General features: G+C 58.4%; 51 protein-coding genes and 5 pseudogenes (2 of these 56 only partly in view). 31 read left to right on the plus strand and 25 right to left on the minus strand.

Features of this window, described 5'->3' with window-relative positions; genetic code table 11:
* A protein-coding gene (locus QA644_RS14855; protein ID WP_283069254.1) for an IS110 family transposase crosses the window boundary here: on the minus strand, window positions 1-890 show its 5' portion. The gene continues 148 nt to the left of window position 1, outside the view; 890 of the gene's 1,038 nt are visible here — the first part of the coding sequence; the start codon lies at window positions 888-890; its stop codon lies off the left edge, out of view.
* Between the two features lie 110 nt (window positions 891-1,000).
* Here QA644_RS14855 and QA644_RS14860 point away from each other — a divergent pair, with 110 nt between their 5' ends.
* The 4 genes from QA644_RS14860 (at window position 1,001) to QA644_RS14875 (ending at window position 3,502) form a co-directional block, all read left to right on the plus strand.
* The gene (locus tag QA644_RS14860) at window positions 1,001-1,405 is read left to right on the plus strand and encodes a VOC family protein (protein ID WP_283069255.1); all 405 of its coding nucleotides are present in this window, start codon (window positions 1,001-1,003) and stop codon (window positions 1,403-1,405) included.
* A gap of 179 nt (window positions 1,406-1,584) precedes the next feature.
* On the plus strand, window positions 1,585-2,214 hold the full coding sequence (locus QA644_RS14865) for a glutathione S-transferase family protein (protein WP_283072394.1): 630 nt from the start codon (window positions 1,585-1,587) through the stop codon (window positions 2,212-2,214).
* Between the two features lie 571 nt (window positions 2,215-2,785).
* Entirely contained in the window at window positions 2,786-2,965 is a 180-nt protein-coding gene (locus tag QA644_RS14870) for a hypothetical protein (protein WP_132595277.1), read from the plus strand.
* A 36-nt stretch (window positions 2,966-3,001) separates the two neighbouring features.
* Window positions 3,002-3,502 (plus strand): hypothetical protein, encoded by a 501-nt coding sequence (locus QA644_RS14875; protein WP_283069257.1) that lies wholly within the window; start codon window positions 3,002-3,004, stop codon window positions 3,500-3,502.
* Window positions 3,503-3,619: 117 nt separating this feature from the next.
* Here QA644_RS14875 and QA644_RS14880 read toward each other — a convergent pair whose 3' ends face one another.
* The 3 genes from QA644_RS14880 to QA644_RS14890 form a co-directional block, all read right to left on the minus strand.
* Entirely contained in the window at window positions 3,620-4,624 is a 1,005-nt protein-coding gene (locus tag QA644_RS14880; protein ID WP_283069258.1) for a methyltransferase, read from the minus strand.
* 38 nt (window positions 4,625-4,662) lie between these two features.
* Entirely contained in the window at window positions 4,663-4,935 is a 273-nt protein-coding gene (locus QA644_RS14885; protein ID WP_283069260.1) for a DMT family transporter, read from the minus strand.
* A gap of 321 nt (window positions 4,936-5,256) precedes the next feature.
* On the minus strand, window positions 5,257-5,601 hold the full coding sequence (locus tag QA644_RS14890) for a helix-turn-helix domain-containing protein (protein WP_283072395.1): 345 nt from the start codon (window positions 5,599-5,601) through the stop codon (window positions 5,257-5,259).
* A gap of 107 nt (window positions 5,602-5,708) precedes the next feature.
* Between QA644_RS14890 and QA644_RS14895 the strand changes: the two genes are divergently transcribed.
* Window positions 5,709-6,455, plus strand: coding sequence for a glucose 1-dehydrogenase (locus QA644_RS14895; RefSeq protein ID WP_283069262.1), 747 nt, complete (start codon window positions 5,709-5,711; stop codon window positions 6,453-6,455).
* A 313-nt stretch (window positions 6,456-6,768) separates the two neighbouring features.
* On the opposite strand, the gene QA644_RS14900 is transcribed toward QA644_RS14895, so the two are convergent.
* Entirely contained in the window at window positions 6,769-8,013 is a 1,245-nt protein-coding gene (locus tag QA644_RS14900; RefSeq protein WP_283069264.1) for an NAD(P)/FAD-dependent oxidoreductase, read from the minus strand.
* A gap of 483 nt (window positions 8,014-8,496) precedes the next feature.
* Between QA644_RS14900 and QA644_RS14905 the strand changes: the two genes are divergently transcribed.
* Window positions 8,497-9,150, plus strand: a complete 654-nt coding sequence (locus QA644_RS14905) for a Type 1 glutamine amidotransferase-like domain-containing protein (protein ID WP_283069266.1) — start codon at window positions 8,497-8,499, stop codon at window positions 9,148-9,150.
* 116 nt (window positions 9,151-9,266) lie between these two features.
* Here QA644_RS14905 and QA644_RS14910 read toward each other — a convergent pair whose 3' ends face one another.
* Both QA644_RS14910 and ubiA read right to left on the minus strand, forming a co-directional pair.
* Window positions 9,267-9,686, minus strand: a complete 420-nt coding sequence (locus tag QA644_RS14910) for a GNAT family N-acetyltransferase (protein ID WP_283069267.1) — start codon at window positions 9,684-9,686, stop codon at window positions 9,267-9,269.
* A 254-nt stretch (window positions 9,687-9,940) separates the two neighbouring features.
* Entirely contained in the window at window positions 9,941-10,855 is a 915-nt protein-coding gene (ubiA, locus tag QA644_RS14915) for a 4-hydroxybenzoate octaprenyltransferase (protein ID WP_283069268.1), read from the minus strand.
* A gap of 232 nt (window positions 10,856-11,087) precedes the next feature.
* Between ubiA and QA644_RS14920 the strand changes: the two genes are divergently transcribed.
* The 4 genes from QA644_RS14920 (at window position 11,088) to QA644_RS14935 (ending at window position 14,272) form a co-directional block, all read left to right on the plus strand.
* Window positions 11,088-11,786 (plus strand): GntR family transcriptional regulator, encoded by a 699-nt coding sequence (locus tag QA644_RS14920; protein WP_194729491.1) that lies wholly within the window; start codon window positions 11,088-11,090, stop codon window positions 11,784-11,786.
* 86 nt (window positions 11,787-11,872) lie between these two features.
* On the plus strand, window positions 11,873-12,397 hold the full coding sequence (locus QA644_RS14925) for a flavin reductase family protein (RefSeq protein ID WP_092583669.1): 525 nt from the start codon (window positions 11,873-11,875) through the stop codon (window positions 12,395-12,397).
* Window positions 12,398-12,407: 10 nt separating this feature from the next.
* Entirely contained in the window at window positions 12,408-13,889 is a 1,482-nt protein-coding gene (locus tag QA644_RS14930; protein ID WP_283069272.1) for a 4-hydroxyphenylacetate 3-hydroxylase N-terminal domain-containing protein, read from the plus strand.
* Entirely contained in the window at window positions 13,886-14,272 is a 387-nt protein-coding gene (locus QA644_RS14935; protein WP_283069274.1) for a cupin domain-containing protein, read from the plus strand. The genes QA644_RS14930 and QA644_RS14935 overlap by 4 nt, the downstream gene beginning before the upstream one ends.
* Window positions 14,273-14,348: 76 nt before the next feature.
* On the opposite strand, the gene QA644_RS14940 is transcribed toward QA644_RS14935, so the two are convergent.
* On the minus strand, window positions 14,349-15,242 hold the full coding sequence (locus QA644_RS14940) for a LysR family transcriptional regulator (RefSeq protein ID WP_194729483.1): 894 nt from the start codon (window positions 15,240-15,242) through the stop codon (window positions 14,349-14,351).
* A 99-nt stretch (window positions 15,243-15,341) separates the two neighbouring features.
* On the opposite strand from QA644_RS14940, the gene QA644_RS14945 reads away from it, so the two are divergent.
* From QA644_RS14945 to QA644_RS14955, 3 genes are all read left to right on the plus strand, one after another.
* A complete protein-coding gene (locus QA644_RS14945) occupies window positions 15,342-15,746 on the plus strand; it encodes a cupin domain-containing protein (RefSeq protein ID WP_194729484.1) in 405 nt (134 codons plus the stop codon).
* A 413-nt stretch (window positions 15,747-16,159) separates the two neighbouring features.
* On the plus strand, window positions 16,160-16,465 hold the full coding sequence (locus QA644_RS14950; RefSeq protein WP_283069276.1) for a DinB family protein: 306 nt from the start codon (window positions 16,160-16,162) through the stop codon (window positions 16,463-16,465).
* Window positions 16,438-16,629: a DinB family protein gene (locus QA644_RS14955; protein ID WP_283069278.1), complete on the plus strand. Its 192-nt coding sequence runs from the start codon at window positions 16,438-16,440 to the stop codon at window positions 16,627-16,629. Before QA644_RS14950 ends, QA644_RS14955 begins: the two co-directional genes overlap by 28 nt.
* 289 nt (window positions 16,630-16,918) lie before the next feature.
* Here the strand turns inward: QA644_RS14955 and QA644_RS14960 are convergent, their stop codons facing one another.
* The 3 genes from QA644_RS14960 to QA644_RS14970 form a co-directional block, all read right to left on the minus strand.
* Window positions 16,919-17,464 carry a DUF1269 domain-containing protein gene (locus QA644_RS14960; RefSeq protein ID WP_283069280.1) on the minus strand — a complete coding sequence of 182 codons (546 nt, stop codon included), beginning with the start codon at window positions 17,462-17,464 and terminating at the stop codon, window positions 16,919-16,921.
* Window positions 17,465-17,995: 531 nt separating this feature from the next.
* A complete protein-coding gene (locus tag QA644_RS14965) occupies window positions 17,996-18,493 on the minus strand; it encodes an AAA family ATPase (protein ID WP_283069281.1) in 498 nt (165 codons plus the stop codon).
* Window positions 18,494-18,992: 499 nt separating this feature from the next.
* Window positions 18,993-19,424: a helix-turn-helix domain-containing protein gene (locus QA644_RS14970; RefSeq protein ID WP_283069283.1), complete on the minus strand. Its 432-nt coding sequence runs from the start codon at window positions 19,422-19,424 to the stop codon at window positions 18,993-18,995.
* 89 nt (window positions 19,425-19,513) lie between these two features.
* Here QA644_RS14970 and QA644_RS14975 point away from each other — a divergent pair, with 89 nt between their 5' ends.
* Entirely contained in the window at window positions 19,514-19,984 is a 471-nt protein-coding gene (locus tag QA644_RS14975) for a hypothetical protein (protein ID WP_283069285.1), read from the plus strand.
* Between the two features lie 122 nt (window positions 19,985-20,106).
* Here QA644_RS14975 and QA644_RS14980 read toward each other — a convergent pair whose 3' ends face one another.
* The 7 genes from QA644_RS14980 to QA644_RS15010 form a co-directional block, all read right to left on the minus strand.
* Entirely contained in the window at window positions 20,107-20,577 is a 471-nt protein-coding gene (locus tag QA644_RS14980) for a DUF4189 domain-containing protein (protein ID WP_283069286.1), read from the minus strand.
* 52 nt (window positions 20,578-20,629) lie between these two features.
* Window positions 20,630-21,370 (minus strand): hypothetical protein, encoded by a 741-nt coding sequence (locus tag QA644_RS14985; protein WP_283069288.1) that lies wholly within the window; start codon window positions 21,368-21,370, stop codon window positions 20,630-20,632.
* A gap of 10 nt (window positions 21,371-21,380) precedes the next feature.
* Window positions 21,381-21,917, minus strand: coding sequence for an invasion associated locus B family protein (locus tag QA644_RS14990; RefSeq protein ID WP_349254118.1), 537 nt, complete (start codon window positions 21,915-21,917; stop codon window positions 21,381-21,383).
* Window positions 21,918-22,130: 213 nt separating this feature from the next.
* Window positions 22,131-26,150, minus strand: a complete 4,020-nt coding sequence (locus QA644_RS14995; protein ID WP_283069292.1) for a YadA-like family protein — start codon at window positions 26,148-26,150, stop codon at window positions 22,131-22,133.
* On the minus strand, window positions 26,147-26,590 hold the full coding sequence (locus QA644_RS15000; RefSeq protein ID WP_283069294.1) for a hypothetical protein: 444 nt from the start codon (window positions 26,588-26,590) through the stop codon (window positions 26,147-26,149). The genes QA644_RS14995 and QA644_RS15000 overlap by 4 nt, the downstream gene beginning before the upstream one ends.
* 480 nt (window positions 26,591-27,070) lie before the next feature.
* Complete coding sequence (locus QA644_RS15005) at window positions 27,071-27,988, minus strand: AraC family transcriptional regulator (protein WP_283069296.1); 918 nt, start codon at window positions 27,986-27,988, stop codon at window positions 27,071-27,073.
* A 1,995-nt stretch (window positions 27,989-29,983) separates the two neighbouring features.
* The gene (locus QA644_RS15010) at window positions 29,984-30,748 is read right to left on the minus strand and encodes a GntR family transcriptional regulator (protein ID WP_283072396.1); all 765 of its coding nucleotides are present in this window, start codon (window positions 30,746-30,748) and stop codon (window positions 29,984-29,986) included.
* A 193-nt stretch (window positions 30,749-30,941) separates the two neighbouring features.
* Between QA644_RS15010 and QA644_RS15015 the strand changes: the two genes are divergently transcribed.
* The 10 genes from QA644_RS15015 to ugpC all read left to right on the plus strand — a co-directional run bounded on the left by QA644_RS15015 (window position 30,942) and on the right by ugpC (window position 41,288).
* A complete protein-coding gene (locus tag QA644_RS15015) occupies window positions 30,942-32,198 on the plus strand; it encodes an ABC transporter substrate-binding protein (protein WP_283069297.1) in 1,257 nt (418 codons plus the stop codon).
* A gap of 122 nt (window positions 32,199-32,320) precedes the next feature.
* Window positions 32,321-33,436, plus strand: a complete 1,116-nt coding sequence (locus QA644_RS15020; protein WP_283069299.1) for an ABC transporter ATP-binding protein — start codon at window positions 32,321-32,323, stop codon at window positions 33,434-33,436.
* Complete coding sequence (locus QA644_RS15025) at window positions 33,433-34,332, plus strand: sugar ABC transporter permease (protein WP_194727994.1); 900 nt, start codon at window positions 33,433-33,435, stop codon at window positions 34,330-34,332. The genes QA644_RS15020 and QA644_RS15025 overlap by 4 nt, the downstream gene beginning before the upstream one ends.
* Window positions 34,329-35,207 (plus strand): carbohydrate ABC transporter permease, encoded by an 879-nt coding sequence (locus tag QA644_RS15030; protein ID WP_022718735.1) that lies wholly within the window; start codon window positions 34,329-34,331, stop codon window positions 35,205-35,207. Before QA644_RS15025 ends, QA644_RS15030 begins: the two co-directional genes overlap by 4 nt.
* An 18-nt stretch (window positions 35,208-35,225) precedes the next feature.
* Entirely contained in the window at window positions 35,226-35,750 is a 525-nt protein-coding gene (locus QA644_RS15035) for a GNAT family N-acetyltransferase (RefSeq protein WP_283069302.1), read from the plus strand.
* Between the two features lie 130 nt (window positions 35,751-35,880).
* Window positions 35,881-37,038: a Gfo/Idh/MocA family oxidoreductase gene (locus tag QA644_RS15040; protein WP_092586211.1), complete on the plus strand. Its 1,158-nt coding sequence runs from the start codon at window positions 35,881-35,883 to the stop codon at window positions 37,036-37,038.
* 13 nt (window positions 37,039-37,051) lie between these two features.
* Window positions 37,052-37,936, plus strand: a complete 885-nt coding sequence (locus QA644_RS15045) for a sugar ABC transporter permease (protein ID WP_022718732.1) — start codon at window positions 37,052-37,054, stop codon at window positions 37,934-37,936.
* The gene (locus QA644_RS15050; RefSeq protein ID WP_283069306.1) at window positions 37,933-38,790 is read left to right on the plus strand and encodes a carbohydrate ABC transporter permease; all 858 of its coding nucleotides are present in this window, start codon (window positions 37,933-37,935) and stop codon (window positions 38,788-38,790) included. Before QA644_RS15045 ends, QA644_RS15050 begins: the two co-directional genes overlap by 4 nt.
* 74 nt (window positions 38,791-38,864) lie before the next feature.
* The gene (locus QA644_RS15055) at window positions 38,865-40,070 is read left to right on the plus strand and encodes an extracellular solute-binding protein (protein WP_022718730.1); all 1,206 of its coding nucleotides are present in this window, start codon (window positions 38,865-38,867) and stop codon (window positions 40,068-40,070) included.
* Between the two features lie 84 nt (window positions 40,071-40,154).
* Window positions 40,155-41,288, plus strand: a complete 1,134-nt coding sequence (gene ugpC, locus QA644_RS15060) for a sn-glycerol-3-phosphate ABC transporter ATP-binding protein UgpC (protein WP_283069308.1) — start codon at window positions 40,155-40,157, stop codon at window positions 41,286-41,288.
* Between the two features lie 876 nt (window positions 41,289-42,164).
* On the opposite strand, the gene QA644_RS15065 is transcribed toward ugpC, so the two are convergent.
* From QA644_RS15065 to QA644_RS15085, 5 genes and pseudogenes are all read right to left on the minus strand, one after another.
* Window positions 42,165-43,100, minus strand: coding sequence for a DUF2950 family protein (locus tag QA644_RS15065; protein ID WP_194727998.1), 936 nt, complete (start codon window positions 43,098-43,100; stop codon window positions 42,165-42,167).
* A gap of 33 nt (window positions 43,101-43,133) precedes the next feature.
* A complete protein-coding gene (locus QA644_RS15070) occupies window positions 43,134-44,555 on the minus strand; it encodes a DUF3300 domain-containing protein (RefSeq protein ID WP_283069310.1) in 1,422 nt (473 codons plus the stop codon).
* A gap of 32 nt (window positions 44,556-44,587) precedes the next feature.
* Window positions 44,588-44,887: pseudogene (locus QA644_RS15075) on the minus strand (hypothetical protein); the annotation flags it as partial.
* Window positions 44,888-45,128: 241 nt separating this feature from the next.
* Window positions 45,129-45,486: pseudogene (locus tag QA644_RS15080) on the minus strand (AI-2E family transporter); the annotation flags it as partial.
* 39 nt (window positions 45,487-45,525) lie between these two features.
* A pseudogene (locus tag QA644_RS15085) lies at window positions 45,526-45,837 on the minus strand (polyphosphate kinase 2); the annotation flags it as partial.
* A 39-nt stretch (window positions 45,838-45,876) separates the two neighbouring features.
* On the opposite strand from QA644_RS15085, the gene QA644_RS15090 reads away from it, so the two are divergent.
* The 3 genes from QA644_RS15090 to QA644_RS15100 all read left to right on the plus strand — a co-directional run bounded on the left by QA644_RS15090 (window position 45,877) and on the right by QA644_RS15100 (window position 48,156).
* On the plus strand, window positions 45,877-47,307 hold the full coding sequence (locus QA644_RS15090; protein ID WP_283069312.1) for a hypothetical protein: 1,431 nt from the start codon (window positions 45,877-45,879) through the stop codon (window positions 47,305-47,307).
* A gap of 220 nt (window positions 47,308-47,527) precedes the next feature.
* A complete protein-coding gene (locus QA644_RS15095; RefSeq protein WP_246763342.1) occupies window positions 47,528-47,641 on the plus strand; it encodes a helix-turn-helix domain-containing protein in 114 nt (37 codons plus the stop codon).
* Window positions 47,642-47,796: 155 nt separating this feature from the next.
* Entirely contained in the window at window positions 47,797-48,156 is a 360-nt protein-coding gene (locus QA644_RS15100) for a hypothetical protein (RefSeq protein WP_283072397.1), read from the plus strand.
* Between the two features lie 231 nt (window positions 48,157-48,387).
* Here the strand turns inward: QA644_RS15100 and QA644_RS15105 are convergent, their stop codons facing one another.
* Together QA644_RS15105 and QA644_RS15110 are read right to left on the minus strand one after the other, a co-directional pair.
* A complete protein-coding gene (locus QA644_RS15105; RefSeq protein WP_283069315.1) occupies window positions 48,388-49,812 on the minus strand; it encodes an adenylate/guanylate cyclase domain-containing protein in 1,425 nt (474 codons plus the stop codon).
* Between the two features lie 18 nt (window positions 49,813-49,830).
* Window positions 49,831-50,328 (minus strand): hypothetical protein, encoded by a 498-nt coding sequence (locus tag QA644_RS15110; RefSeq protein WP_283069317.1) that lies wholly within the window; start codon window positions 50,326-50,328, stop codon window positions 49,831-49,833.
* A gap of 62 nt (window positions 50,329-50,390) precedes the next feature.
* On the opposite strand from QA644_RS15110, the pseudogene QA644_RS15115 reads away from it, so the two are divergent.
* From QA644_RS15115 to QA644_RS15130, 4 genes and pseudogenes are all read left to right on the plus strand, one after another.
* A pseudogene (locus QA644_RS15115) lies at window positions 50,391-50,786 on the plus strand (IS3 family transposase); the annotation flags it as partial.
* 194 nt (window positions 50,787-50,980) lie between these two features.
* Entirely contained in the window at window positions 50,981-51,649 is a 669-nt protein-coding gene (locus tag QA644_RS15120) for a CBS domain-containing protein (RefSeq protein ID WP_194730218.1), read from the plus strand.
* Between the two features lie 415 nt (window positions 51,650-52,064).
* Window positions 52,065-54,530: a phosphoketolase family protein gene (locus QA644_RS15125; RefSeq protein ID WP_283069319.1), complete on the plus strand. Its 2,466-nt coding sequence runs from the start codon at window positions 52,065-52,067 to the stop codon at window positions 54,528-54,530.
* A 30-nt stretch (window positions 54,531-54,560) separates the two neighbouring features.
* A pseudogene (locus QA644_RS15130) lies at window positions 54,561-57,671 on the plus strand (glycosyl transferase) (it continues 769 nt past the right edge of the window).

The raw sequence follows: 57,671 nt of genomic DNA on the forward strand, positions 1-57,671 counted from the left end.
CACGAAGAGGCCTTACCGTGTCGTCGAGCATGTTGAATGACAGCCGTTGCCCCGGCCACCAGCACCGCTCGCAATGTCTCATCGCCTGCCCGCGTGATGCATCCGAGTCGCAGCTTTCCGCCGGTCGAGTGATCCTTTGGCGTCAGCCCAATCCACGCCGCGAATTGGCGACCGGATCGGAATAGCTCTGGCGCCGGTGTCTTCATGATCAGAAGCGCCGCGCCGATCGGGCCGATGCCGGGAATAGTATTGAGACATTTGCAGCGTTCGTCGGCTCGCTGCCATGCCATGAGCCTGGCATCCACGTCCGTAATCTTTTCTTCCAGCTGGGCGTATTCCTCCGCCTGACTCGCGAACAATTCCCGTGCCAGCTCCGGCACGGTCTCGTCGGACTGTATCCGTTCAAGCAGCAAGGGAATATGCGCCAGCCCCTTGGCGACGGAAATGCCAAATTCAGTGGCGTAACCTCGCATTGCATTGGCGAGTTGGGTGCGGTTGCGGATCAAGCGATCCCGGACGCCGACCAACATGGTGGCGGCTTGCTCATCGGCTGCCTTGACCGGCACGAACCGCATCGTTGGGCGGCTCATCGCCTCGCATAATGCCTCAGCGTCGGCAGCGTCATTCTTGCTCCGCTTTACATAAGGCTTCACGAGCTGCGGCGCGATCAACTTCACCTCATGCCCGAGCGAGGTCAGCAGCCGAGCCCAGTGATGGGAGCCGCCACAGGCTTCGATGGCGATCACGGTTGGCGGACAAATCCTGAAGAAGTCGATCATTTCCTTGCGGCGCATCTTCTTGCGCAAGACCGGTTTCTCAGCGGCGTCCACGCCGTGGAGCTGAAAAACATGCTTTGACGTGTCCATGCCGATGCGAATAACCTTGTCCATGGGCGGCTCCCTTTGTTTGAGATCTTAACGACTCACTCTGGCACGTTTCGATGCCGTTCGGGGGCCGTCCACACCAACATCTCTGGTTCAAATCCCAGGCCGAGGAGGCCATGGAATTCTATACCTCCGTGTTCAAGGATTCGAAGGTCCTCGGGCGCACGGACCTCCCCGATCCCGAGCTGTCCGTCGTTCGCTTCGAGCTGGCCGGCCTGCCGATAGCCGCCCTGAATGCTCACTCGCACGCACCGTACAACGAGGCGTTCTCCTTCCTTGTGGAGACCGAGGACCAGGCGGAGACCGATTACTACTGGAATGCACTGACGGCCGGAGGCGGTAAGGAGCAGCCATGTGGATGGCTGACGGACAAGTTCGGGGTCTACTGGCAGGTCATGCCCAGCATCCTGCTGCAGATGGAGGGAGACCCCGACAAGGAGAAGGCCGGGCGGGTTCTTCAGGCCATGTACAAGATGAAGAAGATCATCATAGCAGACCTTGAGCGCGCTTACCGGGGCTAACGAGCTCGCAACCGGCCAAAGCACAGGAGGAAACCCGATGACAGCCAAGTTCTATGGCGGCATCGATATCGCAATGAAGGTGCCGCCGCATCCGCATCAGGCGATGATCGCCTTTTATCGCGACATCGTTGGCCTCAAGCCAATGCGAACTTGACCCGATTGCAGCGAAAGGACCCACCATGTTCACACTTCATGATTATTTGCCGTCGCAAAATGGCTGGAAAGTCAGGGTTTTGCTTGGCTTGCTCAAAATGCCCTACAGCCACCGCATTGTGTCAATCTTCGAGGGCGAGAGTCGCACCGAGGCTTTCCTGAAACTCAATCCGGTTGGTGCCATCCCCGTTCTCGAACTCGAGGATGGGCGCCCGATCGCCGAGTCGAATGCAATCCTCACTTACCTCGCTGAGGGTACGCGCTTTCTGCCGTCAGACAGTTATCAGCGCGCTAAGGTCATGCAGTGGCTGTTCTTTGAACAATATCATATCGAGCCGGTCATCGGCTCGCTGCGCTTTTGGACGTTGACAGGACGGCTGGAGCCTAACCAGAGCATGATTGCGGGGAAGCGCGAAGCCGGAGCCCGCACTCTTGCCGCAATCGATCACGGCCTCACCGATACTCCGTTTCTTGTGGGCCAATCCCTTACAATTGCAGATATTGCGGTTTACGCCTATAGCCACCGGGCTCAGGACTGTGGCTTCTCTCTTGCAGCTTATCCTGCGTTCGTCGCCTGGTCTGGCCGCGTTCGGGATGCCATCGGCCCCGACTATCCGGTATATCCATATAGCGTTGATCCACGTTCCGGTGCCTAGGAGAATATCTCACTCAATTCCAGCACGATGAACGCGCGGCGGGCCCAAAAATGCTTCCTTTCCAAATATACCGGCTTGGTCAGCAATTTCTGTACGTGGTTCCTTTTTGGCGGCGTGCTTTCACTACACTTTGAAGGTCAGGATGCATCCCTGTCAGCCGCACGCACCACGTATGTCGTCTGCGCCACATAGCGCTGAAGAATTAGCGTCAATTACCGCTGAAAGTCACATTGCAATGAGGATGCGATCTCTCGACAGGTCGGCCGGAATGCGGCCCTTTGCAGACATCGAAATTTGTAGTGATTTGCCTTACCGTTTGGAAATTGCGCCGTGATAGGCATTGCAACCGAAGAGCGATCATAAACAGGATTGATAGCCAAAGGGAACGGTCTTGAGGGCGATTACACTTCTGGTATCAACAGCGGGAATTTACTTGATTTCGCTTTCCGCTACGGCGGAGCCGAAGCGGCAATCGGCCTATGATGATAGGCCGATGGCATGCGCAGTGTTTTACAGAGCCTTGGCAAGGGCTAGTAAGGACGCTGGGGACAAAGCAAATTCCGATCGATACATGGCCAAGTTCAAGGTCTTATATGAACAGGGCGTTGCGAATGTTCTCGCTGTAGGCGGCACAAGGGAGCAAGCCCACAAGGCCACCCAAAACTTTGCCGATATCATTGAGGAAATGGCCATTTCAAAGCCCGAGGCGGTGCCTTCGTTAGTAGCGATGTGCAAGCGCGAGTATCCTTGACCGCGCTTCAGTATGGAAAGAAGGACTTTGCAAGGGATGCTGCATGTGATCTTGTTCAGACGTATTCTTCTTTTAGCAGCCCTCTTCGCGGCACCGCCCGTGTGCCTAGCAAGTCAGTTGTACACGACCTCTTTGCATGAGTCGCTGCTAGGTACTCCCATGGGCAGCATCCGAAAAATGGGCACTTTGACGGCACCAGATTTCGAGGCGGTATGTATTCTCCACCCATATCAGGATCGACTGGACATAAGCGGCGAGCTCGCCGCAAGGGTAAATGTTCATCTCGCGAAGGTCGAGTATTCCTCCGATGAGGGACACTTCGCCTTTGTTTTCGTCAGAAAGCAAGGCATCGAAACAGAACGGATCAAGCGATCACAAAAACTGGATTTCTTTGGCAATCGAAAGCTGCCGGCGGCAATTTCTGATGCCGTGCCTCACAATTTTTCCCAAGAAGATTGTGTTAGTGGGCCTTCCGCTGCCATCATCAAGATAAGGTTCGACGACCGGACCTACGTCCTCTTTGGTCAGGCACCGTAACTACAGCATTGTGAACGATGACCGCTCGTGGCGCTTTCCGGAAGCGGCCGATCTTCTGCTGTCGGCCACTGAACTGACTCCGATTATTGCGCCGTGCAAGCCACTGAAAACGGACATTCACGGCTTCCTTGCGGAGATCAGCTGGCTGCCAGACGGCATAGTGCCGAACGTGATTTCGCCAAAGCCTGCCTCGGACAGCCAGCGAGAATATTCGCTCCGGGTATAGGATGCGCCGTCGGAATAGAGGTTCATAAAGGTCAAATTATAAAAGACGGCCTCCAGGGGAGATACTCGGTCATCGTTGAGAATGCCGACTCCACTGATGAACAGCCTGCCGCCCGAATTCAAGCTGGCATGCGCATTACGGATAGCCGCCGCCGCATCTTGGGGCGACAGAACCTGAATGACCGCCTTGAGAATGGCGAGGTCATGCGTCGTTGCCGAGGGTGCCTGGACGATGTCACCGATTTCGAATTCCATCCCATCGGCCAGCGACTCATCTGCGAGAAGCTCTTTCGCAAGGGCGACGCTCGGTGCCAATTCCAGCAGCGTCGACCGCAGGCCCGGTTTTGTTTCGCGCAGGCCTATCAGCGAATGGCCTGGTCCGCCGCCGATATCGATGGCGGAATTTACCTCGCGAAGGTCGATCATTTCCGCAAGTCGACGGCCAAAAATCAGCGCAATTGGCGCAAGACCGCGGAAGAATGCCAGCGACGACCCGGGATCGGCAGAGGCGAAGTCGTGCTTTGCCGCCGGTTGACGCTGCCTGATCGACGTCGCCGTCAATAGATCGGCATGCCAGAGTTGGTCGAGAAGTTGGTGCTCGTCGCCGATATAGCCCGGTTTTCCACGCACGAGGTAGACTGCTGCCTCCAGGCTGTTGCGGAAGCCATCGTCGCGGATTTCCAGAATCCCCGTCGCGACCAATGCATAGAGCAGGCGCTCGAGACGCCGTGGATCGACGTCGAGTAGTTTGGCGACTTCGTCTGCAGAAAGCGTGGCGTCACCAAGAATGGTGAACACCCCCAGCATAACGCCAGCATGAAGCGCGAATGCCGGCGCGACAGAAGCCTGAAGCGACGGGATGAGAGTTGGTTGCGGACGCGCGTTCTCGAATGGCATCGTAATGTCCGTGGGTAGGAAATGAAGATCGGCAAACTCTATCGGTAGACATCGACCTTGTCTCGCGTTTCCTCGGTCGACAAGGAGACTAGAGCAATCGCAGAAAAAATCACAGCCGCGCCGACCATAACGAATAGCGGCGGCCTTTCGTTGAGCGCAGTAAATGCGCCAATCGCGCCGAATATGCTTTCGGCGGAGACGATCACCGCGGCTTTCGATGCGGTCGTGTATTTCTGGGCGTATGTCTGAAGTCCGAAGCCGGCAGCCGTGGCGAACAGCCCGAGCACAAGCAGATTGGGTCGGGCCGCCATCCACTCCATCGGTTGCATTCGATGGATCAAGAGTCGCCTGTTCGGAGCAAATAGTCCCAACCGTGATCTGATATTCCTGATATTATGGTGACGGGCTACCTATCCACTCACCGACGTGAGCACCGTGGCTACGGGGACAACTTAGAATCTGATGTTTGGAAGACCAGGAACTCGATCGTGAAATCGTACCAATGGCCGCTATTGGCGCGCTTTCCAGAAATGACCACTCGACCGCTCTCGGCCACATAAGCGGTCGCTATGACGCTCGAAAGATATCGCCAAACTCAGGAGAGACAGCTCGCCCAACCCGTCATATAGCTGTCAATCCACCTTCGCCTCTCCGGGAAGCCATCCGTAAGCACTCAGAATGGCCATAGCGAGACCTGGAAAGCGTTCATCCAATTCCGAGCAGCGCGAATGGTTATGCATTTCCACGCCCTGACGCTCGCAGCGGATAAGGCCGGCCTCGCGCAGCACTTTGATGTGGTTCGATAGTGATGACTTGGGGATTACGCGCTCGCGCATGTTGGCAAACGCAGCGCAAGTCCCGCCGGAGCCGCCGCCCGCAATTTGCGCGAATATCGCCGCGCGCTCCGGATCGGAGAGGGCATGCAGGATCGCTTCAGGCCGTACGTCCTCTATTGCTGGATGAAAGAGCGGTCTCATGATTTTTTGTATATGGGGGCTTGAAACCAAGATCAACAGTTCCGAAATTCCGAACTACGGAACAAACCGCCAATTCCGACGGCACTCCGAGTTGAAAGGAATGCGCCATGGGTAAGCTCGCTGGAAAAGTCGCCGTCGTGACGGGGGGCTCCAAAGGGATCGGTGCCGCGATTGCCAAGGCGCTCGCAGCGGAAGGTGCACAGGTGGTGGTGAACTACGCTTCGAGCAAGGCGGGAGCGGACGCGGTGGTCCAGACGATCACGGCGGCCGGTGGCAAAGCCATCGCGGTCCAGGGTGACGTTTCGAAGGCCGAACAGGCCCAGGGACTGGTGGACGCTGCAGTCAAGGAATTCGGCCAGCTCGACGTGCTGGTCAACAACTCCGGGGTCTACGAATTCGCGCCGATCGAGCAGGTGACCGAGGAACAGTACCGTCGCATGTTCGACGTGAACGTTCTGGGCGTTCTGCTGAGCACCCAAGCAGCGCTCAAGCATCTCGGTGAGGGCGGCAGCGTCATCAACATCTCGTCGGCGGCGACCAGTCTGGCTCCGCCAGCCTCCAGCGTCTACACCGGGACCAAGGGCGCATTGGACAGCATCACCAGTGTGCTTGCCAATGAGCTGGGCCCGCGCAAAATCCGGGTCAACGCGATCCTCCCGGGCATCGTCGAGACCGAGGGTACGCACACCGCGGGGTTCATTGGCTCGGATTTCGAGCACAGCGCAGTGACCCAGACTCCGCTCGGCCGCATCGGCCAGCCGGACGACATCGCTGGGGTCGCTGTCTTCCTCGCTTCCGACGATGCTCGCTGGCTGACCGGCGAGCGATTGGTCGCCAGCGGCGGTTTTCGCTAATGAGCAGTCGATGTTGTGCGTGCTCCTTTACGGGGCACGCACACCACCTCGCAGCTGTAGCGCGATGGCTTCGACGCGGGTCGCTGCTCTCTCTGCATCTAATGGTTTCCGAGCCCCTCCCTTTGAAGATAGATGGCAACGGTCTTTGGCAAATGGGAATGGCTCCATGTCGGCCTTTGGCGCTTTCCTGAAGAGCGGTTGGTCGCCTGTCGGCCCTCAGCGGCCATTCACCTTAATGGCTTGAATCTCGCGAGAAGAGGAAGCCGCCTACCGGATGATATTCGCTTAGAGTCGGCATCACTCAATCGGGACGTCAGAGACAGGTGTCTAAACGACGCTTGATATCTTCGACCAACAGGGCTGCTTCCTCCGCAATTGCCAATATCGTGCCCGACCGTCGCGAGATCGCGAAAGGCAGGCCAGCAAAATACACGCCGGGGACGCCCGCGAACCCGTTCTCGTGCAATGGTTGGCCTTGTGCATCGAGCACATTGGGAACGCGCACCCACCCGAAATCCCCTCTGAACCCGGTGCACCAGATCACCGTTGTGATCCCCCGCGCGGCGAGATCAATTGATCGGATTGGTGGATTCGGCAGAAGCGCACCAATCACCTCCGCCGGGTCCGGCTCAGCCCTCGGGGCATTAATCCCGTTGCGGGCGATGTACTCATCGATCAGGCCGCGAACCATAGCGGAGCCCTCGTCTGCATGGCGAACATGCTCTTCTGCATCGTCGCTGAACGAGAGCCGGCCGTCGTCGACGCCCGTGAGCCGGCCCAGCAGGACAACGCCTTGCGCACTGAGGGACTGCAGGCTGATCGTATGGAGCGCTCCTTGCAGCGGTCTTCCAGGGATGGGCCCCTGTTCAAGAATTTCCCGGCGCGTTATATCCATCCGTCCGCTAAGAACCAGCCAGACACTGATGTGACGACCTCGGTACATTCGGGGCAGCCGGCCGACTCGGCCCGTTGCAAGAAACACAGTTCGCCCCGCCTGGACCAGGTCCTCGGCGATTTGGCCGCCCGACTGGGCGCTGCCGACTACCAACACGGCTCCACTGTCGAGACCGGATGCATTGCGGTAGGCTGATGCATCAATCTGTTGGACTTCGGGTGGCAACAAAGCATAGAAAGGCGGGCGCACCGGGCAATTCTGGTTGCTGCTCGCAATCACGACATTCCTCGCCCATAGGGGGCCGCTCGGAATGTTCAACCGGTACAGGCCATCGCTCGCAACAAGGTCAGTCACCGGCGTACCGGTTTCCACCGGGAGGCCATACCGGCCGGCATAGTCCTCCAACAGCGCGACAAACTCACCGCTTGTCATTGCACCGTCGGGATCGGGGCCGACATAGGTATCCCCGGGCATGATGGTTTGGATGTTGGGTGTGTTTATCCGAAAGGAGTCCCAGCGCTGGGTTCGCCAAGTCTCACCAATGCGACCTCGCTCCAACACTCTATGACGCAAGCCGCGCTGCGTCAGTGCATGACTGACGCCTAGCCCCGCCCAACCGGCACCGATAACGACGGCGTCAAGAATATCCGTTCCGCTCGTCATTACGTCCCCCTCTGAATGTCAGCCTATTGTACTTTGTGAAATCAGTAAACGGTCCGATTTCTACTACGGCGTTGCTCTCACGCATGACAAAATCGAAGACGACAGCACTTGGCGAGGGCGATGACCAAGATGTCGCGTCTCGTATAGGCTGCGCCTCTGTGGACGTCCGTCACCTCACAACGGCTGCTATTGGCGCAACACGGCCGAAATGGCTGGTCCGCCCTCGGCCCCGAAGCGGTCGTGACGTGGCTCCTCTGGCGGCCAGCTATACCCCCGTTGCGAGCCACGTTTTTGAACATTGACTCCTGCTCATCCTTCATGCAGCTTTACAACATGGCAACTTTCGAAGCGCTCATCACCACGACCGTCTTGCGGCGGGTGGTATTGTTGTGAACCTATAGAGCTACACTTCATCCAACCCCGCCAATCGGAGCGGGGTTCTGCTGCCTTCCTCGCCCGAATTTGCAGTCGAGGAACCAGAACATGAGATTATATTTATCCTCCTATCGGATAGGCGATTATCCAGAACGGCTCGTCGACCTTTGTGGCAATAGACGCGTCGCAGTCGTCGGCAATGCCCTAGACTTCATTCCAGTCGATGCCCGCCGGAAATATGAAGCCGAGGTCTATAGCCCTCACGACGCATTTTCTGCGTTGGGACTGGAATCCTCGGATTTTGATCTCCGACGCTATTTTGGAAACCCGACGCACTTGCGGGCTGACCTGAATAATTTGGTCTGGGTTTTGGGCGGCAACGCTTTTCTATTGATGCGGGCGCTTCGTCAGGCCGGATTTCCCGATGTCGTTAGAGACATGCTCGAACAGGATGAAATCACCTATGGGGGATTCAGTGCTGGGACCGTCGTTGCGACACCGACTTTGCGAGGGATCGAGGTGATGGATGACCCCTCGCAACTCGCAGAAGGATATGAGCCCGAGGTCCCGTGGGTGGGCATGGGGCTCGTCGGCTTCTCAATTGTTCCCCACTACAAGTCGGACCATCCCGAAGCGGCATCCGCTGACGTCGCCGTCTCGTTCATGAAGGAGAACACTATGCCCTATAAAGCCTTAGCCGACGGAGAAGTGTTCATAACTCAGAACGGGGTCGGCGAGCTATTACTAAGGAAATCCCCCTAAGCCTGATGCCGTCCATATCACACGCTGTGTCAGGGCCGTCAGCAATGACGGCTTCTGGCGCGTTCGAGACCTGCTCGCGGGCACCTTTCGGCCCAAAGCGGACTTTGCATAGAAGGCTAAAGCAATTTTCGCAAAAATATTCTCTGGTGTGTATCGGGGGGATATCGTTCCAGCGTGCCGAACACAGAGTATCCTTGCTTTTCATAGAAACCTGGAGCCTGAAAGCTGAATGTGTCAAGCCAAATCCCGACGCAGCTTTGTTGTTTGGCCCATTGCTCCGCCTGAGCCAGAAGCTTCGCCCCCAGTTGCTGGCCCCTCATAACTTCGGGCACAAAAAGCAGCTCGACGAACAGCCAGTCATAATAGCATTTCGCCCATAGGCCACCTTGGATTCCGCCCTCATCATCGCGCAGTAAAATTGCGAGCGGCTTGTAACCATCCTGTCCAGCCTTCGAATCATTAAAGGCGAGCAGGGGATTTAGGATTGCCTCGCGGTCATCTTCGTTAGGGTCGAGCTTCACTTCTAAAACAGGCATTTCGTATCTCCATTCAGCCATTTCCGCCTATGTGGCCGATGTAACAGCGACGTGAATTTGTCGCCATACTCGGGAGACCACTTTTGGCGCAATCCGGCCAAGGCAAAGCTTCCACAGTCGGCCCTAAGCGATCATGGAGCGTGTTGCAAAAGTCCCTCGCAAAATGCCGATTTTTGCGGCCGACTTCTGCAACAGAATTTTTTCTGGCATTTCAACGTGGCCGATTTTGTAGCGAATGTCGGGACGTCTGCGACTTACCAACTCCCTGCGAGGGTCGCGCCTGCGAGAAGCGCCCCAGTCACGATATTCGACAGGAATAGGCGGTAATTTACCTCTGGGCGGGAAAGGTCTATCCGCCAAGTCTGCCAAGCAAGGTGCGCGGCGATTACCAGCATTCCAATCGCGTAAGGCAGAGACATGCCCAACAGCCAGCCACCTAGCGACCACGCAACAATCGTCAAAGCGTAAAACAGGCCAATGCAGGTCTTGCCGTTCCGGCCGAACAGGATCGCGGTCGATTTCAGGCCCAGGCGGGTATCGTCTGCCACATCCACATATGCGTAAACCGTGTCATAGCCGATCTGCCACGCTATAGCGCCGATCCACATCGCGACGGCCCCGGCCGGGATCGCTCCCGAAACCTCCGCCCATGCCATCAGCATTCCCCAATTGAACGCCGCGCCCAAGACGGATTGCGGCCAATGCGTGAAGCGTTTGCAAAGGGGATAGATGAACACGAGCGGCAGCACGCATATCGCTACGAGGCGCGTGAAGGGGGTCAGGAAAAACAGCAGCAACGCAGCTAGGGCGAGTTCTGCGATAAGGAATGCTATTGCGTTGTAGAGGCGGAGCTGACCGCTCGCCAGCGGGCGAAAGCGGGTCCGCTCCACATGCCCGTCAAACTTGCGATCCGCAATGTCATTGACCGTCGATCCGGCGCTTCGCATCAGGACCGCGCCGAGACAGAACACCACCAGAAGCCAGATTTCAGGGAGCCCGTGAGCAGCCTGTATAAGCGCGGCCAAACAGGGGAAAAGCGTAAGCCAAATGCCTACCGGCCGATCAATCCGGGCAAGTCTCGCATAGGGACGCCAAGAGGTGGGCAACCGACGATCAACCCAATCTCCAAGGTGAATATCGCTCAAATCTGGACGGCTCAAGGTGGTCATTCTGTAATCTCAATTCCTGTCGGGAAATCCCGAGTTTTTTCGCAATTTTGCGCCTGAGTTTTGCGACTGTCGCAGGATAGGCAATTCTGCGGCAGTCGCAATGGTCGCTTTTGGGCGCAATCCGGCCAAGGCTAAGCTTCCGCAGTTTGGCCCAGAGCGGCCATTCCTGTCAAAGGAGTCATCGTCGAAATGCGCTTGACTTTGTTATACGCATCTTGTATACAACATGCTTATGACAACTAATTCAGCCAGCGGCGCTGCCGCGCTCCAACGAGGTGATGCAGCGCAGGATGTCGTTTATGCCTGGCTGAAGCAGCATGTGCTGACACTGCCGCGCCATGAGACGACGTTCCTTACAGAGGCGCAGGTCTGTCGGGAAACAGGCGTCTCGCGAACCCCGGTCAGAGAGGCGTTCCTGCGGTTGGAGGCCGATGGTCTACTGAGGATTTTGCCTAAGAAAGGGGCATATATCGCGCCGATCACCGAGATTGAGGTTGACGCGATCATGCAGGCACGCGGCCTAGTCGAGGAATGGTGCGCACAGCAGGCAAGCCGCTTCGGGGTGGACTTGGCCGCTGAGTTGGACCGCCTGATCGCTCAGCAGGAGAAGGTCCGAAACGATCGCGTCGCGTTCATCGAAAGCGACCGAGAATTTCACCGGGCGATCGTGAGGGCTGCGGGCAATCCTGTTCTGGCGACCTTCTATGAGAGCCTTCGCGATAGACAGGTTCGAATGGGGGTCCATGCGATCTCTGTCGGCAGCCGCGTTGACGAGGTGCTGTCGGAGCATCGGGCAATAGCGCAGGCTATTCGGACCTCTCAAGCGGACGAGGCCGCCGCGGCGGTCGGGGTGCATTTGGCTCGGACTTTGGCAGCATTGCGGGCACCTACACTCGGCGACTGGTCGCCCGGCTCGCGCGCGGTGGTATAGGCTCGCAGCTTGCGGCCAGGTTAGCAAAGAACGCAGAAATTACAGGATTGGCAATCAGATAGATCAAATCGACATCGGGGGAAGCCATGGAACCGGTCATGGACGTGCGTTCATTCAGGCAGGCTTTAGGGCAGTTCCCGACTGGGGTATGCGTGGTCACCAGCACGATCGGCGCGGAAAAACTCGGCGTCACGATCAGTTCGTTCAACTCGCTGTCGCTCAACCCGCCGCTGATCCTTTTCTCCATTGATCGCCGGGCCGCCAGCCTTTCCCAGTGGGCGCAGGCGGAGGGCTACGCGATCAACGTGTTGTCTGAGAACCAGGCGGATTTGTCGAGCCGATTTTCCAAGCCGCTTTCCAACAAATGGGAAGGGATCGCCTGCGAGACGATAGTCGGGCATGGCATCGTCCTTCCAGGAGCTGCAGCAGTGTTCCACTGCGCGCCTTGGGCTGCCCATGACGGTGGCGACCATCTGCTGTTCATTGGCAGAGTGACATCATTCCAATCGTTTTGGGACCGCCGGCCGCTCGTGTTCAGCAAGGGCCGATATGCCGCGCTAGAAAGTGAGAGGCACAACGAAGCGTCCTGGCCACTAGCAATGCACTATTGAGGGGGATGACATGTTGAAAACAGGTTCAGAGCATATCGAAACCCTGCGGGATGGCAGGCACGTGCTCATCAACGGAAAGCGCGCCGACGATGTCACGATCCATCCGGCCTTTTGCCAATCCATACAATCAGTGGCGCGGCTCTACGATTTCCAAAGCGCCGAGCAGAATCGCTCCCTCATGACATACGAGGTGAATGGCGTCGGCACTGCAAGCCGCATTTGGCAGATGCCTGGCAACCATGCGGAGCTGGTGGAGCGCCGAAGAGCGCTGGAGACCTGGGCAACGTTGCATTGCGGTTTCCTTGGCCGTGCGCCGGACCATGTCGCTTCCTGTCTGGCCGGCATGATGATGGGAATTGAGGTCTTTCAGGCCTACGATCCGAAGCGAGCCGACGCCCTTGCCGACTACTATCGATACGCCCGCGACAACGACCTTTACCTGACCTACGTGATCATCAACCCTCAGGCTGACCGGTCGAAGAGCGCAAGCCAGCAGCAGGACGGCACCTTGACGGCCGGCGTTGTCGACCAGGACGCGGAAGGTCTGACAATCCGCGGCGCAAAGATGTTGGCGACAGGCGGCATCATGGCCAACGAGGTGATCGTCACTTGTATCCAGCCGCTTTCACAAGGAGACGAGCCCTATGCAGTCTCCTTCGCAGTGCCCATGAATGCAGCCGGGCTGAAGATCATGTCCCGCAAGTCGTATGAAGAAAATGCAACCAGCGTCTTCGACAATCCGCTCGCCAGCCGCTTCGATGAGAACGATGCGATCCTTTATTTCGATGACGTCAAAGTGCCGTGGGATAGGGTTTTCATCAACCAGGACATCCACATGTGCCAGCAGCAGTTTCATGCGACGCCCGCCCATGTCCTGCAGAATTACCAGGCACAAATCCGCCTGATGGTGAAGATGCGATTTCTTCTGGGGTTGGCACATCGCATCACCGAGACCAACGGCGTCGTCAATTTCCCGCAGGTGCGCGAAACGCTCGGTGTCCTGGCGGCCCAGAGCGCGATGGTCGATGCGCTGGTGCATGCCATGGAGGTCAAGGGACGAAACTTCGGTGCCTACTTCGTCCCGGATGCGCACACGCTCTATTCGGCTCAGGTACTCACGCAGAAGCTCTATCCGGAAGTGATTTCGGCACTGCGTGAACTGGCCGGCGGCGGACTGATCATGCTGCCCTCAAGCGTCGAAGACTTCGCCGATCCCCAACTCAAGGCTCTGATCGAGAAGACCCAGCAATCACCATCCACGAGTGCCGAAGGGCGGGTGAAGCTCTTCAAGCTGGCCTGGGATGCGATCGGCTCCGAGTTCGCCTCGAGGCATACCCAATACGAGATGTTCTATGCGGGCGCGAACTTCGTCACCAGGAATCACAGTTATAGAACGTGCGACTGGCATTCCGGCACCCGATTGGTCGATCAGATGCTTGATTCCTATTCGCTCGAAAACGAACTTGGAGCCCTCGCGGCAGTGGTGGAATGACCATGCACCCGTCCACAATGAAAGAGCACAAGGAATTCCATCAGGTGGACATGGGACAGGGGTGGCATGTCCCTCCTGGCTACCCGGAGGGAATAGAGCAGAAAATACTGGCGGGGCGGCTTGACGAAGTGAAGGGCGAAGGCAACCGGACACGATTGCTGCGTTTCCTGCCGGGCGCGCGCACTGAAAAGCCGTTCGTGCATGACTACTGGGAAGAGGTCTATCTTCTCGAAGGCGACCTCATAGTCGGCGACAGGTCCCCCGAAACATATCCTGCTCATACCTACGCATGCCGTCCTCCAGGGGTCTTTCATGGGCCATTCAAATCAGAGATGGGCTGCTTGCTGCTGGAGATTCACTATTATGAGACGACATTGAGATGACCACTTCTGGCGCTTTCCGGAAGAAGATGGTGCTCCCCTTTCGCCAGCGGGAGAAAGGTCCAACAGGGCAGAGTCCTCATCCCATCAATAGTGGTCTTAGCGTGTTGAGGTGATCCACGGTATAGTCGAAAAAGGCAATAATCCTTGGCGTTTTTCGTATGTCCGGATGGGTCAGCAGATACCACCCGCGGTTCAGCTCTTCGACCGGTGCGGAGAGTTGAACAAGGGTCTCATGCATGTTGGCGATCGTGGTAGGCAATGGAGAGATTCCGAGGCCAGCCATTACGGCATGGAGGACACCGAGAACACTGTTGTTCGTCGCGGCGGTCTCCGCATCGGGAGCTATCCGTCGGAGCCACTCTGCAGCACGATGGTTTGACAGCGCGCCTTCAAATCCGATGATTGTATGGTTGGCGATGTCATGGAGGCCATTCAACGTCCCATGGCGATGGACGTAGTCGCGACTGCCGTATACAGCCCAGACTGAGTCGCCGATCCTTCGTCCCACCAGCTTTTCATCTGCCTGTTCGCCTGATCGGAGAGCTACGTCTGCTTCGCCCTTGGACAGGTCGAGATAGCCGTCGCTCATCACAAATTCCACCCGGAGGCTGGGATAGAGTTCGTAGAAGTCACTCAGGAACTGCGAGTTGGAAATTCGTGACACGAGGGGCTCAGGGCAGGTTAGCCGAATGATGCCTTTTAGTTCGTTGGCGTAGGCCTTCGCCTGCCGTTCGATGGCGATCATCGCTTTCTCGGCGTCTTCTGCCAATGGCAGGAGTGCAAGGCCAAGTTCCGTTAGCTGGTATCCCGACGGATGTCTTCGGACGAGGCCATGCCCGATCCTCCCTTCGAGTTCGGCGACGCGGCGATGAACCGTCGACTGATTGACGCCCATCGCTCTTGCCGCCGACAGGGTGCTCCCGTGCCTGGCAACTGCGATGAAGTATCTGATGTCGTCCCAGCCGAGCATAGGACCACTATGCGCTTTTGCGCGCGACCTTTGCAATGGTGCTGCTCCCGGCCGAACCGCCACTTGTCTAGTGTGGCGCAATTGGAAATGGAGGCAATCATGCAAGACATTAACGTACAGGATGCGATCTCGGCTCTTTTAGTCGGAGCAACGACATCCGCCGCGCCCACCGGAATGGCCAAGTTAAAGGTCCTTCACCGAGAGGCGACCCAGAGCCTTCCCCAACAGGAGGCGCAGGAAATAAGGGTACTCCTTGCGACGTTGGAGCCGGGTGATCGCACTCCATATCACTCTCATCGGTTTCCGGTAACGGTCTTTATGCTGAGCGGCGAATTCACGTTGGAACTCGATGGTCGAGACCCGGTCATCCTGCACGCGGGGAACGTCTTTGTTGAACCGTCCCTCGTTGCGATGACCGGACATAATCGGAGTGAAAGGCCCACGACAATGGCCCTGTTTTATGTCTCTGATCCCGACACGCCTTTCGCCGATGCGATCAGCTAGGCGGTCCCTGACTGGATTTGCGCGGAGCGGAAGAGAGCTATCTTCCGCTACCGGCCAGAGCTGCCCTGTCTTTGGAATTGCTCGGAGATGGCAATAGGATAGTCCCGACGACGGTTCTTGAGCGAGTGACGCCAATCCTCCGACTTCAGCAAGACCACCTGTCGGTCGTCATTATTGGCCAACCATAGGACTGTATAGCGTTGCAACTTCAAGCTAGCGCGTCTTGGCACATACTCGTTTGGGCTGGCTTGAGGCCAATGCCGCTTTCGCCCAATTGCGGTCATTGCAACAGTTAGTAGGCGACAGGGCACGAACGGCGGCTATGGGTTTTTCGTGTCATTCGGTTATTCTCCCCCGAACATCGATTACCATTGGAGCCCGAGAAAATGATCTCAGCCGGATATTGCCGACTTATGGCCCGTTACAACACTTGGCAGAATACCTCTTTGGTAACTGCCGCTGATGGGCTCACGAAAGTGGATCGCTGGAAGGATCGAGGTGCGTTCTTCCAATCGATCGCAGCTACGTTGAACCATCTTTATTGGGCTGATGCCCTGATTCTACAGCGATTAAAGGGGAACGAGCGCCCAGAGAAAAACATCAACCACCCCTCACAAGCCCATCGGATTGGGATGAGTTCAAGACGCTCCGTTTGCAACGGAACGAGGAAATCGAAGAGTGGGCAGCACGATTGCTCGACGCGGACCTCAACGGGATAGTTGTTTGGTATCCTGGGGGAGGTTCAACGCGGATCGAGAAGCCAAAGGCTCTCTGTGTTATTGAACTCTTCAACCACCAGACCCACCACCGGGGTCAGGTCCACGCGATGTTAACAGCAGCGGGTGCAGAACCAGAGCCAACTGACCTTTCGATGCTGGCATAGCTTGTCCGCTATCCGCCGATTGCGGGCGAGTGCTTTGTCGCGAAGCTCTCTGATATATGCACTTCAAGAAGAGCCCGCAAAAGGACCAATGTTTGAGAGGTTGCAGGAATATCTCGCGGCATATGTCATTGAGGTTGATCCGTAGGGGAGAATATCTGACTAGCCGGGGGCATGCAGAAGTCAATCTCCCACACAACTTGACTTCCTTCTATTCGAATGACGGTGTCCGGTGGCAGTTGCTCCATAATGCTGCAAATTTCTAACGCTATTCGCGATGGTCCAGCAGCCATCACACGTTGGACGAAGGCGGAGCAGATGGGACGAGCGGTTCGGCAGCGAGGGCCTGACGTAGGCGCTCCTCTTGCTCCGGAGACAGCGACGAGCGCAGAACCTTGGCATGCTCACCCTTGAATGCTTCCAGCACCTTCTCGGGCTGCGCCTTCCGGACGAGAAGGAACAGCGCCGAGCTACTGGCCGGAATCGCTTCGGCCAGCCGCTTGATGAGATCGTCATCGATCCCATAGTCGGTTATTGAACCGGCAAGCGCGCCCGATCCGGCGCCGAAGGCGCCACCGAGGACCATGCCCGCCAGCGGGTTGAGGAACAGGAGACCGACCAGCGATCCCCACAGAGCACCAGAAACGCCGCCGCTGGCCGCGCCGGCCGCGGTAAGATTGATGCTTTGCTTCAGGCGGACCTTGCCCGAGCTGTCGCGGACTGCGACGACGGCATCTTCCAAATCGACAAGGTATTCCTTCTCGAGTTGGACAAGCCGGTTGAGAATGGCGTCCGCCTTGTCGGCGGTATCGAAACCGAGCACCACGAGTTCTGACATCGAGTTTCTCCGCGTTAGTATCCCGACAGGACATAGCAGCCAAGTGGATTTCGTCCATGGATCAGACGCTAGATATGACCCTTCCTGCCGCTAACATCGGGAGGTGAGATCAAAATCAAGAGCACGGCATGAGGAAATCCGGCAGGCTTCACGCCAGCCTCTTGCGGCAAACTCGCCATAGGGTTTTCCGAGCGTGGTCAAAATCAGCTCGCGCAATTTATCCCACCTTGGATCGGCTGTGTCCCGCAAGTCAGGATCAATACGGACCGGCAGACCCAAACGATCAGCAATCAAGGTCGCAGTTTGATGCGCCTTCTTTTCAGGACTGCTGAGTATTTCCCTTACGTTGAAGCCGGAGAGGTGTTTCGCCAGCTTGATCGCGGCTGCCTTACCGGCCGCGCTGAGCTTCCAATCTATTGATGGCGTATTCTCGTCAATGAAAGGGATGCTGTGACGAACGAGACAATCCGAGATGTCAAAATTCCAATACCGGTTCGCCGTTGATCGGCTTCAGGGCCGGTCGCGATTGCCTCATTCACCATTCAGCCGCACGACCAGCTCGTCAACGGCAGCTTCCACGGTTTTCGACGCGCTATCGATCACAAACGGGCCGTGCCATTCGTCATACGCTCGCTCGGAAATCTCTTGCCATGTCGGCTTCACGAGACCTTCGACGTCGCTGACGCGTGTTTCAACACGCTTGCGGTGCTCTGCTTTATCTGAGCATACCACCTCGACCTCCACCGTTTTGACCCCAGCAGCCTGCGCGACCGAACGCCAAGATGCTCGGGTTATTTGGAGCGGATTGACGGAGTCCGCGATGACCGTTCGGCCGAGGGTCAGATTGTCTCCGGCGATGCCGTAAGCAACGATGTAGCCTGCAGGTCCGACGTCATCGGCCACTCCGGAAGCGGAGATTGCTTGCTCGATGGTATCGACGCGCACATGGACCGCATTCAGGCGCTGTGCCAAAGCGCGGGCAATTGTCGTCTTTCCACTGCCAGGCAGACCACCGAAGATAATGAGCATTGTGACCTTGGTGTTGGTTGCAGAAGCTCCACGGTTCAGTCCCTGCAGCTTTACGCACAACGCAATCATTCCCCATTAAGGATGGGCGCGCAATTCCCTTGTCAGCACCGGATTGTCACACCGGGCGCCGAAATGGTCCATCCAAGCGCCTCCAAAAAGCCCACCGCATCACTCGCAGCATCACAATCAATGTCTTCGACCCGTGCTGCGATGCGAATTCTTCAAGACCTTTCAAGAGCATGCGGCTGAACCCTTTGCCCTGAAGGGACGAAAACACCATTGCTTAAGTTGCAGCACCACCATTCTCCACACAAAAGCGTGAGTTCAGGGATGGTCAGTTACCGATTTCTCCGGATCGGACACCCTTTAGCTTGGCCGCCTTGAAGAGAACCGAACCCAGGCCAATCGTGTGTGGCGCTGATTCACCGCCGCGGACGAGTCGCGGTACGGTGTTTCCAAGCTATGGCCAGGTATAGTGGCGACTGCCGGCGCAGGCCGACTATTCGGGTGTTGCAACGCGAATCGGGCGAGTGCCGATCTTTGTCCCGGTGACGGCATCCACGGCTACCGGTTCAATTTCTGCTCCTGTCTCCGCGTCGACGTATCGCGCCAATCTGCCTTCGCCACGGTACCGGCGTCCCCACGCACCCAGTAAGACAAGCACCGGCAAGAAATCGCGTCCGGCGGTGGTCAGCAGGTACTCATCGCGCGGAGGCCGCTCCGAGTAGCGCTGCTTTTCCAGAAGTCCCTCCTCCGTCAGCGTCGCCAGCCGTCGGGTCAGAATAGTGGGGGCGATGCCCAGACTTTTCCGGAATTCGTCGAAGCGGGTGAGGCCCATGCTCGCGTCGCGAAGGATCAACATGCTCCACGCGTCGCCGACGCAGGTGAGGCTGCGGGCAATCGGGCAAGAGGCGTCGGGAAGATTCTTCATGTTCATATCATTTTGATAGTGACTTAGTATCTAAATGATAGTAACATCATTTCAAGCTGTAATCCAGCACAAAGAAAGAGGTGACTTCCATGAACAAGATCAATCTTGGCGCCCCCCATCCAGAACTTAACCGTCGGCGCGCGCAATCGGGTCATCATGTCACCACCGGCCACCCGAGATCGTCCAAACGGAGCCTCACGATGATCAACTTCATCGGTGGCCTGGCGGCATTCGGCCTGGCCGCGTCTCCGTTGCATGCCGATGAGCTGCCCCCCATGGCGGGGGAAAGTATCCATGTCGGCGATTTTCATGGCGTCTTCCACTACACCGACGAAAATGACGGCTATCGAGTGGTTGCAACGATTGCGGAGGGAGAGGCCGGAGTTCCGGTGCGTTTCTCGGCCACTCTCGCCGAGGGGCAATCGGCGACGATATCCGTGCCGGGGAAATTGGGCGAACCTAGCCAAAGCCTCGCGATTTCGCGCTCGGACGACAAGCTTGTCGTCACCGACGTGGGGTCGATGTCCAACAAGAAGCTAATTGGGGCCATTGCCGAGTAATGGCCTCATCGAATCACCCCCGGGGGCGAGCACATCTTCATTGGTGCGCACTGGATTGGCCCGCCGAGAACGTACAGGATTTAAGCACTGAGTCGGGAAGCATGCGCGGTGTTTCGTCTGCCTCAGGTGCAGACCCATTCACGGATCTTGCACTGGTTTTCCTGACCGCCACAGAGGCTCAGGGCCTTCCGTTCCGCTTCGCGACGGGTCATCGCCGAAGCGGTACCCCAGAACGGGGCTCCAGCGCGGGAGGTTCCACCTAGCGACAGAGCTGCACAATGCTCGTAGGGAAAGCCCGTGCCGTCGTCGTCATCCCAATGGCGATGGTTGCGGAACACTTCGACCACCTTGCAAGCCGCACCTTCCTCATTCACGCAATGCTTGAGCGCGGCATCTTCCGCTTCCGTCCTCTTCTCGGCGCCCCAGAAGAAACCGTGCCGGCCGTCCACAGGCGAAAACGCAATCGCGCCCCAGATGCCCTTCTCTTCGTGCGCAGGTCCCCGCTGCGGTATCACCAAATCGGCGGCATTGCCCGGCGAAATGCCAACGAGGGCGGCGATCAGTATGGGCCAGAGGCGACGGCCGATCGGCATATTCGTGCTCCAAAGTCGAGGTTGATCAGGCATGCTCCGCAGGCATCGATCCTCATCCGGCCATTCTCGCGACGGAGATGACGACGCAGGCGTTTCCGGTGGGGACCAGAAGAGCCTGGCCGCCATCGCCTGCCAGATTGAAAAGCATCGTGTTCGAAAGATTGTCCGCGAGGACGCTGCCTTTCGGAAGCGTCTGCATGATTTCCTGGCATGTCTTCTGGAACGGCGCCACTCGCACGAAGCCCCCTTCGCAGCCCTGGCCGATCGGAGACGCGAACACGACACCCGCCGCCTGCGCCTTGTAGTCGGGCAGGTCATAAACCATTCCAGCAACGGCCTGCACCGGATGGGTATCGGGCGACGATGTATTCCATTGCGTTTGCTCGGTATAGGTCGAGCCCAAGGTCAAGGCCTGCCCGAGCCCGGCGAAGACCTTGGCGCAGGTGCGGACGCCTGCTTGGCTCGCATGCTTTTGAAACGGCGTCTCGCCCGCCGCTGTACTCCCTGCCGCGGGCTTGTTCTCGGAAGGTTTGCTCTCAGCGGGCTTGCTCTCGGCGGGCGCTTGCGGCTGGGCCGAGGCGGTCTCCGCGACAAATCTCCCGAGCGGCGGATAGAAATAGAACGAGAGAACGACCGCCGCGGCGACCACAACGGCGAACATGACGGTCAGCGCGACGTTTCGCACCAGGCGCCAAACTGACCCTCGTGCAGATGGTCGACTTGCCAGAGGCTCTGCCGGTGCGTAGCTCTGCGAGTTGGTCAATATTCTGTCCTGGATGGATTGGCGGGTCATTTGTCTCTCGCTAGTTGATGGCTGACAGTGCAGACTTGAGCCCCTTGAAAGGGGCACCAAGGCTGACCGCCGCTCCCGAAGGCATGGAATAGGAAACGTTGATGGTTGCCTCTTTGCCGATTTGCTGTCGAAGAATCGGCCCGACGGGCAGGTAGCCGACGCAGACCGTGCTGTCACATGCACTCAGCTGGACGTCGACGGGTCTCTCCCGTCCGTCGATCCCGAGCGAAATCTTGCTCCCCGTTCCGAGCTGCGCCGGCGCCCGCAGGATCATGAAAGGCTTGCCTTTTTCATCGGCAGCCAGAGACCAGCTGAAGATGAGTACCTGATTTTGGTCGATGAAGGATTGGCTGATGTTGCACACCTTGCGTTTCGCCTTGAGATCCTCGTCGCAGATCAGATTCCAGTTTTCGAAGGGGTGAATGACCCGGCGATAGCTGCCCAATGGAACGCCTTGCGGCGGCACCACCTCTGACGGCTTTATCCGGTAGGATCCCGTTTCCTGACCAGCGACGGGCGAGACTCCGGTGAGGTGCAGGGAGGCCACTGCGAGCAAGACAAACCGCCCCGCACCGGCTCGGAATCGCATTTGGATGGGCTCGGCAAATGAACGGAACATTGACAGACGAGAGCTTCATGATGAGAACCGAGGGCTTGAAGATCGCGACGAACACCGCCGCGAACTCGTAGTGGAGAGGCAAATCAACGGGCGAGCGAGGGGCTTTCCGAATGTGCGGGAGCCCACCACGCCGTAGTGACCTCAATTCAAGGTTACGCTGAGGCCTGCCCCGACGCCCCACGCGCCGCCCGCGGTCGTGCCGGACAGGTTGGCGCGGACGCGGCCAGTCTCACTTGTGTAGCCGGCGCCGAACGCAAACGCTCCCTCATTGCGCCAAAAGCCGCCGCCGACCGCGACGCTGAGCTTACCGGGCCTATCGTCATAGCGTAGAGACGCCGCCGCCAGGCCGATCGCCGCCGCCTGCCGAGCCTCGCCTCGAATGTCGCCTATATCCGTGTTGAGCTGGCTCAGTCTGGAGTCGGTGTAGGCTTTCGACTGCTCAAGCGTCGTGCCCGCCACCTGGTCGGTGTAGCTGTGGGCCTGGTCGACCGCCCAGGTCACCCGGCCGTCGGTATAGGACTTTGACTCGGCCAATGTGGTCGACATTCCGTCGTTCATCTGCCTTACGTTCACCGCATCCGTGTCAGCCACGCCTGTCCCGACGTTGTGGATGATGACCGGCGCGCTCGGATCGCCGCCCACGAGGGTTAGTGAGTTCGCTCTCGTGCCGTCCGGGTTCTCGTCATATTTGACGGCGAACTCCTCAAGATCGCCAACTCCCGACTGCAGGGATTCGACCGCCTGATTGGTCGCATAGAGTTGGCTGCCGTTGATGGCGTCGGTGGATACGGCGCTGATGCGCCCCGCAGCCACATTGGTGATTGTGCGTTCACTGCCAGCGCTGCCCACGCTCACGGTGCTTGTTGGGCTCGCGCCCGCGAAGGTATAGGCGACGCCGTTGATCGTAGTGCCGGTGGTCGCCACTGCAGCCGCGGTTGTCGAGCCCGCACCGAGAGCCACGCTGCCCGGTTCACTGGCCGTTGCGCCGGCGCCAAGCGCCATTGCCTGGACACCGTTCGCAGTCGAATTCGTGCCGAGCGCGATGCCGTCGGCCAAGTTGACGGTCGAGTTCTGGCCGATGGCGATGCCACCGGGCGCCGTCATCTGGACGACCGCGCCGTTGCCCATGCCGATGCCGTTATCGCCGTTGACGGTCGTGCGGGGGCCGATTGCGACGGAGTCGACGCCGACCGCGAGCGAATCTGAAGCCGTCGAATTGGCGTGGAAGTAGGTGGTGGGCGACACCGCGAACGAGGCCAGTGCCCCCTTGAGCTGGCGGATGGTGGCTGCGTCCTGGTCCTCCGTGCCGTCGGCGACGTTGGTGATCTGCCGGTAGGACGTCGAGTTGCCTACCGAGACCGCGCCGAGAAGGGTCTTGTCGGTCGTGTTGTACGGAACCAGGCCGGTGCCGGAGATGATGCTACCGGACGTTGGCGCGATCGCCCGGTCGGCCACCGAGCCTGAACCGAGCGCCACGGCGCCAAGCACCGTCGACTGGGTGTTCTGGCCGATGGCGAGCGAGGCGTCGGCACTTGCCTGGGCGTTCGAGCCTGCCGCGAAGCTGTTGTTGCCGGTTGCGACGCTCTGCGGGCCGATGGCGACCGAGTCGATTCCCACGGCGTTCGAATCGGCAAGCGTTGAATTGGCGTGGAAATACTTTATCCCGCCGCCGGTAAGCGCATCGTCGAAGCTTGTCAGGCTGTTGTCGATGGCCGTGAAGGCGCCACCCACCGTCGTGTAGCTGTTGCCCGCGATCGTGTAGGTCGGGCTGCTGACCGTGCCGTCCGGGTTCACAGTGGCGCCGCCGCCGAGGATGTTGGCGATGCTCAGGGACGCGCCGTAGAGCTGCGAGCCATTGATCGCTTCGGTCGAGGTCGAGGAGACCGTCCCGTCCAAAAGGCCGCTGATGCCGGTGCCGTTCATAACGAGACCCGAGGCGTCGAACACTTGTCCGCTTGACAGCGTCAGGCTGTCGGCGGTGAGCGCCGGTGTCGTGGCAATTGTGATATCCGTGCCGCTGCGCGTGACGGAGATGTTCTGCCCGTTTAGGAGTTGTACCGTGCCGCCCGGAGCGACATTCGTCGCCGCATCCCCGTTCGCCTGCAGGTTCCAGCCGGCTGAGGCCGTGCTGCTTACCGCAGAGAGGGCAGACTGCACGCTGTTGTAGGTCGTGCCGCCGATCGCAAGCCCCGCCGTCACCTGGTTGGTGGTCGCGTTATAGGCAGAGGTGCCGCCCAGCGCCGTCGACACGCTCGTGCCGAGCGTGTCGACATCGGATCCGACTGCCGTGATCGCCTGGTTCGTCGCGAAGAGCTGCGAACCGTTGATCGCATCGGTCGAGGTCGAGGAGATCCGACCCGCTGCCACATTGGTGATGGTGCGCTCGGCGCCGGGGGCACCGATGCTTACCGTCGAGGTCGGGGTCGTGCCGGCGAAGTTGTAGGTTGTTCCGTTGATAGAGGTGTTCGGCGTGGCGACCGCAGCCGCCGTGGTGCTGCCCGAGCCGAGAGCCACGGCTCCGGCATTTGTCGCGGCTGCGCCGGCGCCAAGCGCCATCGCGTTGGCGGCAGCCGCATTGGCCTGGCTTCCCATGGCGATGGCACTCGCGCCATTGGCGATGTTGCGGTCGCCGATGGCCACCGCACCCTGACCGGCCACGGTGTTCTGGTAGCCGATGCCGACCGCACCCTGTGCCGCCGTGCCGGGCGTGCTCACCGCCTGGCCGCCACCGCCGACCATATTGGTGTTGCCCATTGCGACCGAGCCGGTGGCGGTGTTGTCCATGCCCTGCGCAACGGCGCCATCGCCGGTGGCGGTGTTGGGATCGCCGATCGCCACCGCGCCATTGCCGTTGGCGACATTGCCGGAGCCGATGGACACGGCCTTGCCGCCCGTCGCCACCGCATTCGTCCCCATGGCGACCGCATCGGCGGAATCGGCCGTCGCGTTCGTGCCGATGGCGATGGCGCTCGCAGCGCTGGCCGCTGATTGCCCGCCGACGGCAATGGCGTTGACGCCCGAGGCATTTGCGCCGGCTGTCGCATTGCCGCCGAGCGCCAATGCGCCCGTCGCGCTGCTGGTTGCCCCGATACCAACTGCGGTGGAGAATGCGCCGCTGGAGTTCGCGTTGTTCCCTAGCGCGATGCCGGAGGTCGCCGCGCTGCCGACGACTGCTCCCGATCCCAGCGCGACCCCGCCGAAACTCAGCGCCTGTGCCTGGTTGCCCAAGGCGGTCCCGAAACTCCCTGACGCAGTGGAACGAGGGCCAAGGGCAGTCGCGCTTTCGCCCGACGCTGTGGCCTGATAGCCACCAGCGAACGAACTGAGCGCGCTGGCGTTGGCTTCGCGGCCAACGGCCGTTGCAAAGGTGGCGCTGGCCGTGGAACTGACACCGACCGCGGTGGAGTTCCCTCCCGAAGCGACGGCGAAGGTGCCCAAGGCGCTGGCGCCGGCTGCGGTAGCACTGGCCTGAACACCGAGCGCGACCGAATTGATGCCGCTTGAGATCGTGCCGGCGCCCAGCGCCATGGCGCCGCCGGTGCCTGAGGCCGCCGCATCCTGGCCGAGTGCCACCGCGTATTGTCCTGACGCGCTGGACCGGGTCCCTATCGCAACGGCGTTGAGTTGGGATGCCCTCACATCTGTGCCGATGCCGATGGCACCCACAGCAGTGGCACCTGTCCCAGCGACGGTGCGCGCGCCAAGATAGACGGAGTTCAACTGTGAGGCGACCGACTGGAAGCCGATCGCGATGGCATTCTGGTTGCCCGCACTAGCGCTGGTGCCCTGGGCAATGGAATCGATTCCAGCCTGCGTTGCTCCAGAGCCAACCGCGACACCGCGTAACCCGGTCGCGGTAGCGCTAGGTCCCACGGCAACACTGCCGGAGCCAGTCGCCGAGCCGCCGCCGGCGGCATATTGCGCCAGCGCCGGGGTGGTGATCATGAACATCGCGGCCATAACGCAGCCGAAGCTTCCGCCGATGCCAAGCATCCCGCACCCCAGCCGATCTCGTCTCGGGCCGAGCGCGCGGTGCGCCAGGCGCAGCGCCATCATGAGCCGGCGGCGCAGCGAGCGGCTGCCTTTGTGCGCACCGCTCCACCAGCTTTCGGCGAAGTGGCCCGGTCGACGTTGCACGATTGTACCCTGTATCGATGTCACGGGATGAGGACCTCCTGTACGGCTTTGCTCTCGATCGCGGCAGACTCCCCCGGCCCTTCCGGTGATGCGTGTCGGTTCGAGGATGGCATGATCGGGCTAGCATCGACGCCATACGCCAGAAGCGCGTGACCATGCCTGCCGCCGATTGCTTCGACACTTGCGAGCGTGCTCTCCAGCCAGGCATCGCCCTCGTCGGGCACCGCTACAAGCGCCCTCGCGGCCCGCTCGGCCGGGATCACCTCTTCGAGATGGAATCGAATTGCCTTGAGGTGCTGAGCGGGGGGCCTGCCGGCAAGCACCACCGCGGTGAGGCCGTAGATATAGTTGGCGAGCACCATGTCCCATTTGGCTTCGGAAAGCCCGCCTCGGTAGCGCGTTTCCAAAGCCTCGAATGCGGACCGCACCCTTTGACTGATCTCTTCCGAAATGATCTGCCGCATCTCGGCCGCCTCGCCACAATCACGGACCAATCGATGCGCCCCTCCACTCATGATCCGAGCACGGCGCAAAGACAAAATCCGGGCACCACAATCAACTGTTGCGAACAGACACGAGGGCTCGCTGGAGGTCTTTCAGGAAATGTTCGGCTTTTGTCAGAAAATTGCGGTTCGGGCTCCGATCAGCCACCCCGTCACTTTTTTGCCACGGCCTTTCCACTTTTGAAATGGCGCGCTCGACAGGACTGTTACCTTTTCCGGCTGCGACGCTGTGCTTGCGCATCGTTGACCTGAGATGGCATTTTCTTTGAAACGCCCGCACGCCATGCTGATGGGAGAGCCGGTGAAGGCCGCGGCTCGCGCATGTTCAACGCAAGCAATAGGCCCACGTCGCTCGCCGTTCGCAGATCACGCCGCTGGTGGGCCTGGTGGCATTGCCACAAAGACTGGCCGTCGCAATGCCGGACCGGAGCGGGGCGGCTCCTATGCGCGTTTGAGTAGACGAAATTGATTCGGAGTATTCTGCCGCAATTTGCGCATAACCGATGTCAGATGGCTTTGACTTGAGAAGCCGGACAAGTAGGCAACTTCTGCCACGCTCACATCTTCATTCGAGAGTAGGCGTTCAGCGCAATCCAGGCGAAGATTGAGAACGTATTGGTGCGGCGGTTGCCCGAACGTATTTGTAAATGCTTGAATAAAATGGCTCTTTGATAATTTTGCGACGCCCGCAAGCTCGGCGATCGAGAGCTTTCGACTGAAATTGTCGCCCAAATAATCCTGCACCCGTCTTGCGGCAAGTATAGACAGCCGCCCCCTGCGCGCAGGTGCTTCAATAGCCACGCCATAGTTTCGAAGCAAATGAATGCCGAAAATGGTGATCAGCGAATCGAGATAGAGGTCATTACCGGAATCCTTTCGAGACAGCTCCGCCTTCATGAGCCTTGCTAAATGTAAGGCATGGGCGTCTGGCTGCCTGGATGGTCCTGGGCGTAGTTCCAACGAGGAGCCCGGAATTTCGCTTTGTGCGAGCTCCTGCAAGCTGGAAGGAGGGATCGAGACCGTTATCGTTTCGCGCGGATATGACCAGATCAGGCGACAGTCTATATCCGCCGGACTAACCGTGACCGTACCGGCCGATGCGCTGAGCGTTAGAAATTCATCGGTTCCAAGCGCGAAGTCGATTCCTCTCGACGGGGCGAGATAAATAGCCGTCACGTAACTGTTCGGCCGATAGGTATGAGAGCCGGGTCCAGTCCGCCTCTCATACACAACAGCACCGCGAATCGTTGACGCCCGTGGACCGGCAGATTCAGGGATAATCTGAAACACATTGTGTTTTGCACCCAGGTGATCATCGTCAACCGAATGGCTGCTGTTGACGTCGGCACATTCAAACATCGGCTCGCTTACCCCTCAGCTCTGCCCAAGTTATCGCGACAATCCGGTCCAGTTCCCCCACGCGGTGTAATCGTAAAATGCCACCTCCAACTTCCGCGCAATGGATGAGAGCCAACAGAAAATGTCAACGTGAGATTACAGTTTTCAGCACGTTTCACGAAATTGCGATCAGAGCTCTCGCGTAGACGCCGGCAAAGCTTGAACGATGACGCTTGCGCGAAAGACATCAACGGACTGTATCTAAATCGGCTAATGCCGCAGAGACCAAGAAAAGCAACTAACGCTTGAATTGCGGCATTACTACCCTCTCCGCCTTTGAAAAATAATCTGGTTAACCAGGTCAAAAGTTTTGATGTTACCGAAGTACAGAAAGAAATAAAAAATTGTGGCGCTTCGAATTGATTTCTATCGCTGGTTTCGAGTTTTCGAATAAACGTATTTGTATGCATTTCAATGTCGTGCTGGGGCTTAACAATTGTTCGAAGGACTTGTTGTTTTGGGCTGCAGGATCTAAGCAATCCATTAATTGGACTGGGAGGGCGGCAATGGAGCCACTATCGACATGGGCCTGCGATGGATGCGGCGAAAAAAGACCAGATGTATTAGCAGATCTATGGAAGTTGCTGCGTGTCTCTATAACCAGACACAATGGGAAGTGTTTGTTTGACGACACGGTAAACCTTTGCCCTACTTGCCAACGTCAGCTTCTTCATCACATCAAATCGCATAAGTTGTTCAGCCGTTAATCATTACGACAGCCCTGATCGAAGGAGAACTTGGGCTCAACACCTCAGGAGTTTTTACCGGCGTGCTGTACGCCAATGGGTGTCGGTTAAAGCGACTACTGCGATCGATTGATCTGCTGACCCATCGATTTCAACCAGACATCACCTTGGGCAGAGACACAGGCGCCCGCAGCCCCGGCCACTTCTGCGCCGGCCCATTCTAGGAAAGAACGATGTCTCCACCGTGGTGGCGGACGATGGCGCGGGCGATCGAACGGTCCGTCATGGTACAACTAATATATCATAAAAGTTGCATATAACGCCATAATGGAATATGTACGTTCTATTATGAGGAAAAGTACTCTACCATCTCTAAACGCTCAGAACGCTCTCAGGAAACTCGGAGCTGACATGCGCCGCGCGAAAGCGCCGCAAGATTACACAGCAGCGGCTCGCTGATGGTGCCGGCGTAACCTTGCCGACTATCCGTCGTCTCGAAAATGGCGACGCAGGCGTTTCGCTTGCCACTCTTGCCATGGCACTCGTGGTCCTCGGAGAAGGGAAACGCCTTGCAGATCTTCTCGACGTTGGCGCCGACGACGTTGGGCTGATGCTTGAGAACCAGCGGCTCCCACAGCGAGTTCGCGTATCTCGCAAAAAGTCCACCATGGAGAAACCAGGCACGGCTGAAGCTGCTCCGTCGCTTCCTCAGAATGACGACAAATTTGGTGAGGCGTTTTGATGGGTCAGCGTACCTTGAAAGTCTGCATCGGTAGTGGCGGCCTGGACGTTGGAACACTCCGGTTTGAGGCCCAGGGCAATCGAGCGTTCAGCAGCTTCCAGTACGCGGAATCCTGGCTGTAGAACCGGCGAAGGTTTGCGATCGCACCCTTCGTGCCTCTCAGCCCATGCTATTTGCCACACTCACAATCGAAGACGGCGAGGTCGCTGGCTGTTTGAACGGATTGATATGCTTCAGCGGCTCGTCCTTCCGATCTGCAACGAGCGGCTGGCCCTTTGTTGACGGCCGCTTTCCGCGCGGATCTGGACTGTCGGGCGCACCATCGGCGAGCTCTTCGCCACCTCCCGCAGCCGGCCGGAATGTTCCATCGCGCTTTGCAAAGGAGGAGGCCTGACTTTCCGTGAAACTGTCGGAACCGAAGCCGGTTCATGGAAAGATATTGACGCCAGTCAAACGGCTTCCTCCACATTGACATTGCCGAGACAATCGCCAAACGGCCCAGGACGTCGCCTCGACGTCGACATCTCTTCAATATTGCGCGATGTCGCCCGTTTCAGATTGCGCGAGCGTCAGGGGATAGCGCTCCGGGTGATGCACAAGGGCCGTGAGGTTCACCGGCCGGTTGCGGTTGTCGAAGGCAATCTGATCGACGGTCAGGACAGCGGCCGGCGAATGCAAGCCAAGCATCTCCGCCTCGTCAGCAGACGCCAGACGCGCGCTCAAGGTTGTTTGCCCGCGCGACGGATGGATGTGATGGTGCTGGCGCAGCTCTGCATAGAGTGAGCGGTTGCCCACCGACCAATCCAGGTCGAGAAGGCCAGGAACGCGCGCGGCCGGCAGCCAATCCGTCTGAATGACAACCGGGATCTCATCGAGCAAGCGCAATCGGGAGAGCACGACGACATCAGCGCCGGGCGGCAGGAAAAGCGGCCGGCTGATCTCCAGGGGTGCACGAAGGACACGTGCCTCGATCAGGCGATGTCCAGGAACGCGGCCATTCGAAATGGCTGTGGCGGTGAAGCTCTTGAGAACCTGCAGCTCGAAGCCGCCGCTATGCTCTGCCACATAAAGCCCTTTGCCCGGCTGGCTCGTCACCACGCCTTGCTGGACCAACTCGCGTATTGCGTGCCGAATGGTGATCCGACTGACATCGAAGAGATCAACTAATTCGCGTTCCGAGGGCAATTTCCCCCGCAACGGCAGCTTGCCGTTCCGAATCGACGTCAAAAGCGCTTCATAGACTTGCTTGTGGAGCGGCCGGGGATCTTCGCGATCCACCAGACTCTGAGGCATAATGGAAAGCGGGCGCTCCTGACGCTTGTTCAAACCTGCTCCCCTTTCCTTTGCTGTCATTTTGCAACCACTCTCCACGTAATTCTCGACAAAGTCCATATTGACATGACTGGATATAACCAGTCCTAATGTGTGCCCAGGAGCCATAGAGTTCCATAGATACCGAAGCGCTATCACAAAAAGGGAACAGTTCATGTTGAAGAGAAGTCTTGCTGCTTTAGCCATCTCCGTCGGCATCTGGACCGGGAACGCCCATGCGGAAACCATTTCCGTATTCTGCTCGCCGACCGAGTTCGAGCTTTGTACGACGGTCGCCAATGCCTGGAAGGAAAAGACCGGCAACGAGGCGAAGATCAACAAGATGCCGGCTTTGCTGGATGATGCCATCCCGCTTTATCAGCAGCTGCTGGCGTCGAAATCCAAGGACATCGACGTCCTGTTCCTGGACGTCATTTGGCTCGGCATGTTCAAAAACAACCTGCTCGACCTGAAGACCCTGGTGCCGCAGGCAGACCAGGACAAGCATTTCGCCTCGACGCTCGGCGCAGCCAAGCTTGACGAAAAGCTGGTCGCCATGCCCGCCTATATGGATGTCGGGCTGATGTATTATCGCAAGGATCTTCTGGAGAAATACGGCAAGCAGCCGCCGAAGACATGGGACGAGCTTGCAGCCAGTGCACAGGAAATTCAGGACAAGGAACGCGCCGCCGGCAATGGCGAGATGTGGGGCTATGCCTGGCAGGCCAAGAGCTACGAAGGTCTTACCTGCGACGCTATCGAACTGATCGCCTCAAACGGCGGCGGCACGATCATCTCGGACGATGGCAAGGTGACGATCGACAATCCGCAGGCAGCCGAAGCGATAGAGAAGGCCAAAGGCTGGATCGGTAGCATCAGCCCGGAAGGCGTGCTGAACTACGACGAGGAAGCCTCCCGCGCGATCTTCGAGTCCGGGAACGCGGTTTTCCATCGCAACTGGCCTTATGTTTGGGGAACGACCCACCAGAAAGGCAGTGCTGTCATCGACAAGGTCGGCGTGATGCCGCTTCCCGTCGGCAAGGAGGGCCAAAAGTCGAGCGGCTGCCTCGGCCCGATGTATTACGGCGTTTCGAAGTTCAGTGCCAAGCCCGAGGTTGCGGCCGACTTCGTCAACTTCATCACCGCACCCGACATGCAGAAGATGCGGGCGATCGAGGCGGCCTACAACCCGTCGATCCAGGCGCTTTACAGCGATCCGGACGTGCTGGCAAAATTGCCCTTCCTCAAGGACAACCAGCAGGCATTCGCCGATAGCGCAAGCCGTCCCTCAGGCTATACCGGCACGAGCTATAACCGCGTTTCGCAAGCCTTTTATCGCTCGGTCCACGACATGCTTTCAGGCGGCGGCGATATCAAGGCAGGGCTGAGCGCCCTTGCAGCGCGACTTGAGAAGCTGAAGGAGAGCCGTTGAGGCTTTTCTGAGAAGCCGGCGCGAGCAGGACCCCTTGCCTGCTCGCGCGGCCGGCTTGCCTGCCGTGCAGCCGGCCACTGAAGTGGCCGTTGCTTTTCAGCATAATCAAGTTCGGGTGTAAGATGGCATCGGTTTCACTGGACTCCGTTTCAAAAAGCTATGGCACGCATTCCGTGATCGAAGATGTCGATCTCAGGATCAGGGACGGCGAGTTCATCGTCTTTGTCGGCCCGTCTGGTTGCGGCAAGTCTACCTTGCTGCGTATCGTCGCCGGTCTGGTGTCCCCGACAAAGGGCGCCGTCAGCATCGGCGGCGACGATGTGACCGACGTTCCGGCCTCCAAGAGGGGCGTTGCCTTTGTCTTCCAATCCTATGCGCTCTATCCGCATATGAGCGTTGCGCGCAATATCGGCTTTGCGCTGGAAACGCTCGGTCTTGCGCGGACAGCCATCCGCGACAAGGTGCTCGCCGTTGCAAGAATGCTCAAGGTCGATCATCTCCTGGATCGCCGTCCAAGAGAGTTGTCCGGCGGCCAACGCCAGCGTGTTGCGATCGGCCGGGCGCTGGTCCGCCAGCCGGAGATCTTTCTTTTCGACGAGCCGCTTTCGAACCTGGACTCCGATCTGCGCATGGAGATGCGCATGGAGATCGCCAAGCTTCACGACGAACTCAAGACGACGATGATCTATGTGACGCACGATCAGTCCGAAGCCATGACGCTCGCCGACAGGATCGTTGTTCTCAATCACGGGCGCATCGAGCAGGTCGGTACCCCGCAAACCCTTTACCACGCGCCGGACAACCGCTTTGTGGCAAGCTTCATCGGAAGCCCACGGATGAACTTCCTGTCCGTTTCCATGCGAGATGCCGCCGGCGGCAAGAAGATTGCGGGCCCTGGTGGACTTTCTGTTGACGCAGGATTTCTGGGTTCCGATGCAACGGCAGCGACCATCGGCGTGAGGCCGGAAGCCCTTACCATCGCAGCCGACGGCACCGGGCGCATATCAGGCGTCCTGGAGCGTGTCGAGGACCTCGGGCATGAGCATTTTGCCTATTGCCGCATTACGGAAGAGGTCGTGTGGGTGATCCGGGTGAATGTTCCGCCTGCCAAGGAAATGATCGGCCTGCGGATCGGACTGAAGTTTGCTGACGAGGCGGTATTCGTCTTCGACGCGGCGGACCGGCGGATCCCGCAAAAAAGGGCGACTGCCAGCAATGTGAGGGCAGCAGAGCAATGAGCGCGCGTCTGGCACGCCGCGACCACATGGCCGCATGGCTTTTCCTCATCCCCGTCATCATCGTGATGCTGCTCGTCGCCGTCTGGCCTCTCGCGCGAACCTTCTTCTTTTCCTTCACCGATGCCTATCTTGATGATCCTTCTATCTATTCCATGGTTGGGATCGATAATTTTCTCGACGTGATCAACGACAGAAGCTGGTGGGTGGCGGTCAGGAACACGATCGTCTTCACGGTCATTTCCGTTGCGATCGAAACCGTTCTCGGCCTTGCAATTGCGCTTTTGATCAATGAGGCCATCCCGGGACGGGGGCTGGTGCGTGCTGCCATCCTCGTCCCTTGGGCGATCCCTGTCGTCGTTTCCGCAAAAATCTGGGAATGGATGCTGAACGACCAGTTCGGGGTGCTCAACAAGATCCTGATCGGACTGGGCTTTATCGATCACGGAATAGCCTGGACGGCGAGCAGCTCGCTGATCATGGGCGTCATCATTTTTGCCGACGTGTGGATGACGACGCCTTTCATGGTCCTCTTGATCCTCGCCGGACTGCAGCTGATTTCGCCGGAAATATTCGAAGCTGCGGAGGTGGACGGCATTCCGGCGTGGAAGCGCTTCTGGTCGATCACCTTGCCGATGCTTCGACCGGCCATCGGCGTGGCCGTGCTCTTTCGCGTGCTCGATGCCCTTCGGATGTTCGACCTTGCCTATGTCATGGCTGCCAGCAATGAGAATGTCATGACTGTGTCGATCTATGCGCGTGACAGGCTCATCAGCTTTCAGGAGCTGGGTGTCGGCTCGGCCGCATCGACATGGGTGTTCCTCTTGGTGGCGCTCGCCGCCATCATCATCATCGGCGCGCTGCGTCTCGATCGCGCAAGCGGGGAGCTGACGAAATGACGGACGTTGCACTCTACAGAACGGTACGCAAACCTGCCGCCTACTACCGGGTGCGGCGACGCATCGTGAGGCTCTTTCAGTCCGCAGCACTCCTGCTCGTGCTGATCTACACGCTTTTCCCCTACTACTGGGCTTTCGTGTCTTCGACGAAGCAGGGCGCAGCGCTCTACCGGGCTGCACTCGTTCCCGCGCTCGATTTCACCTACTACCGGCAGCTGATCGACAATCCGGTCTTCATGGGCTCGCTTCTCAATTCCGCCTATGTCGCGGTGGCGACGACGTTCTTGTCGCTTTTCATCGGCCTTAGTGCCGCTTATGCGCTCGGGCGGATCGATTTTCCGCAGCGCCGGACACTGCTGATGATCATTCTGATGATCTCGATCTTTCCACAGGTCGTCGTTCTCTCCGGCATGTTCGAGCTGATCAACTGGATGGGGTTGTTCAATCGTCCAAGCGCGCTGGTTCTGACCTATCTTCTCTCGACAGTGCCGTTCACGACCTGGGTTCTCACGACCTTCATCCGGGAATTCCCGCGTGAGCTGGAAGAAGCGGCAATCATCGACGGGTGCTCGCATTTTCGCATTCTGATGAAGATCCTGCTGCCGCTGATGGGTCCGTCGCTCGCCAGCACCGGCATTTTGGCTTTCATCCTGGCGTGGAACGAGTTCCTCTTCGCACTCACCTTCACTTTGACGGACGAGAACCGCACGGTGCCGGTTGCAATCGGCCTCATTGCCGGAAACAGCCGCTACGAATATCCCTTCGGCCAGATCATGGCGGCCTCGGTTACCGTCACCCTCCCCCTGATTTTGGTGGTGCTTTTCTTCCAGCGCCGCATCGTTGCGGGTCTGACGGCAGGCGCGGTCAAGGGTTGAAAGACAAAGGACACAGTCATGGACATGCTGGTAAAACTCTACGAACTTAGACCCGATCGCGCGCTGGAGAAGCGTTTGTCAGATCAGGACATTCTGATCCGCCGGGTGCTTGCGCCCGAGCTCAAAGCACTCACCTCGTGGATCGAGCCGCGCTTTGGCGCCGGATGGGCGTCGGAGGCGACCGTTGCCACAATGCGCCAGCCGCCGTCGTGTTTTGTTGCCGTCAAAGACGGTGAGCTCATCGGCTTTGCTTGCCACGAGGCGACGGCCAAAGGCTTCTTTGGGCCGACAGGCGTGGATGTTTCAGCCCGCGGCCATGGCGTCGGTCAGGCCTTGCTGCTTACCACCCTGCTCGACATGCACGCCCAGGGTTACGCCTATGGCATAATTGGCGGCGCCGGCCCGATGGAATTTTATCGCCGCAGCGTTGGCGCGATCCCGATCGAAGGTTCCGTTCCGGGAATTTATCGCGACATGCTTCCGATAGCCAATCCAAGCGAAGTCTCGGAATCTGAGAAACTGCCAACGGAAAAGCAGCGGTGATATCGCGGGCCACTTTCGGCTCATGAAAATTAATTTCATGATTTCGGGAGAAGCCGCGTTAACAGTTGACGACTTGTAATTTTTGCCCCAACCTGAAGAAAATAAATTACGAAATGGGAACGACTTTAGCATGAAAGTGGGAATCGTAGGGCTGGGATTCCGGCTCGGCTATCTTGGCTATGTTTTCAAGGCTATCGACAGCAGCTTCGAAATCGCAGGCTACGTCGATCCGGAGCCTGCCGGTCTTCCCGGCTTGACGGAAAAGGGTATTTCGGTCGGCAAGGCCTACGCGTCGCCTCAGGAGCTTCTTGCCGGCGAAAAGCTGGACCTCCTGATGATCGGCTCGCCCAACCACATGCATCTGGAACACATCCGGCTGGGCCTTGAGGCCGGCTTGAAAGTGTTTTGCGAAAAGCCGATCGTCACTACGATCGCCGAAAGCATCGAACTCGCCAGGCTAATGGCAAAGTTCGGCCATGAACGGCTGATGGTCGGCCTGGTGCTGCGTTATTCGCCGCTCTACAAGGACCTTCGCGCCATCCAGGCAGCCGGCAAGCTCGGCCAGATCGTCTCGATCGAGGCATCCGAACATATCGAACCCTATCACGGCGCGTTCTTCATGCGCGACTGGAGACGTTACGAGCGGTATTCCGGCAGTTTCATGCTGGAAAAATGCTGCCATGACCTCGACCTCTATAACGGTGTGGTTGGCGCCAGGGCGGAACGCGTCGCAAGTTTCGGCGGTCGGAAGAGCTTCATTCCTGCAAATGATCCAGCGCGTGAAGGGATCAACGACCTCGAACTCTTTCACCGCAAACCCAGCGGCTGGATGGGATCGGACAGGGTCTTCGACAGCGATGCCGACATCATCGACTATCAGGTCGCGATCGTCGAATATGCAAATGGCGTTGGCATGAATTTCCATACCAATCTCAACGTTCCGGATCAGTTCCGCCGCTTTGCCATCATGGGTTCGCGCGGGATGGCGGAAGGCGATTTCGTCCGCGGCTATCTCGACGTGCACGAGCAGCTGACCGGAAAGAAGATCGTTGAGACCAAGTATGCCGCAACCGAACTTTCCCAGCATTACGGCGCAGACGAACAGATGGCCGCCGACCTGCTCGACAGCGTCCGCACCGGCACCGAACTCCCCGTCTCGACGCTGAATGCGCTCGAGGCGGGCATCCTTGCGTTAGCGATGGACGAAGCACGGATGAAGCGGACAGTCGTCGATCTGCGTCCCGTGTGGGATCGCTTCGACGAGGCGCTCCACGCCAGAGCGGCTTGAGGAGGATGGCAGGATGAGTGTTCAAAAAAGCACCGTCATCTTCGCCTGGATCCTTCTCCTGCCAGCTGTCCTTTACGTCATGGCGATCGTCGCCTATCCGCTGGTCGATACGTTCATTCTTTCCTTCACCGACGCATCGCTCAGGAAGACGACGAACTGGGTCGGCTGGATCAACTACGAGAAGATCTTCAACGCCACATTTGCGGAAGTCATCCTCCGCACCTTCATATGGACGTTCTTTTCGGTATCGATCAAAATGATCATCGGCACCTTCGGCGCGACGATGCTCAACGCTGCCGTGCCCGGCCGCTCGCTTTTCCGCCTGCTCACCATGCCGCCATGGATCGTGCCGATGGCGATCGGCATCTTCATGTGGGGGTGGATGTACAACGGACAGTTCGGGATGATCTCCGGCCTTCTGCAGCGCTTCGGCCTGACCGACGGACCGGTGGCATTCCTGGCTTACGGAAGCACTGCCTTCTGGGCAACGATCATCACCGACGTTTGGATCGGCGTTCCGCTGGTCACGATCTATTTTCTGGCCGCGATCCAATCCATTCCGAAGGACCTCTACGAGGCAGCCTGGACAGATGGCGCCGGCCGATTTTATCGTTTCCGCCGCATCACGCTGCCGCTGATGGTCCCGGCGATCATTACGATGTCGATGCTGTCTTTGATCGCCACGTTCAATTCCTTCGATATCATCTGGATTCTGACCCAGGGCGGTCCGAGCGGTCAAACGACCACAATGATCATCGATACCTATCAGACTGCCATCGGCTCCAAGAAATACGGTGAAGGCGCTGCACGTGCGGTGCTGATCTGCATCTTCCTGTCGCTCTTCTGCTTTGCCTATTTTCGTGTCACCCGCCGTCTCAACCCGGAGAAGCGCGCATGAGCAGCCCCGCTATGATCGATCGCTACAGCTGGTGGGAACTCGTGCTGATCTATTGCGGCATCGCGCTGTTTCTGGCCTTCGTTCTTTCGCCCTTCGTCGAAGGCTTTCTGGTTTCGCTGAAACCGTTGAGCCAGCTCTTTTCCTCGCCTTATCGGTTCTGGCCGGAGAACGGCTCCTTCGAGGCCTACCGAACGATGTGGGTCAGCGTTCCAGGTTTCGGGCGCTATATTTTCAATTCGTTCTTCATATCGATCATCGTCACGATAATCGTTCTGTGGCTCGTCATCCCGGCGTCCTACGCCTTTGCACGGTTCGAGTTCAGGGGCATGGGCATCCTTCTCGGCGCCTTCCTGACGGTCAACATGTTCTCCGGCGCGGTACTCTTGATCCCTCTCTTCCGGCTGATGCGCAGCATGGGCGTCCTCAACACCTATCTCGCCATGATCGTGCCGGGCGTGGCCTTCCTCATTCCATCGGCGATCTGGCTTCTCAGGACCTATATGATCCGCATTCCCCAGGAATTGAATGAAGCCGCGTATATGGATGGCGCCAGCCATTTCTACACGCTTCGCCGCGTGATCCTGCCGATCGCCATGCCCGGGATCATCGTCGTGGCGATCACCACTTTCATCGGCGCCTATGCGCAGCAATTCATCTTCGCGCTGACCTTCAACTCGAAGACCGAATACATGCCTCTGCCGGTGGGACTCTTTGCTTATTTCGGTAAGCAGGAGGTCATCTGGAACGAACTGATGGCGGCCTCCTTCGTCGGCATCCTGCCGGCGATGGTCGTCATCTTCTTCCTGCAACGCTATCTCGTCGGCGGGCTGACCGCCGGTGCGGTGAAACAATAAGACCAAGAAAACGAGTGAACAGCTAACACAAGAATGGGAGTCACAACGTGAGTATTACCATCAGAACAGGCCTCATGGCGCTCGCCCTGCTCGGTTCGACGGCGTTGACCGCTGTCACAGCCGAAGCCGCCGACCAAGAGATCAGCTGGATTTATTGCGGCGACAAGCTCGACGATATCCATGCAAAGTACATCAAGCAGTGGGAAGAAAAGAACACCGGCTGGAAGATCGCGCCGGAAGTCGTTGGCTGGGCCCAGTGCCAGGACAAGGCAACGACGCTTGCTGCGGCTGGCACGCCAGTCGCAATGGCCTATGTCGGTTCGCGTACCCTCAAGGAATTTGCCCAGAACGACCTGATCGTCGAGGTCCCGATGACGGATGAGGAAAAGAAGGCCTACTATCCGCACATCGTCGACACCGTCACCTTCGACGGCACGCAATGGGGCGTTCCGATCGCTTTCTCGACAAAGGCGCTTTACTGGAACAAGGATCTCTTCAAGCAGGCTGGCCTTGATCCCGAGAAGCCGCCGAAGACCTGGGACGAGGAAATCGAATATGCCAAGATCATCAAGGAGAAAACCGGAATCCCAGGCTTCGGCCTTTCGGCCAAGACCTTCGACAACACAATGCATCAGTTCATGCACTGGGTTTACACCAACAACGGCACGGTGACGGACGCGGAAGGTAAAATTACCCTCGATAGCCCCGAAGTGCTGAAAGCGCTGGAGGCCTATAAGAGCATTGTGCCCTATTCCGAAGAAGGCCCGACGGCCTACGAGCAGAACGAAGTCCGCGCCATCTTCCTCGACGGCAAGGTCGCGATGATCCAGGCAGGCTCCGGTGCAGCCTACCGCCTGAAGGATACCAAGATCGACTGGGGCATCACGACCCTGCCGCTTGGCCCGCAGGCCAAGGGACCGGGCACTCTGCTCATCACCGACAGTCTTGCGATCTTCAAGGGTTCGGGCGTCGAGGACAAGGCAATCGAATTCGCCAAGTTCATCACCTCTCCCGGTCCCCAGGAGGAATATGAGCTCAACGGCGAATCCGGTCTGACGCCACTTCGTCCGTCGCCGAATATCGACAAGCTGGTGACTGAAAAGCCTTACTGGAAGCCGTTGATCGACGGCATCAGCTACGGTGGTCCGGAACCCCTGTTCACCGACTATAAGGGCTTCCAGAACTCGATGATTGCGATGGTGCAATCCGTCGTGACCGGTCAGGCTCAGCCGGCCGACGCACTCAAGAAGGCTGCTGGCGAAATCGAGGCGTTCAAGTAGCCTTCATGGGGATCGCGGGGAGCAACAACCCGCGATCCTTCCTGATTGTGCAATTGCTGCTACAGCGGCGACCGGAGACAGGTTTTGGGACAGCTTTTTCTCAATAAGGTGCAGAAATTCTACGGCGACTACGAAGTTCTGAAGGGCGTGCAGCTCGATGTGAAGAACGGCGAATTCGTTGTCTTCGTCGGTCCCTCAGGCTGCGGCAAATCCACCCTCCTGCGCATGATCGCCGGTCTCGATGCGACAACTGCCGGCGACATCGTCATCGACGGTATCCGGGTCAACGACCTGCCGCCGGTCAAACGCGGCATTGCCATGGTGTTCCAGTCCTACGCGCTTTATCCGCATATGACTGTTTTCGAGAACATCGCCTTTCCGCTTCGCGTCGAGAAGATGGAGGAGTCAAAGCTCAAGGCAAAGGTCGAGAATGCGGCGCGTATTCTCCATCTCGATCAGCGCTTGCAGCAGAAGCCCGGCATGCTCTCCGGCGGCCAGCGCCAGCGTGTCGCAATCGGCCGCGCCATCGTTCGCGAGCCGAAGATATTCCTCTTCGACGAACCGCTGTCGAACCTCGATGCGGCGCTGCGCGCCGATATGCGCATCGAGCTTGCAAAACTGCATCGCCAGTTGAAGGCCACGATGATTTATGTGACGCACGACCAGGTGGAAGCCATGACCATGGCCGACCGCATCGTCGTGCTGGATGCCGGCGATATCTCGCAGACCGGTGCACCACTGGAGCTCTATCACAAGCCGGCCAACCTCTTTGTTGCCGGTTTCATCGGAAATCCGAAAATGAACTTCCTGCCGGTTACCTGCAAAAGCGTCAGCGATGCCGGCGTGGAGGTGGACTATGGCGGGCAGACCGCCACTTTGCCGGTTGCTCCGCGCGAGGACATGATCGGCAAGATGCTTACGCTCGGCATCCGGCCGGAGCATGTGCAGCTTGGATCCGGCGACATCTCGCTGACCGTTACGCCGACCGTTATCGAACGGCTTGGCGCCCATACGGTCGCCTATGCCGCGCTTAACGGCGAGGGCGAGAACTTCTGCGCGATGCTTCCCGGCAGTGTCGGGATTCGCGCCGATACGCCTGTTGTCACGGGGATCAACGCCACCGATTGTCACCTCTTCGACGAGGGCGGCATTGCCTTCGAGCGCCGCGTGGAACTCACGGAAATCGACATGACCGTGCTTGATCCGACAGCGGCCTAGGCGACCGTATATCGGAGAAGTCGACTATCTCAGAATGCGGCGACCATCGGATGCGCTTTGACTGACCCATGAGCCTGTTGCCGACTGCGCCGGTTCCTTGACGTACACCTCCTCCGCCCGGGCTTTGCCTGACGACATTTTTCCCCGCGGGTTGGCTTTTTGTTTTTTGGATATTGCGGGCCAAACGCAAATGGCGCCTGTTTAGCGGTCTGAGTTTCCTCGGAGCCTTTGATATTGCTCGTAAGCGTTGGTTGCGGGGGCCTGATGGCACGGAGACTTGTAATTTCAATGCCTCATGAAGGCTGTCGGGCGCAAGTCCGCTTGGCACCCAAGGAGCGGTCGCTTGAAGATTTCCAATCGGCGGGTGCTATCGACGCTAAGCATGTGTAATCGGGCGATCCCACAAGGGGCAAGCTCCCACTATGATCTCGATGTAACCGAGATGAAGGGAGACGACGATGTTTTATGCTGCTTTGGACGTGTCGCTGCGCTCAGTGGCGATCTGCATCATTGACCAGGATGGAAAGGTTCGACTTGAGCGATCCGTCCCGTCGCCAAGAGGCAGAGCGTCGCCTGTCCGGTCAGGACGGCTCCTCGAACGTGTAGCTCGGACCGAAGGCGAAGAGGTTGCCGCGGCCGTCGATGCCGAGATCAATCTGTCCGCCGCGGGGGGAGCGGACATCCCCGATCCACTTTGTCACAGCACCTTAGTCCTTTTATCGCACACAACTAACTTTTCTTTTTCCTTCCGCCTTGGATTTCACGCTCGGGAGGATGGTCGTTACAGGCGCCCAGCAATACTCCAATCGCGCGATGGCCGCACGTCGCTGTGCGGCCGCGAGCGCTTCTGCCCCCGCACAAACGTACCTCGCAGAACTAGTCGCGGACGATCGTCCAGTTGGAACCAGGATTGAAGTCTTTGATCGCCGCGGCCCGCTCTTCCGTCTTCGGCCCAAGGTCGAGCTGGTAGATGTCGCTCAATCCATTGATGATAAATGTCTGCACGCCGGTCACCCGATATTTGACTGGCCAGGCGAGCAACGCAAAGCCCGCAGTCATGTGACCGTTGACGATATAGCTTTGTTTGCCGCCGAGCACGTTATCTCCCTGTCCCGTCAGGATGCGATAGCGATATCCAAAGTAACCTTCGCCGCGCTTGGCTTTATCGAAGGCGGCGCTTTCGACCAGAGCGCTTGCCGGACTTTCTTCACCATAGTCGCTCGGATCCCAGTACAGACCGTCCACCTTACCGGGACCGCTGATCAGACGCTGGGCATATTCGTAAATGCCATCCCCGTCGCGATCCTCAGACGCATATTCACGCTGGGCCGTGACATAGTCGTGCATGGTCTCGATCGTTGCGAGTTCATTCGCGCCGATGCGACGGTTGACGATTTCCTGTAGTCCGACCTCAGTATCGAATGCCCACTTGCCGTCCTTGTCCTGCGACAGAGGGAAGGGCAACGGCCACAAAACGTCTCCCACTTGAACGATCTGGCGATCTCCGAGAGCCTGAAGACGCAATTGCCGCGCAGCACCCTCGCGGATGAGACCATAGCTTATCATGGCCTCGTTGCTGGATCGCAGCTTGGCAGCGTCCAGGCCAAGGAGATTTGCCAAACCGTCGAGATCGTTAGCGCTTAGTACGGTCTTGAACCGCTCAAGAGCCGCCGATGGATCGTCGAACGATGGCGGGGTTCCAGTCGCGAACTCCGAAAGGTCCGTCTGCATCTGGGCCGTGGCCGGGGCTGCGAAAGCAAGGGAGAGAGCCGTTCCAAGCAGCAGCGGGATCAATCTCAGCTGTAGTCTCATGGTTTGTCTCCGGTGATCTGAAATGCAGCCAAGCTACCGTCTACCGCCGCGACCGCCACCGCCGCGACCGCCGCCGCGGCCGCCGCCGCCGTGCATCCTCGGGGGCGGACGATTTTGGACAACGCGAGGCGCACCGCGATGCCCCCCTCCCATGCTCTGTCCTCCTCTCCTGGAAGCAACCGCTTCGCGGCGGCCGGACTGCACGTTGCCGAGGGCGCTTTGCTGACGTGAACGATTGTCAGGCCGTGCTGCCATCTTCGGTGCGCTTGGCTTCTTCTTTGCTTTCGCAGTCGGCTTTGATGGACGGCTCGCCGCAGCACCCGCCCGATTGGTCGCATTGCCTGGACGGGCTTCCGCCCGGGAGGCGCCCGGTCGATTGGCGGCGACATTGCCCGGTTGCGATCTCGGATTTGCCTTCAAGCCTTCGACCGTGCCCTTGCGGATGTCGTCAGCCCGAGCGCCGATGTTTCTGGTGTCCAGCCCGATGTTACTTTGCCTGTTGTTGACCTTGTTCTTCAGCTGGTTGCGGCTGTCCGACTGCAGGCTGGACTTGATCGCCGAACGATCAAGGTTGGCGATCTGATCCTTTCCGATGCTTAGCTTGCTCCGGTCCACCTTGGTCCAGTCGATGTCGTTCCACTTGACCTTGCCGTTGAAGTCTCGATCGTTGAAGCATTTGTTGCAGTCGATGTCGATGTCGCCATCCCAATCGCCACCCCAGACACCCCAGTCGTCCCAGTTGACGATGGCCCCCCATGCGATCCCGGTGATCGCACCGGCGAAGAATGCGGCGCCCGGGTAGTAGTAGCTATCGTAGGAATCGGGATAGTAGGAGATCGGCTCGACTGCATAGCCTGGTTCATAGAACATTTCGGGTGGATATTGCGGGATGTAGACCTTCTCCGGATTGGTCGGCCGGATGACGATGTTTTCGTTCTCCGTCACCACAGTGATCTTGTCGTCGGTCTTAATAACGTTCTTCGACACCGCCTCGTCGCGAAGCTGCTGAATGGCGATCAGCACGTCCTTTTGCTGATTGGTAAGGGCTTCCGCCAGCGACTGCGTCCAATCGAGGTCGTCGCTCATCATCTTGACAACGTCCGGGTAGTTCAGCAACGAGATGACGCTTCCGTCCCAATCGTCCTTTGGCTTGAGATTGGCGTTCTTTTCTTTGGCCTCCAGGAAGCGAGCTGCCTCGACGATCTGTAGCGGAAACAGCGACGCCGCGGAGATCGCGCCGACAAGTTCATCCGGATAAAGCGCGATGCGAGCCACAAGGACCTCAAGCTCGTCCTCCGAAAGCAGGCCGGTTTCGGTCTCGGCCGCGGCAATCTGCGCGGACGCTGGTCTGGGCGTAGGTGTTGGTGTCTGGGAGTAGGCCAGCGGGCACGGTTGCAACGAAGTGAGTGCGAGGGCCGACAGTCCGCCGAGCAGCCTGCGGGAAATTGCTTTCATCGCGCGTCGATCTCCTCTGAATCAAACCAATTCCCGGCGACGAGATAATAACGCTCGAGTGCCCTTCGTATTCGCCCGGCTTCGATCCGGACGGCAGGATCATTCTGCGGATCGAATGAAACCTCCCGACCGAAGACCTCATTTGCAATCGTGAACGCCTTCAAGAACTCTGATCGCCCTGCCAGGGTCTCGCTTATAATGAATTGCAGGAACATTCGACCCCGTTTCGGCCGGTGGAATTCCTCGCTTGAAAGGATCCGTTCGAGTTGCCGGCAGACTTCTTCAGCTGTCGGTGCGGGGTTGGTGACGGGATTGACTTTTGCGCTGCTCATGATCGTCCCCAGGCAAAGTCACGTAAAAGCTTTTTTTCTAAGTCTTTTCCAACGCATCATATCTCAGAGCTACGAGCGGTTGCAACAGTTATGGCTAATATATGTCCGCAGGGGTTCGCGGCGAGACGGACATCGTTGTGAGCGGTTGCACAACCCGCCAACAGTTGTGGGACCATGCGCATGAGTTCTGCCAAGGTTGCGCGCTCCCATCTTGCCCATCACGGTCTCTGGCGCGGATAGCAACGCAAAAGTCGTCTGCCCTCAGCTTATCGACAAGCGCGTGGATCGCATCTGCAAAACTGATGACGACAAGCGCCAATGGCGCAATAATGAGAACGAGGCAGGCCACAATAATGACAGTGGCGACAATGACTGGCCGGTTTCCGAGAAGTCTTGAGGGCGCCTCGAACATCGGAAAGAGCGCTACCGCAAGGATGGTCGACCAGACGACGATGAGCGCGCGAAGGGAGCGATAAGAAGCAGGTCCAATAGGCGAAAAGCGCGATACTGCTCAATCTGACAAAATCGCTTACTTTTGGCTCTATGGAAATCTGACCGGCGTCGGATCTTTGCGCCGTCGTATCGCTTGCCTGCTCTATTGTCGCATTCCGTCCTCCGCATTCCCGGTTCGCGCCCGTTTATAGTGTCATGTCGGGCACGACGTGCCGGATACTGTGGTCCTCGATATAGTCCGACGGCCGCTTTTGCCGTTTGCCGAGATCCGGTGCCCCAAACTTCACGCGCTCGTAGGGGATCGACTGCAGGATATGTGAGATGCAGTTTATCCGGGCGCGCTCCTTGTCGTCGGAAGGTACGATCCACCACGGCGCGTGATTGCTGTCCGTCATTCGCAGCATCTCGTCATAGGCACGCGTGTAGTCCCACCAGCGCTGATAGGACTCGACATCCATGGGACTGAGCTTCCACTGCCTGACCGGGTCATCGATCCGGCTGACGAGGTAACAATCACGGTGCCCAAGGGCGGATACGTGCCGCACTTCGAATACGCTCATGGCTTGCGATTGCCGGCAACACCAGGACAAGGACCCGATGTTGCCGAAGGCGTCGAACCCACCAGCCATGAGCGCGTAGTTCCCGGCTCTCGTCGTTTGTTATTCCTGACGGCGCTAGTCCTCGGGACCGTTCTGGTGATCGTCGCAGCTTTTCTCTACATCGCTCTCGCGCCCGCTTCGCGAGCCCCCCTTTCCGGGGCATCGCCAGCGGAAGCATCTCACCCTAGAGTTGTCGTAGGAGTTTTCGCGGACACTGGTGCATCGGTTGCGATCTCAGACATCGCGCACGGCTTGAGGGACGAAATTATCAGACAGCTCGCGAAGTTCGATGACATCGTCGTCGTCTCTGATCCATTGAGAACCGATCATGCCGCCGCGGCCAGCTACACGCTGCAGGGCAATGTCCAACTTGATGGAGACAGGCTGCGTTCCGTCGCCCGACTGGTGCGTCAATTCGATGGCGCCGTGATCTGGGCCAACAGCTATGATGCGAATCTTAAGGCTCAGAGCAAACTTGCGATTCAGGCCGACGTCGGACAGCAGATCGCCGGCGCCGTCGCTGAGCCATATGGCGCCATTTTCCAAACCGACGCCGATACGATCGCTCGCCAGCCCCAGGGCGGAGGTTGGGACGCCCATGCCTGTACCCTGGCCTACTACAGCTATCACCGGTCGATGAACGCTCAGAGTCACAACACGGCACGCGATTGCCTGGAACGAGCAACGCAGCGATTTCCCAAGAGCGCCACGTCTTGGGCGCTTCTGTCTCTGACCTATCTGGATGAGATGAGATTCCGCTATAAGCTGGGCGTATCGTCCACGGTTCAGCCGCTCGAACTTGCAGCCAGCGCCGCAGAGCGGGCGGCAGCCCTTGCCCCCAACAATGCACGCGTCCTCCAGGCCCTCATGCTGGTGAGCTTCTTCAAGGATGAGATCGATAAAGCCTTGCAAGCCGGCGCCGCCGCCTATGCCACGAACCCCAACGACACAGAAGTCGCAGGTGAGTACGGCTTGCGGCTAGCAATGTCCGGAAGGTGGCAATCGGGCTGCGAGCTGGTTTCCAGCGCCGTCAACAAGAACGCCGGCCCCAAGGGATATTACGAAGTCGGCATGGCATTGTGCGCCCTCATGAGGAACGATATTCAGGCCGCAGAACTGTGGTCCCGCATGTCTGATCTGCAAGATAATCCCATGCATCGCCTCGTGCTCCTGTCGATCCTTGGCGCGGTCGGGAAAACGGCCGAGGCCAAGCAGGAAAAGGTTTGGCTGGATGTCCACGCACCTGAAATGATGAACAATATCCGCCGGGAGGTCTCCCTACGCCTGCAACGGCCGGAAGACCAGGAGAGGTTCTTCAGCGGACTGCGAGCCTTGGGCCTCGCCATTGAGCCCACGCGAGGAAAGTAAAGGCCGTATACCGGGGCGGAATACTCCCTGGCGAAGGTGGCATACGATCAGGCACTTGCAGCGCAGCTATCGGCAGGTTCCGCGCCGCTGATTTCGCGATCCGTTGCCATGTCCTTGTCGATTTGAGTGGCGACCTCAAAGCGCATTGAAAAACGCGTTTGCAGCCTTCGTCCGGGAGATTGCAGAACGTCATGCCGGAGAACCTGAATTTGACATGGCGATGTCACGCAGTGACATCGCCCACTATCTTGGCCTCATAATCGAAACCGTCGCACGCTCCTTGACCAAGCTACGCGAAAGACGCATCATTCGCCTTAACGGCAAACTGCAGTGATCGGTTCGATTGCTGGACCCGAACACGCTCATGGCCCCAACGAACTAGCGGTCGAAGCAGGCGAGATCTCGAATCTGGACGGCTTCGGCCAAGGACAAATGGCCGTCGGCGCTTTTTTTGGAAATTCATCTGAATCGCACACAGGGGATTTGATTATGACATACGCATCCCGCCGCGGGTCAAATGGATCGCTGAAATTGATCGTCGCAGTGGTCGCCGGTGCCTGCGCATGGCTTCCACTTTCTAATGCCACCGAAGTTCGCGCCGAAGATAGTCCTTTCGCTCAGTTTCCGATGGTCATCCATTGCAAGTACAAGGACACCTATCACGCCTTCTATGTCTCGAGGATCTCGCCAGATGGTGTGGCAACCTATGTGGCATCGGATCGAATCGCCGGTAATGTCACATTGGACGGCCAGGCAAAGGCGACTGGTGGCGAGGAGGCCGGCAGTTGCGTAGGCAAGACACTTGAAGAACTCCGCGCATCTGGCCAAGCGTGGGACCTGAAGCGGTAGTCGCAGCTCGGGACATCGAACACCCTGCTGCGAAGATGCTGTGCCCGTCGACAGCATCATACGGAAGCGTAGCCCTTCTGGGCAGCACAGAAGGCATCTTCTTTGAGGAATTCAAGTTTCGGTGGTTGGAGCAGTATCAGCCGTCCGGGCGTTAAAAACAGTTCGCTGGACCACAAGGGCCAGAAACCCATCTTCGGCGAGTTGATGCGAAGAGCTGGCTTGAGCAGGTTCTTAAGCTCTAAGCTCGAAGAGTTCCGTCTGGCCCGTTCGTCCTTTGACGCTGACAATTCCGACAGCAACGAGTTCAAACGTCTCGCCAACTGCATCGCGGACCGCGCCGCTGACGAGGATAGTGGTCCCATACTGTCGGTTGAGGCCCTCGAGACGTGAAGCGATGTTTACGGTATCTCCGATGGCGGTATATTGCCGGCGTGTTTCTGCACCAACACTGCCCACCACGGCTTGGCCGGTGTGAAGGCCGAAGCGTGTGATGAGGACAGGCCGCCCATCCGCATTGTTTGCGGCGTTCATGGCGTCGATCGCAGCCTTCATCGCAAGGGCACAGGAGCAAGCATTTTCGACATGATGGAGGTCGTGCAAGGGAGCGTTCCACATTGCAAGGACGCCATCCCCCAAATATTGCACGATGGTGCCGCCGTGACGCTCGACAATCTCGTTGAGGGCTTCAAAATAGCCCGAGAGCAGGGCCACGACCTCCTCAGGTGAGTTCTCTTCGGAAATGGTGGTGAAGTCGCGTATGTCTGTGAAAAGCACGGTAATGTCCTGCCGGACGGCAGCGCCAACGGCCGCTTGGCCCGCAATGACAATTCTCCGCACGAGTTCTCGGGGCACATAAACCGAAAACGTCCTGATGGCATGGCGCGCAGAACTCAATGCCTTCGCGAGGGCGTTGACCTCCGAAATCCAGGAATGGGAAACGCCGCTTTCGCCGAATTCAAGCTTACCCATATGCGCTGCTTCGTCGGCGAGCAGATATAGCGATCGACTGACCAGCCGGGAGATGACGATTGCCGTTAGGATGCCTAAGGCAAGACAGGCAGCGGCGATCGCCAGATTGCGCTTCAGTCTCTGTTCGACCGGCGCGACAAGCTCTTCAAGCGGCGCGGCTATGACGACCGTATATACGCTGCTAAGATCGGCGACTGCTTCGCGAAAAATCTGTGCCAGGTGGTCACGTCCCTTTACCTGAAAATGGACAACTGTACCTGACCCCATATTGCCGCCTGCCGTGAGCAGGTTCGTGACTGCCGGAAGTGCTGGATCTGCCTGCGCCAGCTCTGCCGTAGACACTTCTCGGCCGCGGCGAAGCCGACTCCTGACTTCACTCATGAGAGTCTTGTCGGAGTGGACGATCAAATCACCTTCTTGATCAAAGACATATCCACGGGCATGTTCCGAAAGCGCGCTCACGTCGATAAGCTCTCCGAGCGTCACCAAAATTACGTCCGCGCCGATCACCACGCGATGGTTAGGTCCCGCGGGTGTCGCAATTGTCATGGTCAAGAAATGAGTCGATGCCGAGACGTAGGGTCCGACAGACACTGTCTCGCCCTCGCCAACCGCCGCAAGGTACCAGGGCCGAATGCGTGGGTCGAAGATGTCATCACGATCGGCGCGGCGAACCAGCAGACGCATTTCCGTGTCATAGAAGGCCTAGGTAGTGCTGGAGGCACCGTAGACCGTGCTGACGACCCGCATGGCGTATGCGGCCTCTGGTGGTGCTCTCAAGCTGGCGCGCGTTTCGGGATTGGTCGCCACGTCGACCGCTTGAATGAAGCCACCATCGGCATATCCTGCATATACACCATCGACGCGAAAGGAAGACTGCAAGAGTTTTAATAAAAAGTTTTGCTTGGCTTGCACGTCATTGGGAGGTGCGGTCAGCATCTCGGAAACGGCCGATGCGGTAACAACCGCTGAGTATCCACCGTGGAAGACGTTGCGATAATCCTCGATCGCCCGAAGCCCAAGCTGACGCATTTGGGCTTCGCCGGTCGACAGGGCCGCAAATTTGCCCTGCGTGTAAGTAATCCATATGAGCGGAAGCGAGGTGCAAGCCAATAGCGCTAAGATTATCACGCTCAGATGCAATCGCAGCGGCACAGCCCAGGTGGCGGGGGTGCCTTTGATCATGCTCCATTGGGTCTGCATTGCATGCCCTCTCGTGCTCAGCCATACAATACCACTGCTATCGCGAATCGGAACCAGCATCGCTGCGAGCAAAGCTACGCGAGTTGGCCGATGAGCGGCGACGCTTCGGTGATAGACGGTTTCATATTGCTCGGCGGACGGAGAACCGTCCGGGTCAATCGCATCTACCGGCTGTATCGAGAGGAAGGGCTTTCCGATCGCACTCGGAAAGCCAGACGCCGTCCTGTCGGCACGCGTGCACCGATCGTGATCGAAGCGAGGCCCAATGCCGCTGATCGCTGGACTTCGTGCATGACCAGTTTGCCTGCGGCAGACGCTTTCGCGTCCTCAATGTCGGCGATGACGTGACGCGTGAATGCCTGGCAGCAATCCCCGACACCTCGATCTCCGGCCGTCGTGCTGCTCGCAAGCTGACAACGCTGATCGAGCCGCGTGGCAAGCCCGCCATGATCGTCTCCACCACGAGACGGGTTCACCTCGAACGAACTCGACATACATCTGATTTCACTCTTGGAGTGCGGTGAAGATGGCGAGTGGACGTGGACGGAGCCTGACGCGCTGGCGCTGCGACGCAGGTGAATCAGTTGTCGAAGGCTCGCAACAGGTTTATTTTGTCCGCTCTTCGGTGCCCACGGGGGAAGGTGGTGCAGAGATGCTGGTTAAAGACGTAATGATCACGAAGGTTGTCGGAGTATCGCCGGACAACAGTGTTCGGCGAGCCGCCGAGATCATGCTCGCCAATCACGTCAGTGGTGTTCCAGTTATTGACGATGCCGGTCAGCTCGTCGGGATCATCAGCGAGGGCGATCTGTTACGGAGAACCGAGTTGGGCCGGGGAGCCATTGCCGACCTTGGGGACGAGGTCATTTCCGCCGAGGAGAGAGCCAAGGCTTACGTTAAAAGCAATGCTTGGAGGGTGGCCGACGTAATGAGCCGCAACCCGGTCGTCGTGGAAGAGGACGCGTCTCTGGTGAGCGTCTCTGGGTTGATGCAAGAGCATGGCGTCAAGCGCATTCCGGTTATGAAAGGCGGCGCGTTGATCGGCATCGTCAGTCGTGCGGACCTTCTGAAAGCAATTGTTACGGCGCACCACGATGAAACCGCGCCGGGTGACGAGGCCATCCGTCGCAGCATATCGATCCGCCTCAGCGAAAATACGGGCCTCGAAGGAAAAGACATGACCGTGACCGTCATCGACGGTGTCGCTCACCTATGGGGAAACGTTGATACAGCAGAGTGCAGGAAGGCAGCGCGTGTAGCGGCCGAGAGTGTCCGCGGCGTGAGAGGAGTGGTTGAGCATTTTCCCGAAGACGGTCCGTGACAGGCAGAATGGGATCTGCGCCACCAGTTCGCCGCCAATACCTTCCGTCTCGGATCACATCTCCGGTGCTTTCGAATTTAACTGTGCTTCGGATGCTTTTTGTGCGAATATTAGATCATTCGCATATTACTAGCTTGGCACGAAGAATGGACTTGACGGCAGGGCTATACATACCTGAGTCAGAGGTATGGATGACGGTCACCGGCCTTGAATGAGGGCCGGCCAGCGTCTCAACTGAAAATGAGCCGCATGCGGCAGACCATCTATACCGATCGCATTGCAGACTGTGCCCTGCCCCCAGCATCCCTCCGCTAAGCCATGCAACGCTCGCTCGAATCGCGGGCATGTAGCAAATTCGACGATTCTCAACTTGGGATCTTAGCGCAGCAATCTGGGCTCAGAGGAGGAGGCACCCATGGTTTCGCTTAAGACGGCAGGAAAAGCAAAGGTCGCCAGAAACGAGAAAATAGCAACGGGCGACCCCCTTTCGGCGAAAGAATTGCAGTCGATGGACGCCTATTGGCGCGCATCGAACTATCTGTCCGTGGGGCAGATCTATCTTCTCGACAATCCACTTCTGAAAGAACCGTTAAAGCGCGAGCACATAAAGCCAAGGCTGCTTGGTCACTGGGGCACGTCGCCAGGTTTGAACATGCTCTACGCCCACCTCAATCGCGTTATCGAACGCGACGATCTCAACATGATCTACGTCATCGGGCCGGGACATGGCGGACCATCGTTGGTCGCACACGCCTACCTAGAAGGCACCTACAGCGAAGTTTATCCCAATATTGGCCAAGACGCGGAGGGCATGAGGAGGCTGTTCAAACAGTTCAGCTTCCCTGGCGGCATCCCGAGCCACGTTGCTCCGGAAACACCCGGCAGCATCCACGAGGGCGGCGAACTGGGCTACGCCCTCAGCCACGCCTACGGGGCGGCGTTCGATAACCCGGATCTGATCGTCGCCTGCGTTGTCGGCGACGGAGAAGCCGAAACGGGGCCGCTTGCAACAGGCTGGCAAAGCAACAAGTTCCTAAATCCTGCTCGCGACGGCTGCGTGCTGCCTATCCTGCACTTAAACGGCTACAAGATCGCCAATCCGTGCTTCCTAGCCCGCATTCCCCGCGACGAGCTGCGGAAATTTTTCGAAGGCATGGGCTACACGCCGTATTTCGTCGAGGGTGAAGACCCCACGTACGTGCACCAACAATTAGCCGGCGCACTCGATACCGCAATGGCGGATATCCAGGAAATCTGGGCAGATGCCCGCGACAGGGGCAATGTGAAACGTCCCATGTGGCCGATGATCGTTTTCCGCACACCCAAGGGCTGGACCTGCCCGCCTAAGATAGACGGCAAGAAATCCGAGGGCTACTGGCGGTCGCACCAGGTGCCGATGGGCGACATGGACAAGCCGGAGCACATCCGTATTCTCGAAGGATGGATGAAGAGCTACCGCCCCGAAGAACTGTTTGACGACGGTGGCCGGTTCAAACCGGAGCTGGCAGCGCTTGCTCCTGCGGGGCATCGCCGAATGAGCGACAACCCGCATGCCAACGGCGGCTTGCTGCTGCGAGACCTGAAGATGCCCGACTTCCAGGATTACGCGGTCTCCGTGCCGCGCCCTGGGGCAACCATCGCCGAGTCTGCGCGGACGATGGGCGCGTTTCTTCGTGATATCATGAAGATGAACATGGAGAGCAAGAACTTCCGCCTGTTCAGTCCTGATGAAAACAACTCGAATCGCTGGCAGGATGTGCTGGAAGTCACCAACCGCTGCTACATGGCGGATATCTATCCGGATGATGATCATCTGGCGCCGGACGGTCGGGTGATGGAGGTGCTCAGCGAGCATCAATGCCAGGGCTGGCTGGAAGGCTACCTGGTAACCGGCCGGCATGGCTTCTTTTCCTGCTATGAAGCCTTCATCCACATCATCGATTCCATGTTCAACCAGCACGCCAAATGGCTGAAGGTGTGCAATCACATTCCATGGCGGCGACCGATCGCCTCGCTTAACTACTTCCTGAGCTCCCATGTCTGGCGGCAAGACCACAATGGCTTCAGCCATCAAGACCCGGGGTTCATCGATCACGTGGTCAACAAGAAGGCAGACGTCGTGCGGATATATCTGCCGCCGGATGCCAATACACTTCTCTCGGTAACCGATCACTGCCTGCGCAGCCGCAACTACATCAACGTCGTTGTCGCCGGCAAGCAGCCTGCCCCGCAGTGGCTCACAATGGATCAGGCCATCAAGCATTGCTATGAGGGCCTTGGTATCTGGGAATGGGCGAGCAACGACAAAGGTGCCGAACCTGACGTCGTGATGGCATGTTGCGGCGACGTTCCAACGCTCGAGACACTCGCGGCAGTCGAGCTGATCCGGGAGCATCTGCCCGAGCTGAAAGTCCGCGTCATCAATGTGGTGAACCTGATGAAGCTCCAGCCGCCATCCGAGCATCCGCACGGGCTGCCGGATCGCGATTTTGATGCCCTCTTCACCAAGAACAAGCCGATCATCTTCGCTTTCCATGGCTATCCATGGCTTATCCACCGGCTCACCTACCGCCGCACCAATCACGGCAATCTGCACGTCCGCGGCTACAAGGAAGAGGGAACGACGACGACGCCGTTCGACATGGTAGTCCTGAATGATATGGACCGCTTCCATCTGGTCGAGGACGTAATCGACCGGCTGCCGCAACTCGGCGCACGCGCGGCCTATTTCAAACAGGCAATTCACGAAAAGCTGGTCGAACATAGACAATATATCGAGAAGTACGGCGACGACATGCCCGCAATAAGCGGCTGGAAGTGGGGCGCGAAAGGTAAGTCAGGAGCCCGCACTAGAACCTCGACTGAAGGGGACAATGCTTGAGCGACGGCATCTAACCGAACGGAGGTTCCAGTGGCAGCGAGAGCGCCCGAGGCAGCACGACAAAATAGCGTCGCGGAGTTGGCGTATCCGGGCTCCGCGGTCGCGTTGTTTTCCAACGATCGGTACAGTGTCCTGGTCACAGCCGCCGGGGCGGGTTATGGAACGTGGCAAGGCCTCGACATTACACGGTGGCGCGAGGACAGCAGCCGTGATTGCTGGGGCCAATTTTGTTACGTTCGGGATCTAACCGGGAACGACCTCTGGTCCATCGGAAAGCAGCCATTATTTCGGCCTTCAATTGTCTACGAGCACGCCTTTCACGGAGACAGGGCCGAATTCCGCTGTCATGCCGGTGACATCGAAATCGTCTGGAAAATCTGTGTCGCGCCCGATGTGGACGCGGAAGTGCGTATGCTCACGGTCACGAATAATGGGGCGCGGGAGCGAACCCTCGAACTGACAAGCTATGCCGAAGTCTGCCTGAACAATCGTCGTGCGGACATGGCGCATCCGGGTTTTGCCAAGCTTTTTGTCGAAACACGGTACGACGGGGCGACAGGCGCCCTATTTGCGCGCCGCAGGCCCCGTGCCGCTGCGGAAAAGGCCACTTGGGCAGTTCACGTTTCCTTATCGAACCTGCCGCCTTCCCAAGAGGTCCAATATGAAACTGATCGGCTGAGATTTCTTGGCCGGGGCCGAACGACAGCCAGCCCCGTGATATTCGACGCGGGTGGGTCGCTTTCCGGGACGACCGGCCCGGTCCTCGACCCGATTTTCTGTTTGCGACGGACGGTTCATCTGACCCCAGGCACCGAAGCGCGCGTCGCCTTCGTCACAGGCGCTGCGCACGACCAGCCAGCCGTGCAGCTCATCGCCGAAAGATACGCCAATATCGATGCGGCCGAACGAGCGTTCTCCGAAGCATCGGATAGGTATCAAAGCGAGCTTCAGACGTTGAGCCTTACGCCTGATGATGTCTCGCTGTTCAATCGGCTGGCCGGGAGTGTCGTATTTGCGAACCCGGCCACGCGGCAAGTGACTGCGCTGGAGAGCGATCGATTGGATCGGGCGGCTTTGTGGGCTCATGGTATCTCCGGCGACCTCCCGATCGTGCTGGTCCGCGCGAATGGCGACAGGGATCATACCCTCATTCGTCAGGTAATGATGGGCCACGATTTCGCTCGTCGGAAAGGCTTGGGATTTGACCTCGTCCTGCTTGACGAGGGCGGCGCAGCCAGCGCCAAGCGACTAGTCGAAGAGCTGCAATCTGGCCCGCAGGCCGAAGTGATTGGTACGCCCGGCGGGATCTTTGTCCTTTCCGAGCCCGATACCGAAAGCGATCACTTGAGGACCATCGCTGCGGCGGCGCGCATAGTCCTGCTGGGAAGCGGCGGCGAACTTGTCGATCAGCTCAACCGGCCCTTCCCCGTCCCGTTACCTCCTTCGCAGGCTTTAGCCGCACGGGTAAGCGAGCGACCCAAGGCCCGCCGTCCTGACTCGGTCGAGGATTTGCAGCACTGGAACGAATTCGGAGGCTTCACACCCGACGGACGCGAGTATGTCGTGCTCGTGGACGCGATCAGACCACAAGCCCCCGTGCTGCCGCCGGCGCCTTGGAAACCCTGACTTTGGCTGTCTTACGACTGAAGCCGGTCTTGGCTACACTTGGTCGGAAAACAGCCAGATGAACCGGCTGACGCCGTGGTCGAACGATCCGGTTACGGATGCGCCGGGCGAGGTCGTTTATTTGCGCGACGAGGAAACCGGAGATGTCTGGACGCCGACGCCGCTGCCTCTCGGTCCCGGTGCGGTGGTGACTGTTCGTCACGGCCAAGGTTACAGCCGGTATGCAAGCCACAGCCGCCATCTCAATCAGGAGCTGACGGTATCGGTTCCGCCTAGTGATCCGGTCAAGATCATGCATCTCAGGCTTAGCAACGACGGCACCCGAGCTCGGCACGTGACCGCAACCTATTTCGCCGAGTGGGTGCTTGGGACCCACCGCGAAGAGACAGCAACACGGATCGTCTGCGAGCGGGATGCCAGATCGGGTGCAATCATGGCCAAGAACCCCTGGGCCGGAGATTTTGCCGGGAAGCTGGCTTTTGCAGCCGCCGGTCAGCCGACGAGGTCGGCAACGTCCGACCGCACGGAGTTTCTGGGCAAATACGGTTCGGTTTTTCAGCCCTTAGCGTTGGGGCGAACCAATCTGGCAGAACGTTTTGGCCCGTTGCTGGATCCCTGCGCCGCGTTGATGGTGGATATCTCCCTGCCCCCCGGCGAAAGCAGGGAGGTTGTCTTTGTACTTGGAGAGGCTGCCGGCCCCGATGAAGTCAGCAGGCTCGTTCATGAGTATACCGACCGCGAACGCGCGGCCGCAAGCCTGTCGGCGATCTCCCGCCAGTGGGATAACATTCTGAACTCGATCCAGGTCTCGACGCCGGACGCAGGCTTGAACTTGATGATGAATCGCTGGTTGCTGTACCAGGTCCTGGCATGCCGCGTCTGGGCGCGCACGTCCAATTATCAGTCCGGCGGTGCTTACGGTTTCAGGGATCAGCTTCAGGACGTGATGGCACTGGTCTATAGTACACCGAACGAGACCCGCTCCCACATCCTGCGATCGGCAGCACGCCAATTTGAGGAGGGGGACGTCCAGCACTGGTGGCATCCTCCATCCGGCATCGGCGTGCGCACCCGGATCACCGACGACTTGTATTTCCTGCCGCTTGTCGTTCACCACTACGTGTCCACGACAGGCGACCTTCAACTGCTTGACGAGATGGTGCCCTACATCACGTCACCGCTGCTGAAGGACGACCAGGAGGAAGACTTCAACCAGCCGGCGCCCAGCGAGCAGTCCGGCACCGTCTATGAGCACTGCGTCCGTGCGCTGGAGCGTGGTTACCGCTTGGGCAGTCACGGTCTTCCCCTGATGGGAACAGGCGACTGGAACGACGGCATGAACAAGGTCGGCGCGGAAGGCAGGGGAGAAAGCGTCTGGAACGGCTGGTTCTTTCTCACGGTCCTCAAATCATTTGCCACGATTTCAGCGTCACGGGGAGATCAAAGCCGTGCCGGCTGGTGCCGTGAACGGGCCGAAGCTTTGCGCACAGCTCTTGAAGCCAACGCCTGGGACGG

This window comes from Rhizobium sp. CC1099 (genome assembly GCF_029714385.1).
Taxonomy (GTDB): domain Bacteria; phylum Pseudomonadota; class Alphaproteobacteria; order Rhizobiales; family Rhizobiaceae; genus Rhizobium.

Excerpts from the sequence above, each read along its gene's own strand:
- QA644_RS15015 (WP_283069297.1), top strand. The coding sequence starts at position 30,942 with ATGTTGAAGAGAAGTCTTGCTGCTTTAGCCATCTCCGTCGGCATCTGG.
- QA644_RS15000 (WP_283069294.1), bottom strand. The coding sequence starts at position 26,590 with ATGCGGCAGATCATTTCGGAAGAGATCAGTCAAAGGGTGCGGTCCGCA.
- QA644_RS15050 (WP_283069306.1), top strand. The coding sequence starts at position 37,933 with ATGAGCAGCCCCGCTATGATCGATCGCTACAGCTGGTGGGAACTCGTG.
- QA644_RS15055 (WP_022718730.1), top strand. The coding sequence starts at position 38,865 with ATGGCGCTCGCCCTGCTCGGTTCGACGGCGTTGACCGCTGTCACAGCC.
- ubiA (WP_283069268.1), bottom strand. The coding sequence starts at position 10,855 with ATGACCACCTTGAGCCGTCCAGATTTGAGCGATATTCACCTTGGAGAT.
- QA644_RS15070 (WP_283069310.1), bottom strand. The coding sequence starts at position 44,555 with ATGAAAGCAATTTCCCGCAGGCTGCTCGGCGGACTGTCGGCCCTCGCA.
- QA644_RS14950 (WP_283069276.1), top strand. The coding sequence starts at position 16,160 with ATGGCCCGTTACAACACTTGGCAGAATACCTCTTTGGTAACTGCCGCT.
- QA644_RS14895 (WP_283069262.1), top strand. The coding sequence starts at position 5,709 with ATGGGTAAGCTCGCTGGAAAAGTCGCCGTCGTGACGGGGGGCTCCAAA.
- QA644_RS14935 (WP_283069274.1), top strand. The coding sequence starts at position 13,886 with ATGACCATGCACCCGTCCACAATGAAAGAGCACAAGGAATTCCATCAG.
- QA644_RS14870 (WP_132595277.1), top strand. The coding sequence starts at position 2,786 with ATGGCCAAGTTCAAGGTCTTATATGAACAGGGCGTTGCGAATGTTCTC.
- QA644_RS14970 (WP_283069283.1), bottom strand. The coding sequence starts at position 19,424 with ATGAAGAATCTTCCCGACGCCTCTTGCCCGATTGCCCGCAGCCTCACC.
- QA644_RS14975 (WP_283069285.1), top strand. The coding sequence starts at position 19,514 with ATGAACAAGATCAATCTTGGCGCCCCCCATCCAGAACTTAACCGTCGG.
- QA644_RS14890 (WP_283072395.1), bottom strand. The coding sequence starts at position 5,601 with ATGAGACCGCTCTTTCATCCAGCAATAGAGGACGTACGGCCTGAAGCG.
- QA644_RS14940 (WP_194729483.1), bottom strand. The coding sequence starts at position 15,242 with ATGCTCGGCTGGGACGACATCAGATACTTCATCGCAGTTGCCAGGCAC.
- QA644_RS14925 (WP_092583669.1), top strand. The coding sequence starts at position 11,873 with ATGGAACCGGTCATGGACGTGCGTTCATTCAGGCAGGCTTTAGGGCAG.
- QA644_RS15095 (WP_246763342.1), top strand. The coding sequence starts at position 47,528 with ATGTCACGCAGTGACATCGCCCACTATCTTGGCCTCATAATCGAAACC.
- QA644_RS14880 (WP_283069258.1), bottom strand. The coding sequence starts at position 4,624 with ATGCCATTCGAGAACGCGCGTCCGCAACCAACTCTCATCCCGTCGCTT.
- QA644_RS15025 (WP_194727994.1), top strand. The coding sequence starts at position 33,433 with ATGAGCGCGCGTCTGGCACGCCGCGACCACATGGCCGCATGGCTTTTC.
- QA644_RS15020 (WP_283069299.1), top strand. The coding sequence starts at position 32,321 with ATGGCATCGGTTTCACTGGACTCCGTTTCAAAAAGCTATGGCACGCAT.
- QA644_RS14860 (WP_283069255.1), top strand. The coding sequence starts at position 1,001 with ATGGAATTCTATACCTCCGTGTTCAAGGATTCGAAGGTCCTCGGGCGC.
- QA644_RS15005 (WP_283069296.1), bottom strand. The coding sequence starts at position 27,988 with ATGTTTGAATGTGCCGACGTCAACAGCAGCCATTCGGTTGACGATGAT.
- QA644_RS14945 (WP_194729484.1), top strand. The coding sequence starts at position 15,342 with ATGCAAGACATTAACGTACAGGATGCGATCTCGGCTCTTTTAGTCGGA.
- QA644_RS14910 (WP_283069267.1), bottom strand. The coding sequence starts at position 9,686 with ATGCCTGTTTTAGAAGTGAAGCTCGACCCTAACGAAGATGACCGCGAG.
- QA644_RS14920 (WP_194729491.1), top strand. The coding sequence starts at position 11,088 with ATGACAACTAATTCAGCCAGCGGCGCTGCCGCGCTCCAACGAGGTGAT.
- QA644_RS15100 (WP_283072397.1), top strand. The coding sequence starts at position 47,797 with ATGACATACGCATCCCGCCGCGGGTCAAATGGATCGCTGAAATTGATC.
- QA644_RS15110 (WP_283069317.1), bottom strand. The coding sequence starts at position 50,328 with ATGCAGACCCAATGGAGCATGATCAAAGGCACCCCCGCCACCTGGGCT.
- QA644_RS15105 (WP_283069315.1), bottom strand. The coding sequence starts at position 49,812 with ATGCGTCTGCTGGTTCGCCGCGCCGATCGTGATGACATCTTCGACCCA.
- QA644_RS15040 (WP_092586211.1), top strand. The coding sequence starts at position 35,881 with ATGAAAGTGGGAATCGTAGGGCTGGGATTCCGGCTCGGCTATCTTGGC.
- QA644_RS14960 (WP_283069280.1), bottom strand. The coding sequence starts at position 17,464 with ATGTCAGAACTCGTGGTGCTCGGTTTCGATACCGCCGACAAGGCGGAC.
- QA644_RS15045 (WP_022718732.1), top strand. The coding sequence starts at position 37,052 with ATGAGTGTTCAAAAAAGCACCGTCATCTTCGCCTGGATCCTTCTCCTG.
- QA644_RS14985 (WP_283069288.1), bottom strand. The coding sequence starts at position 21,370 with ATGACCCGCCAATCCATCCAGGACAGAATATTGACCAACTCGCAGAGC.
- QA644_RS14930 (WP_283069272.1), top strand. The coding sequence starts at position 12,408 with ATGTTGAAAACAGGTTCAGAGCATATCGAAACCCTGCGGGATGGCAGG.
- QA644_RS15030 (WP_022718735.1), top strand. The coding sequence starts at position 34,329 with ATGACGGACGTTGCACTCTACAGAACGGTACGCAAACCTGCCGCCTAC.
- QA644_RS15120 (WP_194730218.1), top strand. The coding sequence starts at position 50,981 with ATGCTGGTTAAAGACGTAATGATCACGAAGGTTGTCGGAGTATCGCCG.
- QA644_RS15010 (WP_283072396.1), bottom strand. The coding sequence starts at position 30,748 with ATGCCTCAGAGTCTGGTGGATCGCGAAGATCCCCGGCCGCTCCACAAG.
- QA644_RS14900 (WP_283069264.1), bottom strand. The coding sequence starts at position 8,013 with ATGACGAGCGGAACGGATATTCTTGACGCCGTCGTTATCGGTGCCGGT.
- QA644_RS14865 (WP_283072394.1), top strand. The coding sequence starts at position 1,585 with ATGTTCACACTTCATGATTATTTGCCGTCGCAAAATGGCTGGAAAGTC.
- QA644_RS14965 (WP_283069281.1), bottom strand. The coding sequence starts at position 18,493 with ATGCTCATTATCTTCGGTGGTCTGCCTGGCAGTGGAAAGACGACAATT.
- QA644_RS15065 (WP_194727998.1), bottom strand. The coding sequence starts at position 43,100 with ATGAGACTACAGCTGAGATTGATCCCGCTGCTGCTTGGAACGGCTCTC.
- QA644_RS14980 (WP_283069286.1), bottom strand. The coding sequence starts at position 20,577 with ATGCCGATCGGCCGTCGCCTCTGGCCCATACTGATCGCCGCCCTCGTT.
- QA644_RS14885 (WP_283069260.1), bottom strand. The coding sequence starts at position 4,935 with ATGGCGGCCCGACCCAATCTGCTTGTGCTCGGGCTGTTCGCCACGGCT.
- QA644_RS14905 (WP_283069266.1), top strand. The coding sequence starts at position 8,497 with ATGAGATTATATTTATCCTCCTATCGGATAGGCGATTATCCAGAACGG.
- QA644_RS14875 (WP_283069257.1), top strand. The coding sequence starts at position 3,002 with ATGCTGCATGTGATCTTGTTCAGACGTATTCTTCTTTTAGCAGCCCTC.
- QA644_RS15125 (WP_283069319.1), top strand. The coding sequence starts at position 52,065 with ATGGTTTCGCTTAAGACGGCAGGAAAAGCAAAGGTCGCCAGAAACGAG.
- QA644_RS15035 (WP_283069302.1), top strand. The coding sequence starts at position 35,226 with ATGGACATGCTGGTAAAACTCTACGAACTTAGACCCGATCGCGCGCTG.